Consider the following 55,715-nt stretch of genomic DNA (forward strand, 5'->3'; position numbering starts at 1 on the left):
CACCTTCACCAGGAACCTCTTGCCGATGATCATCGGCTCGATCTCCGGGTGGTTCACGTTCGCGGGGATCACCGCGCGGCCCGCGGCGACTTCCTCCCGGACGATCTCGGGATCGATGTTCTCCCGGATCCCGATGAACTCCATCTCGGGCGTGATCTCGCCGCGACGGGCGTACGCCAGCTGCGTCACCGCCTGGCCCTGGCGGCCGCGGCGAGGCTGGCGCGGGCGGCCGGGGAAGACCGCGTCGAGGTTCTTGAGCCCGCCGCGCGGCGAGGTGTGCTTGATGCCGTCGTCCTCGGGACGGGGCGGGCGGCCCACGTACTCCTCGGTGTCGCCGCGGGCGATGATCCAGTTCTCCCGCAGCGGCGGCAGACCGCGGCGGACGTCGGTCTCCGCGGCCGGGTCGGTGTACGGCCCTGAAGTGTCGTACAGGGTCACGGCCTTGCCGTTGGTGAGGTGCACCTGGCGGACCGGCACGCGCAGATCGGGGCGTGAGCCCTCGACGTACGCCTTGTGCCAGCCGATGGACTTCCCGGCCTCCGCGCCCTCGGGCGTGCTGGAGGCAGGCGTGCGTGCGTCCGATGTGGTCATGAGACCTACTCCCTACGCCGGCATTACCCGGTAACAGGTTCGGCGGTCGACGCAGCGGATTCCGTACTGCTCGTGCACTCTTGTGCCGATTCGTACGGAGGTCAGCGCCCTCTCAGCCCGGTGCTCCGAGCTCCCGCGATTGCAAAGGTGCCTCCACGCTAGCGTCATATCGGGCGCGCTGAACAGAGGGCCCCCTCCGTTCTTGCGATGATCGGGCAGTGACCACCACAGAGCCGCCGCCGCGTCCGCCGTCCCAGCCGCCGTCCGGGCCGCCCTTCCCGAACCCTCACGGGGACGGGCACGGGCACTCGCACAGCCATGGTCCGGCGGCGCCCGTCTCCCGGCATCTGCGCAAGGTCATCGCGGCGGTGCTGATTCCTTTCGCCACCGCGGTCGTCGTGGGTCTCGTCGTGCTCTGGCCCGGCGGCGCACCCGGCCACGAGCGCACCGGAGTCGGCTTCGACCGGCAGACCGAGTCCGCGACGGTGACGAAGGTGCAGGAGCTGCCCTGCGAGGACGTGAACGCCTCGCAGCCCCCGCCGACCGGTGACACGTCCACCGCCGAGGGGCAGACCGCGGAGTCCCGCGCGAAGGGCACCTGCAAGAAGGCGACGGTCGAGGTGACCAGCGGCAAGGACAAGGGCCGCACCTTCACGGAGATCGTCCAGCCTGACTCACCACGGCAGTTGCGCGAGGGCCAGCAGGTGGTGGTCGCCTATGAGCCCAAGGCACCGGAGGCGCTGCAGTACTCCGTCACCGACGTGAACCGCAAGATCCCGATGGCGCTGCTCGCCGGGATCTTCGCCCTCGCCGTCGTCCTGGTGGGGCGGATGCGCGGCGTCATGGCCCTGGTGGCGCTCGCCCTGAGCTTCCTCGTGCTGACCTTCTTCATCCTGCCAGCGATCCTCCAGGGGTCGAATCCGCTGGTGGTGGCGGTGGTCGGGGCCAGCGCCATCATGCTGATCGCGCTCTATCTGTGCCATGGACTCACGGCGCGTACGTCGGTCGCGGTGCTCGGCACCCTGATCTCGCTGCTCCTGATCGGGCTGCTCGGCTCGGTCTTCATCGGCTGGGCCTCGCTGAGCGGCAACACGGACGACAACACCGGCCTGATCCACGGCCTGTATCCGGACATCGACATGAGCGGTCTGCTGCTCGCGGGCGTCATCATCGGCTCCCTCGGTGTCCTCGACGACGTGACGGTCACCCAGACGTCGGCGGTCTGGGAGCTGCACCAGGCCAACCCGACGATGGGCTGGCGCGGCCTGTACCGCGCGGGCATCCGCATCGGCCGCGACCACATCGCCTCCGTGGTCAACACCCTGGTCCTGGCCTACGCGGGCGCCGCGCTGCCGCTGCTCCTGCTCTTCTCGATCGCGCAGAGCAGCGTGGGCACGGTGGCCAACAGCGAGCTGGTCGCCGAGGAGATCGTGCGCACGCTGGTCGGCTCGATCGGCCTGGTCGCCTCGGTCCCGGTGACGACGGCCCTCGCGGCGCTGGTGGTGTCCGCGGATCGGGCGGGTGGTGTTGCGGGGACTGCTGGGGCCTCTGGTGCTCCTGCGGCGTCCGTGGCGCCCGCGGCGGCAAAGCAGCGAAGGGGCGGCGGAGGCGGACGACGACGCAAGGCGTGAGCGGACCGGGGTCCAGGGCCCGGGCCCGGGTCCGGGTCCGGGCCAGGACCGGAGTCCGCGGCCGCGGCAATGCCGTGAAATGCACCAATCTGCCATCCCGCGGCGTCCGTTGGCCCCGAGGTCAGCCCGCGCTCTGCTCCTCCGCGAGGATCCGGTCCAGCGCCTCGTCCAGGTGGGTCTCGAAGTCGGCGAGCGCCCGCTCCTGCCCGAGCGGCACCAACTTGTCCGTGCGGTCCAGGAACGCGAGCAGTGGCGGAACCCCCACCCGGAACAGCGCCTGATCGCCGCCGACCTGCAGCCTGATGAGGACCTCGTCGAGCAGGTCGGGGTCGGTGGGCGCGATGTGCACATCACCGTCGCCGCATGCCCTGCCCACCCCGTCGATCAGCAACTCGCGCCCGAAGGCCCAGGTCACCGGAGCGTCGCCGGGGAGATGGAAGGTCAGCCGGACGGCGTAGGGATCCGCGGTCTCATAGCGCAGCTCCACCGGGATGCGAAACGACAACTCCTCGGAAACAAGGAAGCTCATCATGACCTCTGCCTGCACCGACTCGCGCATCGCCCGCCTACCCCGTCGCTAAACCTCGACCGGCCAGGAACCAACTCCCTGACACCCATGGCATCTTGCTTAACGTACACATCAGATCACAAGGAGTGAGTTTTCAGATGCTGATAGAGAAGGCGAGTGTCCCAAGCAGCTTTCCGATCTCATTCTGCAACCGCATCGCCGCGGGGAGTAGTCGCTCTGACTGATAGGCGGGAACGGAAATCGCCATCGTGGCCGCCGTGTCGCCCGCGGTGATCGGAATCGCCGCGCAGACCGTTCCCAGCGCGTACTCCTGCCGCTCCACCACAGGTCGCATCCGCCCCATCGCTTCCAGCCGGCGCATGAAGCTCCGGTCGTCACGGACCGAGTACCTCGTGATCGACTGCACGGGATAGCGGTCGAGATGGTCCTTGCGCCGCTCTTCGTCGAGTTGGCCGAGCAGACACTGTCCGATCGCATGGGCGTGACCGGTCTCGCGGAAGTCGGCCCACTCCTCCACGGCGGGATTCCCGGGCGTGTCCGCGACGGCCACGACCTCGATCTCGCCCTCGCGGTAGACCGCGAAGTAGACGGGTACGCCGATGGCATCGCGCCAGTGGGCCAGGGCCTCGCCGATCATGCCGCGACGATTCTGCTCCGCCCCGCTGGAACTGAGCCGCTCGGCTCCCTCGCCGAGCACGAACAGGCCCTTCTCCCTGCGCAGATAGCCTTCGTGGGTCAGCGTGCGCAACAGGTGGTAGGCGGTGGGAAGCGCGAGCCCGGCCTCTCGGGCCAGCTGCTTGGCGGGCGCGCCGTCCTGATGTGCGGCGGCTGCCTCCAGCAGTCTTATCGCGCGCTGTACGGATCCGATCAGGGTCGGCACGGCGGTAGTTGAGGCCGTTCCGACCGACGGTACGTCGCATGCGGGACCGCTGGACAGGGTGCCGGCGGGTGTGGCGTCGACCGTGGTCAAGGTTCACTCCCGAAGCGCTTGGGGGTTCCACCCGTGCCGGGGATACACGGGAGGGAGCGCGATGCGCCCGCGCGCGGGGCTCACCCCCGCGTCGGTTTTCGGACTCTAGCCGTCCGCCGCCGTCCCAAGGCTCCGCACGGGGAAACTTCCCCCGCCCGAGCGAACTGTTTGGTAGAAGTCACCAATCGCTGCGCGACGACGTCGAGCCCGATATGAACTTCCGTACGACGTAGATGAGTCCACCGACCAGTGCCACGAAAAGCAGCAGCTTGAACAACAGGCCGACGACGAATCCGACAACGGTCGCTATCAGCCCGCCGAACACGACGAGGGCGATGACCGGCACCGCGATCCACTTCACCCACCACGGCAATCCCGAGAAGATCTCCTGCGCTGCCATCGTCCTTGCCCTCTCTTCGAAACTCCTGACTTCTTGCATTCGATGCTAGGTCGGCGAAGGGCCGGGCGGGGGCTTCCGATCCCCGGTCCTCCCCTGATCCGTCCCTGAGGGAACCCCGAGGTCCGCACCCCGAGAAGTCAGTCTCCGGGCGTAGCCGATCGGCTCTCGGGCAGCGCGGATCAGCCCTCCGGCGGCGAGAAGACGACCAGGACGCGCAGGTCCTCGCTGATGTGGTGGAACTTGTGGGCCACGCCCGCGGGCACGTAGACCACGCTGCCGCGCGCGACTTGGGTGGTCTCCATGCCGACGGTGATCGACGCCCGGCCGCTGACGATCATGTAGACCTCGTCCTGCTGGTGCGGCTGCTGCGGGTCGGTCTCCCCGGCATCGAGCGCGTACAGCCCGACCGACATGTTCCGCTCACGCAGAAACTGCAGATACGCGCCGTCGTTGGCGGCGCGCTCCGCCTCCAGCTCGTCCAGTCGGAATGCCTTCATCGTCCGTGTACGCCCCTTGCCACTGATCGCGGGCCGACCGCTCCGGCCTGACGTCTGCCACGATCAGACACATGAAGAATTTCGTAGTCAAGACGATCGCCAACGCGGCGGCCCTGGCCGTCGCCGTATGGCTGCTCGACAAGATCACCCTGACCGGAGACGGCACCGGCAAGAAGATCGGCACGCTGATCATCGTGGCGCTGCTCTTCGGCCTGGTGAACTTCCTGGTCAAGCCGATCGTGAAGGTCCTCACCTTCCCGCTCTTCATCCTGACCCTGGGTCTGATCACCCTCGTGGTCAACGCCCTGATGCTGCTGCTCACCTCGTGGCTCGCCGACAAGTTCGACCTCAGCTTCCACGTGGACGGCTTCTGGACCGCCGTACTGGGCGGCCTGATCATCTCGATCGTGTCCTGGGCGATGAACGTCGTCCTGCCCGACGACAAGGACTGATCGCGGCCGATGTCCCTGCCCTTCTCCGTGTGCTTCGTCTGCACCGGCAACATCTGCCGCTCCCCGATGGCCGAATCCGTCTTCCGCGCGCGGGTCGACGAGGCCGGGCTCGGCGGTCTGGTCCGGGTGGACAGCGCGGGCACCGACGGCTGGCACGAGGGGGACGGTGCCGACCCGCGCACCGTCTCCGTCCTGGAGGCGGCCGGCTACGAGAGCGATCATCTGGCGCGGCGCTTCGAGGTCTCCTGGTTCGCCCGCCTCGATCTGGTGATCGCCCTGGACTCCGGCCATCTGCGGACGCTGCGCCGCCTCGCCCCGACCCCGGCGGACGCGGACAAGGTGCGGCTGCTGCGCTCGTACGACCCCGCCGCCGCCGACCTGGACGTTCCTGACCCGTACTACGGGGACGACGACGGCTTCGACACGTGCCTGAGAATGGTCGAGGCGGCGAGCGACGGTCTGCTCGACGCCGTACGCGAAGCGATGGAAGGGCGGGCGGCATGACGGATTCCGCACGAACCGCGGGAACAGCCGCAGGAACGGTCTCGGCGATCGGCGACGGCACGAGAGCGGTGCGGGCCGGTCTTCCCGAGCCGGTGAAACATGAACCGACGCTGCCGGGCCCGGTCTTCGCGGCGCACTTCCATCTGCCGGGCGACCCCACCGGGCCGTACACCTACGGGCGCGACGAGAACCCGACCTGGACGCTCCTGGAGCGCGCCATCGGCGAGCTGGAGGCGCCTGAGGCCGACGATCACGTCGAGACCCTGGTCTTCGCCTCCGGGATGGCCGCGATCTCGGCGGTGCTCTTCTCTCAGCTGCGCACCGGTGATGTCGTGGTCATGCCGGACGACGGCTATCAGGCGCTGCCTCCGGTCCATGAGCAGCTCGCCGCGTACGGCATCGAGGTGCGCACCGCCCCGACCGGCGGCGACGCCCAGCTCGACGTCCTGGACGGCGCCAAGCTGCTGTGGATCGAGACCCCGTCAAACCCAGGGCTCGACGTGTGCGACGTGCGGCGCCTCGCCGACGCGGCACATGCGCGTGGCGCCCTGGTGGCGGTCGACAACACCCTGGCCACCCCGCTCGGCCAGCGTCCCCTGGACCTCGGCGCCGACTTCTCCGTGGCCAGCGGCACCAAGCAGCTCACCGGGCACGGCGACATCCTTCTCGGGTACGTCGCCTGCCGCGATGCCGGGCTGACCGCGTCCGTGAAGCGCTGGCGCAAGATCGTCGGGGCGATTCCGGGCCCGATGGAGGCCTGGCTCGCGCACCGCTCGCTCGCCACGCTCCAGTTGCGCGCCGAGCGGCAGAACGCCAACGCGCTGGCCCTCGCCGAGGCGCTGCGCGGCCGTGCCGAGGTGACCGGCCTGCGCTATCCGGGACTGCCCGACGACCCCTCGCACAAGATCGCCGCGCAGCAGATGCGGCGCTTTGGATGCGTCGTCTCGTTCACGCTGCCCTCCCGCGCGCGTGCCGACCGTTTCCTCGACGCGCTGCGTCTGGTGGACGACGCGACGAGCTTCGGAGGCGTACGTTCCACGGCCGAGCGGCGTGGCCGCTGGGGCGGGGACGCGGTCGCCGAGGGCTTTGTGCGCTTCTCCGCCGGGGCCGAGGATCCCCAGGACCTGGTGGCGGATGTGCTGCGGGCGCTGGGCGAGTCGGCGGAGTCCGGCGACTGACGGGAGTCGGTGGAGTCCGGCGACCGACGGGAGTCGGTGGAGTCCGGCGACCGACGGGAGTCGGTGCTGGGGCCGCTTCCGGTGCAGTACCGGAGGCTACGCACAACGGACGGTCCGAGCCTCCCCCCTCGTGGCTCGGACCGTCCCGGTTCCGCGCGCGAAGAACCGCGCGAACAAGGCTAGTTGACTCTGTGTCAGTGTCCAATCACAGTAGCGACAGAGACCTATCGACATATTTATAGTTGGGCGCGGCCCAGGGGCCTGGAGGGGAGGGCGCTGCCATGGATCTGGCCCTGCTGCGCACGTTCGTCACCGTGCACCGGGCCGGTTCCTTCACGCGCGCGGCGGCCCTGCTCGGCCTCTCCCAGCCCGCGGTGACGTCCCAGATACGGACGCTCGAGCGGCAACTGGGCCGTCCGCTGTTCCTGCGTCAGGCCCGTGGCGTGACCCCCACGACCATCGGGGACGAACTCGCCCACAAAGCCGCTCCTCATCTCGACGCCCTCGTGGAGATCGCCGAGACCGGGCTCGACGAGGACTCCTCCGTGCGCACCCTTCACCTCGCGGGGCCGCCCGAGTTCACGGCGGCCCGTGCGCTGCCCGCCCTCACCGCGCTGACCGGACAGGACGGCCAGGGCTTCGCGCTGCGTGCCTCGTTCGGCAACGCGGAGGAGGTCCTTGAGGGGCTCTCCGCGGGGCACAACGATCTGGCCATCACCACGGCCCAGCCGCGCGGTGCGCTGCTCGCCGCGACTCCGCTCTGCGACGAGGAGCACGTCCTGGTCGCCGGCCCCCGCTGGGCCTCCCGTATCGGTCCCGGCAAGCTGCGGCGGAAGGGGGCGTCCGCCCTGGAGAACCTTCCGGTGGTGGAGGTGCACGAGTCGCTGCCGCTGGTCTCCCGCTACTGGGCGGCCGTCTTCGACACCCGTCCGGCCGCATCCGGCGCCGTCATCGTGCCGGACCTGCGGGCCGTGCTCGCCTGCGCCGCCTCCGGCGGGGGTCTCGCCGTGCTGCCCCGCTATCTGTGCGCACCCGCCCTGGAGCGCGGCGAGATCGTGGCACTGCACGACCCCGCGGTGCCTCCGCTGCGGACGTATTTCCTCGTCGTACGCACCGGCACGCTCGCCATGCCGCATATCGCGCGGGCGCACGAGTGGCTGCTGCGTGCTGCCGCCGACTGGGCTTGAACAGGGGTCCGTCTGGTTCGCGATGTTTCACGTGGAACAGTCCGGGCCACATTTCTCCCATGACCGTCCGACCCGTGGTCAAGCGCACCGCACGTGCAGTTCTGCTCGATGGCGACGACCTGATCCTGATCAAGCGGACCAAGCCCGGCGTCGATCCGTACTGGGTCACTCCGGGCGGCGGTGTGGAGGCGGAGGACGCCACCGTCGTCGACGCGCTCCATCGCGAGGTCCACGAAGAGCTCGGCGCCAAGATCTCGGACGTGGTGCCCTGCTTCGTGGACACCGTCGAGCACATCGGCGAGGACGGTGGCGCGACGGGTGTGAAGGTGCAGCACTTCTTCGTCTGCCGGCTGGAGTCCATGGACACCGCGCTGCGGCACGGCCCCGAGATCGAGGAGCCGTGCGGCGAGTACGAGATCGTCCACGTGCCCTTCACCCGCGTCGGCATCGCCTCGGTCCATCTCGTACCGCTGTCGCTGCGGCACTATCTGGACGGCAACATCGAGGGCGTACGCGCCATGCACGCCCCTGATCTGGGCTAATCGCCCGTGGCCACCAGCTCCTCCACGGAGTCGTGGCGGATCCGGCCCGCCGGGATGCCCACGTCCCGCAGGGCGTCCACACCGCTGCGGATCATGCCGGGCGGGCCCGAGAGATAGGCGTCGTACTCGTTCCAGGGGCCGTACTCGCGTACGGCGTCCGGGAATTGGGCCTGGCCGTCGACGACCGGGCGGACCGCGAGCCAGGGATGGTTCTGCTGGAGCCGCAGCATCGTGTCGATGTCGTACAGGTCATGGTCGGTGCGTGCGCCGTAGAAGACCTCCACGGGCCGTCGTTCGCCGTGTTCGGCGACATCCTCGACGAGCGCCTTGATGGGCGCGATGCCGGTACCGCCGCCCAGACAGAGCAGTCCGCTGTCGGTGGTGTGGTCGACGGTCATCGAGCCGGCGGGCGGGCCGAGCCGCACGACGTCACCGGGGCGGGCGTGGTGCACCAGGGCGTTGGACACCCAGCCCGCCGGGACGGCCTTCACATGGAACGAGAGCAGCCCGTCGGAGCGCGGCGCGGACGCGAACGAGTAGTGCCGCCAGATCCGCGGCCACCAGGGCGTCTCCAGGCTCGTGTACTGCCCGGCCAGGAACGGGTACGGCTGGTCGGGCCGCACGGTGACGACAGCGATGTCAGGCGTCCTGAGGTCGTGCGAGACGACCTCGGCGAGCCACCAGGCCGGGGCGCTCAGTTCGTCCGCGGCCGCCGCGTCGATCATGACCTGGGAGATCGTCGTGTACGTCCGGACCCAGGCGGCCTCGGTCTCGTCGTCCCAGACCGATCCCGCGTACCGGCTGAGCGCGCCGATCAGGCACTCTCCGACGGCCGGGTAGTGCTCGGGCCGGGTGCCGTACTTGCGGTGGCCGCGGCCGAGGTTCTTCAGGTACGCGACGAGCACGTCGGTGTGGTCGATGTGCTCGGCGGCGGTCAGCAGCGCCTTGAGCAGCCGGTCGCGCTGGGTGTCCATCGCCGCCGGGAAGAGGGAGCGCAGGTCGGGGTGGCGGGTGAACAGCAGCGCGTAGAAGTACGACGTCACCTGGTCGGCGACGGGGCCGACCGCGGCCATGGTGCGCTGCACGAGCACCGCGTCGGGGGACCCCTGGGGGGAAGGCTTGGGCCGCGGCCCAAGGTCTGCCGCCGGCTGCGGCTGCCGCTCGGGCAGGGAGTGGGCGTCCGGCTTCTGCCGGGGCTCCGGGACACGCTCGGTCCTGGGCTCGGCCCGCGGGGCCCCCGTGGCGGTCGACACCGCCTCACGGACGGGCTCACGCGGCTCGAGGACGGCCTCACGCGGCTCGGGGGCGGCCGGTATTCGTTCGGCGGGGGACGTGGCGGCAGATCCAGCGACAGACCTGTTCAAGGGGCGTATCGACGCCACACGGCGTCCTTCGGGAGCCTCGGACTCATCAGCCGCGGGACGCGTCGCCTCGCCGTCCTCCTGGCGCTGCGGCGCCTTGCGCGGGGTGAACCAGCCGCCTCCACCGCCGCTCTCGCCGGAACTGCCGTTGCCCGCCGACGTGGTGGTCGGAGAGTCCATGCTGTGCCTCGCCTCGAACATCTCTCAGTCGGTCCGCGCGCTTCCCTTCAGGAAGCCGCTCTGTTCCCCCGTAGAAGCCGCTCTGTTCCCCGTTCCCCGTTCCCCGTGGGCAGCCGATGTGACCCGCATTGAACCTTGGATTCCGGGCCCTACGGACAAGTAGGGATGGAATGTGACATTGGACGCAGTCATCTCACGCAGCGTCCCATCCATCGCCATCGCGCCGGCCGCATACCGGAAAGTTCAGGTCTTCGATCTCTGCGCCCCGTTAGGCTGCGTTGACCTCCGTCCGTGCCCCCCAGGGGTGCGCAGAGTCACACCCGGCACGAACCGGAGTCGACCATACCGGCAGCCGTCCGGCGCACAAGTCCGCGTTCCTTCACAGGGAATTCAGCGGATCACGCCGCCAATTGCCCCAATTACCGGGCGGGCCGCACCAATTCATACGCCTTACGCAGATCCCGCCCGACATAAGAGTGGGTAGCGAGCCCAACCAGACGCTGATCCGCATTGACGGCGACCGAAACCGGTACCGCGCCGAAGAGCTCCAGGTCCGAGAGCGAGTCGCCATATGCGATGCAATCGGACCTGCCCACCCCGAACTCTTCACAGAGCCGGTCCGCGATCTTCACCTTGGCCGCCGCATTGAGAATGCCCGCGGGATTCACCGGCTCGGTGAACGGCACGGAAGGAAAGCGCGATCCATGCGCGGCATGCGCGCCCCATCCCAGAAGTCGCTCGACGAAGAACGACGGCGACAGCGAGATCACGGCGCAGTAGTCACCGCCCTCCCGGATCTCGGCCCAGGTGTCCTGAATCCCGGAGAGCCAGGGCGCACCCTCGAAGGCCGCCGTCACCTGTGCGTCCGTGAGGTCCGCCCACAACGCCCGGACCCGGACCGCGTACTGGGGCGAATCGATGCGCTGGGCGACGAAGTCGCGTTCCAGCTCGGCTATCTCCGCGTCGAGGCCGAGCTGACGGGATATCTCCACGGGGGCCGCTGTGCCGTGCAACAGCGTGCCGTCAAGGTCGAAGAGGTGCAGGCGTGCCATGTACGCCGAGGCTAGTACCCGCGGTTACTCCCGCTGTCAGACGACTTCGCCCGCAGCTCCCGGCACCGTGTTTCACGTGAAACTAAGCCGCCCCGCTCGCCGGGCCACCCTCGTCGTCCATGTAGCCGCCGCCGCTGGCTGGCTCGGGCTCACGCTCGGCCTGCTCGCCCTCGCCACCGCGGCCATCACCACAGACTCCGCTCCGGTCATCGAAGCCTCCGTCCGCAGCATGAAGATCTTCGCCGACTGGCTGGTGATCCCCCTCGCCCTGCTCACCCTGCTGAGCGGACTGCTGCTCTCGCTCGGCACCCCCTGGGGGCTCGCCAAGCACCGCTGGGTCTACACAAAGTTCTGGCTGACCCTGGCCACCACGATCGCGTCGGCCTTCGCCCTCCGGCCGGGCATCAACGATTCGGTCGAGACCGTGTCCGCGGGTGCACCGCTGGCGGACCCGACCGACCTGATCGCCGGGCCGATCGTCTCCCTGAGCGCCTATGTCTTCATGATGGTCATCTCCGTCCTCAAGCCCTGGGGACTGACCCGCCGTGGCCGGAAGCAACGTGGCCGGAACCAGCGGGGTTCTGCCCACAAACCGGTGGACGCAAGGGGCGTAAGTCAGACAGCCTGACCCGAGTGTCGACACCTTCCCTCTCCGCACTGCCCATCCGCCGACTGACCCTCCGCGACCTCACCTCCTGCGCCGACCTCTCCCAGGACCGGGGATGGCCGCGCGAGGACCACAAATGGGGGCTGCTGCTCTCGGCCGGCACGGGTTACGGCATCGACGACCCCGACGGCAACGGCCTCATCGCCGCCTGCGTGATGACCGATTACGGACCTCAGGACCGGCCCGACCTCGGGGCGATCGGCATGGTTCTGGTCGCCGAACGGCACGCCCGCAAGGGCATCGGCCGCCACCTCATGCGCCATGTCATCGAGGAGGCGGCCACCACGCCGATCACCCTCCACGCGACGCCGAACGGCCGCCCCCTCTACGAGCAGCTCGGCTTCAAGACGACCGGCCGCGCCGAGATGGTCCGCGGCCGGTTCACCGCGGACGGCCCGCTGCCCGATGTCGCCACCCGGCCCGCGACAGCGGAGGACCTGCCCGCGATCCTCCGGCTGGACCACGAGGTCTTCGGCCTCGACCGCACCCACATGATCACCCGCCTGCCGGCCTTCGTGGACCAGCTTCGGGTCGCGGAGGCCGACGGCGAGATCATCGGCTACGCGGGCGCCTGGCCGAACATGGAGACCCACGTCATCGGCCCGCTGATCGCTCGCGACACCGAGACGGCGAAGGCCCTCGTCGGCACCCTCGCCGCCGGCTCCGACCGGCCGCTGCGCACCGACATCGACGTACGCCACGAGGAGCTGCTCGCCTGGGTGAAGGCATGCGGCCTGGAGTCCGTCGCCTTCAACGCCGTGATGACGTACGGGATCCCGGAACTGCCCGGTGACTGGACCCGCCGTTTCGCGCCGCTGACGGTGGCCGCGGGCTGAGCGAACACGGCGGCATCACTGCGGCACACGCACAAGGGCCCGCCCTCAAGCACCGTGAAGCGTCCGGTACTAGAGGGCGGGCCTTTGTCGTGCCGCTGTGCGGTGGAGCGCTACGCGAGAGCCTCCACTGCCGCCGTCGCGAATCCGTGGTCCTGCTCGGGTGCGCCGCCGCCGACGCCGATGGCACCGATCAGCCGGCCGTCGCGGTGGACGGGGATGCCGCCGGCGATGAAGAGCAGCGGCCGGTCGAGTGCGGTGGGCAGGGTGTGGAAGGGGCCTTCGGGCTTGACCAGGTCGACGAGGTCGGCGGTCGGCGCGTTGAGCTGAAGTGCGGTGTACGCCTTGCGGGTGCTGGTCTCGCCGGAGATCAATACCGCCCGGTCATCGCGCCGGAAGGCCAGCAGATGGCCGCCCGCGTCGAGCACGGTGACGCTGACGGTGACATCGGCGGCCTCGGCGGCGCGGCGGGCCGCGGTGACGAGGACCTCGGCGTCCTGGATGGTCAGCGGGGCGACGGCGGTGGCGGTGGTGCTCATGAGGTTCTCCTTGTGCGGTGGTGCTGGTGGGGGGCTTGTGATGTGGCGGGGTGGTCAGTGGTGGACGGGCGCCGGCTGCTCCAGCGGGGCCGCCGAGGCGACCACCCGGCTGGGGGCGGCCGAGCGGCGCTCGAGGGCGGCGGAGAGAACGGCCAGGAAGAGCGCGGATCCGGCAAGTACGGCGCCCACCCAGTTCGGGGCGGTGTAGCCGAGGCCCGCGGAGATCACGATTCCGCCGAGCCAGGCCGAGAGGGCGTTGCCCAGGTTGAAGGCGCCGATGTTCATGGCCGAGGCGAGCGTGGGAGCACCGGAGGCCTGGTCGAGCACCCGCTTCTGCAGCGGCGGTACGGTCGCGAAGCCCAGGGCACCGATCAGCGCGATGGTCACGGCCGCGGCGATCTTGTTGTGCGCGGTGAAGGTGAAGAGGGCGAGCACGACGGCCAGGGCGCTCAGCGAGATGTAGAGCAGCGGCATCAGCGCGCGGTCGGCGAACTTGCCGCCGATCAGGTTGCCCGCGACCATGCCGAGGCCGAAGAGGACGAGAAGCCAGGTCACGGAGGAGTCCGCGTAGCCCGCGACGTCCGTCATCATCGGCGCGAGGTAGGTGACGGCCGCGAAGACACCGCCGAAGCCGAGGATCGTCATCGCCATGGCGAGCAGCACCTGTACGTTGCGGAATGCGGCCAGCTCGTGGCGCAGCCGTACGCCCTGGGGCTTGGGCAGGTCCGGAACCAGCTTGGCGATGCCCGCGAGGCCGATGACCCCGAGCCCGGCGACGATCGCGAACGTGATGCGCCAGCCGAGGGTCTGCCCGACGAGCGTGCCCAGCGGCACACCGACCACATTGGCCACGGTGAGGCCCGTGAACATCATGGCGATCGCGCCGGCCTTCTTCTCCGGTGCGACGAGTTCGGCCGCGACGACCGAACCGATGCCGAAGAAGGCTCCGTGGGCGAGCGAGGCGACGACGCGGCCCGCCAGCATCACGCCGAAGACCGGCGCCACGGCGGAGAGCAGATTGCCCGCGATGAACAGGCCCATCAGGATCATCAGCATCCGCTTGCGTGAGACGCGGGTGCCGAGAACCGTCATCAAAGGAGCGCCGAGGACGACGCCGAGTGCGTAGCCGGTCACGAGGAGGCCGGCCGTGGGGATGGAGACGCCGAAGTCACCCGCGACCTCAGGGAGCAGTCCCATGATCACGAACTCTGTGGTCCCGATTCCGAAGGCCCCGATCGCGAGGGCCAGTAGCGCGAGAGGCATGGTTCTACCTTCCAAGACGGTTGCAGGTGCGCTTAGCTTGCGTCCACAATAGTTGCACACGCGGGTTACTTGCAACCGCTGGATATTGCATCGGTGCACTATCCTGGTTTCAGCAGCTCCGGGACGGAGGAACAAGAGCCATGACAGCGACGGACCCCGCACTGACCGCCCTTGCGCAGGGCTGGTGCGCGCTCTCCCTGCTCCACGGGAAGATCGAGACGCACATCGAGCGCGCATTGCAGGCCAAGCACGGCCTGAGCGTGCGTGAGTACTCCCTGCTCGATGTCCTCAGCCGCCAGCACGACGGAGAGGGCGGCCATCTGCAGATGAAGCAGGTCGCCGACGCCGTCGTCCTGAGCCAGAGCGCCACCACACGCCTGGTCACCCGCCTCGAGGACCGCGGGCTGCTCTCCCGCTATCTGTGCCCGACCGACCGCCGCGGCATCTACACGGACGTCAGCGAGTCGGGCACCGCGCTCCTCGCCGAGGCGCGGCCCACCAATGACACGGCACTGCGCGAGGCGCTCGACGCGGCAGCCCTGGAACCGGAGCTCGCACCGCTGGTCAAGGCCGTGGAAGGAGTGCGCGTCCCGGCGTAGTACGCGGCACTCGTCTCCGGGGAGTACGTCTGCGGGAGCGTTGCCTGCGTAGGCTGCGGTCATGGGAGATCTTGAGATACGCCGGGCCGTGGCCGACGACATCCCCGCCATCGTGGAGATGCTGGCCGACGACGCGCTGGGCAACCATCGCGAGTCGCCGGACGACCTCACGCCGTACCTCGCAGCGTTCGAGCGACTCGCCGACGACCCGAACCAGCACCAGGTCGTCGCCGTACGCGAAGGACGCGTCGTCGGCACCCTTCAGCTCACGATCATTCACGGGCTGTCCCGGAAGGGTGCCACCCGGTCGATCATCGAGGCCGTCCGCGTCCACGCCGACGAGCGCGGCAGCGGACTCGGCACGCGCTTCATCCAGTGGGCCATCGAGGAATCCCGGCGCCAGAACTGCCAGTTGGTGCAGCTGACCTCCGACGCCGCCCGCACCGACGCCCACCGCTTCTATGAGCGGCTCGGGTTCAAGGCGTCGCATGTGGGCTTCAAGTTGCAGCTCTGAGGCGGCCCTTGACGCAGTGATGGGGCGTCGCGGCACGTGAGAAGGGGGCGCCGTGTTTCACGTGAAACACGGCGCCCCCTCGCGCTGATGGCTTGGTGATCCGCTACCTGGGCAGTCCGCGCCACCCCTCGGGGTCCACTCCGCCCGGCACGGGAGTCGCCGCGTCGTACGCCTCGCGCGTGAAGAAGAATGACCCGAGGTCGAGATGGCTCACCGAGCCGTCAGGCCGCCGCACCGCCTTCAAGGTCTCCCCCATGAAGTAGCCGTCGAGCCCGGTCCAGGTGCCGTCGCCGTTCGGCCGGAACCGCGAGCCGCGGCCCCCGCCCATGAGCGGCGACAGCTCGACCGCCCCGTCGGCCGCCGGCCGCAGCGCGAACGAGTTCGTCCCCCAGTACCAGGGCCCCGCCAGCTCCAGCACGGCCTTGTCCAGCTCGGGCAGCGGCCGCCAGGGCTCGGGGATCCGCGGCTCGGCCTCGGCGACGATCATCAGCAGCTCGGCGGCCAGCGTCGTCACGGCGGGGCCGGAGGTGCAGTTGGTCAGCGTGATCGCCACCAGGCCCTCCTCCTCGATCGCCCACAGCCCGGCCATGAAGCCCGGCAGCGATCCCCCGTGCCCGACCAGGGTGCGCCCGTCCGCCCCGATCAGCTGGGTGCCGAGGCCATAGGTCGAGCTCCAGTCCCCGGGCGGCAGAGGTGCTGCCGGGGTCCGCATCTCTCGTACCGAATCGGCGGACAGAACGCGGTCGTCGCCCGTCAGGAGGAAGGCGCCGAAGCGCGCCAGGTCCGCCGTCGTGGACCACAGCTGTCCGGCCGGAGCCATGAGGCCCAGGTCCTCGGCGGGTTCGGGCATCATCACGTCCGCCCAGGGATGGACGGCCCAGCCGCCCGCATGCGGTGCCTGTGGCTGCGCGCTCGTGCGGTCCAGGCCCAGCGGCTCCAGGACCTCGCGACGCAGTACCGCTTCCCAGGAGTCGCCCCGCAGCGCCTCGACGAGCGAACCGAGCAGGGTGTAGCCGGGGTTGGAGTAGTGGAACCGGCGGCCGTTGGGGTGCTTGAAAGGCTGCTCGCCGAGCACGTCCCCCAGCTCGGGGCGCTGCGAACCGGGCGTACGCTCCCACCACTCCCCAGGAGTTTCGGCCGCCAGGCCGGCGGTGTGGGCGAGGAGTTCCGCGATGGTGACGTCACCCGCGGCCGTGCCCGGCAGATGCTTCTCCAACGGGTCCGAGAGGTCGAGGGCGCCCTCGTCGCGCAGCCGCATCACCAGAACGGCGGTGAAGGTCTTGGTGATCGAGCCGATGCGGTACTGCACGTTCTCGTCCGGCGCGTGCCCGTCGACGCAGGTGCGGCCCTCGGTCCACAGCAGCTCGCCGTCCCGGAGCACCGAGGCGACGAGCGAGGGCGCGCGTCCCTCGGCCTGAGCGGTGGCGACGCGGTGCAGCAGGGCTCGACGGGTGGCGGGCAGCAACTCTTCACGGGGTGATGTCATGGTCCCAGTCCACCCGTGAAGCGGCCGGGCGTCGAATGAATTCCGCTGCCCGCGCTACCCGGAACGTGTGCCCGTGGCCTTGAAGAACGTGTAGTGGAAAGTCCCGTCGTCGCCCGCTGTCCTGCGCAGATCGGCGATCCCGCGGTCCCAGTCGGCCTCGGTGACGAGACCCGCCGCCAGCGCGTCGTCCCGGACGGATTCGACCATGGCGATGAACGTGCTGCGGGTGAAGCCCTCGACCAGCTCGGGCCGGGCCCGGTCCGCGTAGACCGTGCACGGCCGCACCCGGACGTCGTCGTATCCGGCCCCCGCGACCAGCGGCTGCAGCTCCCGCCCGACCAGAGCGTTCCCACCGCCGTCCGCCTGCAGCGTGACCAGACAGCCGATCGCCGCCCGGGCGTACGCGCTGTCCGGGTGGAAGAACGCCGACCCGTGGTCCCCCTCGATCACGGTGATGCTCCCACCGGGGCGCAGCAGCCTGCGCAGTGCCGCGAGCGCCTGCCGGGGAGCGGCCAGATGTTCCAGGACGAAGCACACGAAGATGTGGTCGAATTCGGCGTCCGCGAAAGGGAGATCGAAGAGATCGGCGTGGCACCAGCGCACCCGCGCGTCGGGCGCGTGGGCCGCTACGCGGGCACGGGCCTGCGCCAGCGACGACGCGGACCGGTCGACGGCGACGAAGTGCGCACCGGGGCTGGAGTCGACCAGGTGGACGGTCTGGGCGCCGACCCCGCAACCGACCTCCAGGACCCGGCTGCCCGCCGGATACGCGGTGCCGTCGTGCAGCAGGGCGGCCAGGGTGTCCGCCTGATCCCCGAGTCTGCGGGCCTCTCGGTCCGAGTAGCCGTGGACGTAGTCAACTGCCTGGATGCCCAGGGGAGATGAGGTCGCCTGGTTCGTGGTGGCCGTGTTCATGGCTTCACCCTGCTGCCACTATGGCCCGGTGAACAGGTCCAATGACCATGCCGCCGACCGGTCCATAGAACGGCCCTCCGGGGCCGACTTCCTCCAGCTGAGCATCACCGACGCCCCGGCGGGCGGGCGCGCGGACTGGCTGGCCGGGCGCCTCCGCCTCGCGATAGCCGACGGCCGCCTGCCCGTGGGCAGCAGACTGCCGGCCACCCGAGTTCTCGCGGGCGAACTGCGGGTGTCCCGCGGCGTGGTCACCGAGGCGTATCAGCGCCTGGGCGAGGACGGGCACGTCGAGGGGCGCGGGCGCAACGGCACCGTGGTGGTCGCCGCCCCCGTGACGGCGCGGCCCGACGCGGACACGGCCCCGCCCCGGCCGCCAGGCGCTCTCTTCGCCGCCGTACCCGGCACCGACATCTTCGACGCGCTGCGGGCCGCCCCCGCCCGGATCGATCTCTCGCCCGGCGTGCCCGATCTCGCCGCCTTCCCCCGCGCCTCGTGGCTGCGTGCCGAACGCGCCGTGCTCAAGGAGCTCCCGGCCTCCGCCTTCGGGTACGGAGATCCGCGCGGCGCCCGGGAGCTGCGGGTCGCCGTCGCCCGCTGGCTGGCGCGCGGCCGGGGCGTCCGTGCCGACCCGGACGAGATCGTCGTCACCGCGGGCACAGCCCAGACCCTCACGCTGCTCGGCAAGGTGCTGCACAGCGACGGGACGCGCGCGGTGGCCGTGGAGGACCCCGGCGCGCTCGGCGCCAGGCAGCATCTGCGCAACGCGGGCCTGGACACGCCCCCTGTCCCGGTCGACGCCGACGGCATCCGCGTCGACGCGCTGGAGGCGACAGCCGCCCCCGCGGTTCTGCTGACTCCGGCCCACCAGTTCCCGACCGGCGTGGTGCTCGGCGGCGAACGACGGCGCGCGCTGATGCGCTGGGCCACGGAGCGGGGCGGGCTGATCATCGAGGACGACTACGACGCCGAGCACCGCTACGACCGCGCACCGGTCCCCGCGCTGCGCTCCCTGCTCAGCGAGCACGTCTGCTACGCCGGGAGCGTCTCCAAGCTGCTCGCCCCGGCACTCCGCATCGGCTGGGCCATCGCCCCGCCCCGGCATCGGGACGCGCTCGTCGCGGGCAAGCGCTTCGCCGATCTCGGCAGCGCCGTGCTGCCGCAGCTCGTGCTGGCCCAGCTGATGGAATCCGGCGCGCTGGAACGCCAGTTGCGCCTGCTGCGCGGCCGTCATCGCCGCCGCAGGGACGCGATGATCGCGGCGATCAGGAGCCGACTACCGGGCGCCGTCGTGCATGGCGCCGCTGCCGGTCTGCATCTGACGATCACCTTCGACGCCGACTTCAGTGACACCGACCTCGCCGCGGCGGCCCTACGGCGCGGCGTGAAGGTGCAGCCCCTGTCGTGGCACGGCCAGCGCCCGCACCGCCCCGGTCTCGTCCTCGGCTACGCGGCGCCCACCGCCACCGACATCGCCGAGGCCGTCTCCGTACTGGGCGACGCCGTACGCCACTTGCCCTGACGTACGACTCAATCCTGGTCCGTGCCGTCCTCCGGGTGCGGCAGCAGCGGGAACAGCCGGGCGATGAGGGCGACCGGCAGCGCGCCGTCGGGCCGGGCCAGGGGGCGCTGCTCACGGTCCTGATAGGGCGCGAGGGCTCGTCGGATCACGTCCGCGACGCGGCTCATCTCCTCGGGCGTCAGATAGCTGACGGCGCTGAAGGCTTCGTCGTGGCGCCACTTTGCCGGGGCGTCCTCGCGCTGCGAAAGCCACCGCTGCCAGCTCTCGTCCTCTAGGCCTCGGGCCAGGTCGCCGAACTGTGCCTCCGCGCCCCCGTCCGCAGCGGGGGTGTCCTGCCTCAGCCGCCAGGGACGCGCACGGCCGCCGCTGTGCGGTGCCTCCTCGATGTGCCCGTGACGGGCGAGCTGCCGCAGATGGAACGAGCAGAGACCAGAGCTGTAGCCGAGCCGGGACGCGGCTTCGGTCGCCGTGACGGTGCCGACTTCGGCGAGAAGCCCCATCAGGGCCTTACGGACTTCGTGCTCACGCAGCTCTTCACCGGCACCGGCACCGGCCGCCCGGCCGACCGGGGCGTCGAGGCCGTCTTCAGTCCGGCCATCCGCAGTCTGGTCATCTTCAGTCACTTTGCAAAGTCTGCTACTTTGCAAAGGACTTCGCAAGCAGCAGGGGGAGACAGCCATGCCTGTTCGTCACGAGCGGTCCCGTCCCGTCGACCGGCGGGTCCGGGTGCTGGGCCGCCCCGTCGACACCTATCCGGCCCTGGCGCCGGAGGCGGGACGGGGCTCGGTCCGCAGGGTCACGGTGGTGGGCGAAGACGTGCTGAGCCGTCCGTGCCAAGAGGTCACCGAGTTCGGGACCCCGGAGCTCTCGGCGCTGATCGACGACATGTTCCTGACCATGCACGTGGCCGACGGTGCGGGCCTCGCCGCCAACCAGGTCGGCGTCGACCTGCGACTCTTCGTGTACGACTGCCCGGACGAAGAGGGCATCCGGCATGTCGGCCACATCATCAACCCGGTCCTGGAGCTGCCCGATCCGAGTACACGGCGGCTCATCGACGACTTCGAGGGCTGCCTGTCCGTGCCCGGAGCCACCATGACGGTCCCCCGCACCGACCATGCCGTCGTCCGGGGTTTCGACAAGGACGGCGCACCCCTCCTCATCGAGGGCGCCGGCTACTTCGCCCGATGCCTGCAGCACGAGACCGACCACCTCGTCGGCCACACCTACCTCGACCGCCTCTCCAAGCGGGACCGCAAGGAAGCCGTACGACAGATGGAGGACCGGCGGGACGGCGTCTTCGCGCAGCGCGCGGTCAAAGCCGCCGCCCTGGGGCACTAGAAGAGCGGCACCCTACGGCAGATCACGTCTGTGCCATGTCCACGAAGCGCGAGTAGTGACCCTGGAAGGCGACGGTGATCGTCGCCGTCGGGCCGTTACGGTGCTTGCCCACGATGATGTCCGCCTCGCCCGCGCGCGGGGACTCCTTCTCGTACGCGTCCTCGCGGTGCAGCAGGATGACCATGTCCGCGTCCTGCTCGATCGACCCGGATTCACGCAGGTCGGAGACCTGGGGCTTCTTGTCCGTGCGCTGCTCGGGACCACGGTTCAGCTGGGAGAGCGCGATGACCGGGACCTCGAGCTCCTTGGCCAGCAGCTTCAGGTTTCGGGACATGTCCGAGACCTCCTGCTGGCGGCTCTCGGCGCGCTTCGAGCCACCGGACTGCATCAGCTGCAGATAGTCGATGATCACGAGCTTGATGTCGCTGCGCTGCTTGAGGCGACGGCACTTCGCGCGGATCTCCATCATCGACAGGTTCGGCGAGTCGTCGATGTAGAGGGGGGCCGCCGAGACCTCCGGCATCCGGCGTGCGAGGCGCGTCCAGTCCTCGTCCGTCATCGTGCCGGACCGCATGTGGTGCAGCGCCACGCGCGCCTCCGCGGAGAGCAGGCGCATCGCGATCTCGTTGCGCCCCATTTCCAGGGAGAAGATCACGCTGGGCAGGTTGTGCTTGATCGAGCAGGCCCGCGCGAAGTCCAGGGCGAGCGTGGACTTACCCATGGCGGGACGGGCCGCGATGACGATCATCTGGCCCGGATGCAGGCCGTTGGTCAGCGAGTCGAAGTCGGTGAAGCCCGTCGGCACGCCGGTCATCTCGCCGCTGCGCGAACCGATCGCCTCGATCTCGTCGAGCGCGCCCTCCATGATGTCGCCGAGCGGCAGATAGTCCTCGCTGGTGCGCTGCTCGGTGACCGCGTAGATCTCGGCCTGGGCGGTGTTGACGATCTCGTCGACGTCGCCGTCGGCCGCGTATCCCATCTGGGTGATGCGGGTGCCGGCCTCGACGAGGCGGCGCAGCACCGCGCGCTCGTGGACGATCTCCGCGTAGTACTCGGCGTTGGCCGCCGTCGGCACCGTCTGCACCAGGGTGTGCAGATACGGGGCGCCGCCCACCTTGGTGATCTCGCCCCGCTTGGTGAGCTCAGCCGCAGTGGTGATCGGGTCGGCCGGCTCGCCCTTCGCGTACAGATCGAGGATCGCGGTGTAGATCGTCTCGTGCGCGGGCCGGTAGAAGTCGTGGCCCTTGAGCACCTCGACGACATCGGCGATGGCGTCCTTGGAGAGGAGCATGCCGCCGAGCACCGACTGCTCCGCGTCGAGATCCTGCGGTGGTACGCGCTCGAACGCGGTGCCGCCGCCGTCCCAGCCGCCGCCTTCGCGGCCGCGCTCGTGCTGCTCGTCGCGGCCCCGGCCGCCGTCACGGCGCTGTCGGGAGGCGGGCAGACGATCACTGGGGCCGCTCTCGGCCCAGGGGTCGTCCAAAGGCTCGGAAATACTCACCGGGCCACCTCCTCCCGTCCGCCGCGCGGACCTCGCCGTGCCCCTCTTTCTTACGGCACGACACTGACAAATCAGTCGCTCAACTCCGGTTCTGACGCGTCGGATTTACGGGGTTTCCGAGGTCCGAAGAACAGGGGAGGCGCCGGACCACGGTAGGCCCGTGGCCACCGTCAGCCAATCTGGTTATCCACAGGCGGTGTGGATGACGGGCGTGATGCTGTGGAGAACCCCGCAAAACCTGTGCACGGCCCGGTGGACAGCCCTGTGAACAAGCCCTCAGCTCTCTCCAAAAATAGCCTCTGACCTGGGGCTTTCCCGTCCACTGGCTGTGCAGAAGAAAAACTTCCCCAGTCGGGCCAAGATCGCGACAAACGACGCGCCGCAGAGCGCGCGAGCGAAGACCAAGTAAGGGTCCAAATGCCATTGCATCTCTTACCTGTGGAAGATTACATTGGTGCCCATGACACAGGCTCCCGCGGCACCCAAGGCCGCCCGGCGACGGCATGACCGAGAGATCATCGCCCTCGCCGTCCCCGCCTTCGGTGCACTCGTCGCCGAGCCTCTCTTCGTGATGGCCGACAGCGCCATCGTCGGCCATCTCGGCACCGCGCAACTGGCCGGCCTCGGCGTCGCCTCCGCGCTTCTCACCACCGCCGTGAGCGTCTTCGTCTTCCTCGCCTACGCCACCACAGCCGCCGTCGCCCGCCGGGTCGGCGCCGGAGATCTCCAGGCCGCCATCCGGCAGGGCATGGACGGCATCTGGCTCGCCCTCCTCCTCGGCGCCGCCGTCATCGCCGTCGTCATCCCGACCGCTCCCGCGCTCGTGGACCTCTTCGGCGCATCGGACACCGCGGCTCCGTACGCGATCACCTATCTCCGCATCTCCTCGCTCGGCATCCCCGCGATGCTCGTCGTGCTCGCCGCCACCGGCGTCCTGCGCGGACTCCAGGACACAAAGACCCCGCTGTACGTCGCCATCGGCGGCTTCGTCGCCAACGGCGTCCTCAACGTCGGCCTCGTCTACGGCGCCGGGCTCGGCATCGCCGGCTCCGCCTGGGGCACTGTCATCGCCCAGTTGGCCATGGCCGCCGTGTACCTCTTCGTCGTCGTACGAGGAGCCAGACGGCACGGCGCCTCCCTGCGTCCCGACGCCGCCGGCATCAGGGCCTGCGCCCAGGCGGGCGCCCCACTCCTCGTCCGTACGCTCTCACTGCGGGCGATCCTCATGATCGCGACGGCGGTGGCCGCGCGCCTCGGTGACGCCGATGTGGCCGCCCACCAGATCGTCCTGTCCCTGTGGAACCTGCTGTCCTTCGCCCTGGACGCCATCGCCATCGCCGGCCAGGCCATCATCGCCCGCTATCTGGGAGCCAACGACGCCCAGGGCGCTCGTGACGTCTGCCGCCGGATGGTGCAGTGGGGCATCGCGTCCGGAGTCGTGCTCGGCCTGCTCGTCTTCCTTGCCCGCCCGCTGTTCATCCCGCTGTTCACCGGCGATTCCGTCGTCGAGGACGCCGCTCTGCCCGCGCTCGTAGTGGTGGCCCTCGCCCAGCCGATCTGCGGCATCGTCTTCGTCCTCGACGGCGTCTTGATGGGCGCCGGCGACGGGCCGTATCTGGCCTGGGCGATGCTGGCCACGCTCGCGGTCTTCGCCCCGGTGGCGCTCCTGGTGCCGACGCTCGGCGGCGGACTGACCGCCGTATGGGCAGCCATGACGCTGATGATGACCGTCCGCATGGTGACGCTGTGGCTCCGCACCCGCTCGGGTCGCTGGATCGTCACGGGCGCCACGCGCTGACCCGCTTCGGCTGATCTGCTTCAGCGGACCCGTTTCACGTGAAACATCTGGGGCCGCACCCCGAAGGGTGCGGCCCCAGATGTTCGTTCAACTCTGCCCGGCGCAGTGCTTAGGCGGAGACGACCTCGATGTTGACCTTGGCGGCAACCTCGGGGTGCAGACGCACGGACGTCGCGTGGGCGCCCAGCGTCTTGATCGGCGCGCTCAGCTCGACGCGGCGCTTGTCGACCTTCGGACCACCGGCAGCCTCGATCGCCGAAGCGATGTCGGCCGGGGTGACGGAACCGAAGAGACGACCGGCGTCACCGGAGCGAACGGCCAGACGGACCTTGACGCCCTCGAGCTGGGCCTTGATCTCGTTGGCCTGCTCGATGGTCGCGATCTCGTGGATCTTGCGAGCACGACGGATCTGCTCGACGTCCTTCTCGCCACCCTTGGTCCAGCGGATCGCGAAGTTCCGCGGGATCAGGTAGTTACGGGCGTAGCCGTCCTTGACGTCTACGACCTCGCCGGCGGCGCCGAGGCCGGTGACCTCGTGGGTGAGGATGATCTTCATTAGTCGGTCACCCTTCCCTTATCGCGCGGTGGACGTGTAGGGCAGCAGCGCCATCTCACGGCTGTTCTTCACGGCCGTGGCGACGTCACGCTGGTGCTGCGTGCAGTTGCCGGTCACGCGGCGGGCACGGATCTTGCCGCGGTCGGAAATGAACTTCCGCAGCATGTTCGTGTCCTTGTAGTCCACGTACGTGACCTTGTCCTTGCAGAATGCGCAGACCTTCTTCTTAGGCTTGCGCACAGGCGGCTTCGCCATGGTGTTTCTCCTGTGTGATCAAGAAGTGTGGGTACGGCCCACCCTCGGCCCGGAGGCCAAAAGCCCTGAGGCTTAGAAGGGGGGCTCGTCCGAGTAGCCGCCACCGGAGCCGCCGGAGCTGCCGCCCCAGCCGCCACCGCCGCCGCCCTGCTGCTGGCCGCCGCCGGCCGGAGCACCGGTCGCCCAGGGATCGTCGGCGGGAGCACCGCCGCCACCCTGCTGCTGACCGCCACCGGAGCCGCCGCCCCAGTTGCCGCCGCCCTGCTGGCCGCCACCGCCGCCGTATCCACCCTGGCCACCGCGACCGGTGGTCTTGGTGACCTTGGCCGTGGCGTTCTTCAGGCTGGCGCCGACTTCCTCGACGTCCAGCTCGTAGACCGTGCGCTTGACGCCCTCACGGTCCTCGTAGGACCGCTGCTTCAACCGGCCCTGCACGATGACGCGCATGCCTCGCTGAAGCGACTCCGCGACGTTCTCCGCCGCCTGACGCCAGACCGAGCAGGTGAGGAAGAGGCTCTCGCCGTCCTTCCACTCGTTGGTCTGACGGTCGAAGGTGCGGGGAGTGGACGCGACACGGAACTTCGCGACCGCCGCACCGGAGGGGGTGAAGCGCAGCTCGGGGTCGTCGACAAGATTGCCGACGACCGTGATGACGGTCTCGCCTGCCATGGGGGAACCTCTCGGCGGGTTTGCTGCTGGCTGCTTTTGCTGCTGCTACTCGGATCCCGAGCGCCGCTGAGCTAGGAAGCTCAGTGGGTCTCGGGACGGAGGACCTTGGTCCGGAGGACCGACTCGTTCAGGTTCATCTGTCGGTCGAGCTCCTTGACGACCGCAGGCTCGGCCTGCAGGTCGATGACCGAGTAGATGCCCTCGGGCTTCTTCTTGATCTCGTAGGACAGACGACGACGGCCCCAGGTGTCGACCTTCTCGACCTTTCCGTTGCCCTCACGGACGACGGAGAGGAAGTTCTCGATCAGCGGGGAGACAGCGCGCTCCTCGAGATCGGGGTCGAGGATGACCATCACTTCGTAGTGACGCATGTGGAACCCACCTCCTTTGGACTCAGCGGCCACGGTCGTTCCGTGGCAGGAGGGTCGTGATGCGTACGCAACGGTATCGGCAGCCACTGACAATCGGGCTCCCCGATCAGAAGACCGAGCGGGAACCCTGCCAGGGGCCTGGGCAGACACCGGTGCAGACGGTACAGAGTACCCGCACCACGGCTTCCGGTTGAAATCCGGCGACCGAGGGGCAGAATCTGTACACATCGGGTGTGTATGGCGCTACGATGCGCCGCCTTCCGCAGGAGGTGCCCCATGGCACAGGCATTGCGACGAAACACCGCCGGCTCTCTGTTCGCCACGGACGGCAAGGCCCATCCACTGCAGGACACGCTCCTCGGCGTGACACTCATCCTCGGTGCGATCGCCTTCGTCTCCGCGATGTTCCACAACCTCCACCTGCTCAGCTCCTGGACCGGCCTGGTGGGAATCGTCACGGGCGCCTGGGGACAGTTCGTCTCCGAGACGACCCGCGAGCGCTTCGGCCTGATCATCGGCCTCGGAGCTTCGGCGGTCGGATTCTTCCTGGGTATGGCCCACGGCGGGCTCTTCGGCGGCCTCTGGTGACCGCCCCTCGGCACCCCTGCCACGCATAGGCCGGGGGTCGAGGTTCCGTACGCCCAGACGGGGCGCTCGCGGGGCACAGTAGGCTTCGGCGCGAGAGCCGGAGCCCCTGTACCCATGGGGACACACCAGCCCGAGGAGCGCCCCGAATGAGTCTGACCCTGAGGACCATCAGTCGCGAGCAGCATCTGGCGTACATCCAGAGCCTGCCGTCGGCAAGTCATTGCCAGGTCCCGGCATGGGCGGATGTGAAGAGTGAATGGCGTTCGGAGAACCTGGGCTGGTTCGACGACTCGACCGGTCAGCTCGTCGGCGCGGGCCTGGTGCTCTACCGGCAGCTGCCCAAGCTGAAGCGCTATCTCGCGTACCTCCCCGAGGGCCCGGTCATCAACTGGTACGCCCCGAACCTGGACGACTGGCTGCAGCCGATGCTCGCGCATCTGAAGCAGCAGGGCGCCTTCTCCGTGAAGATGGGCCCGCCGGTCGTCATCCGGCGCTGGGACGCTCCCGCGATCAAGTCCGGCATCCAGAACCCGGACGTGAAGCGGCTGCGCGACGTCGAGGCCTCGCACATCGAGCCGCGTGCCTTCGAGGTCTCCGACCGGCTGCGCCGCATGGGCTGGCAGCAGGGCGAGGACGGCGGCGCCGGCTTCGGTGACGTCCAGCCCCGCTATGTCTTCCAGGTGCCGCTGGCCAACCGCTCGCTCGACGAGGTCCTCAAGGGCTTCAACCAGCTGTGGCGGCGCAACATCAAGAAGGCCGAGAAGGCCGGTGTCGAGGTCGTCCAGGGCGGCTACGAGGACCTCGCCGAATGGCAGCGCCTCTACGAGATCACCGCGATCCGCGACAAGTTCCGTCCGCGGCCGCTCGGTTACTTCCAGCAGATGTGGCGGACCCTCAACTCCGAGGACCCCAACCGCATGCGGCTCTACTTCGCGCGGCACAACGGGGTGAACCTGTCCGCGGCGACGATGCTGGTCGTCGGGGGCCACGTCTGGTACTCCTACGGCGCCTCGGACAACATCGGCCGTGAGGTCAGGCCCTCGAACGCGATGCAGTGGCGGATGCTCCGCGACGCCTACGCGCTCGGCGCCACCGTCTATGACTTGCGGGGCATCTCCGACTCTCTGGACGAGACGGACCACCTCTTCGGACTGATCCAGTTCAAGGTGGGCACAGGTGGAGAGGCTGTCGAGTACATCGGCGAGTGGGACTTCCCGCTCAACAAGCTGCTCCACAAGGCGCTGGACATCTACATGTCCCGTCGCTGACCGCACGACCCCGGCACAATCGGTACAGCCCCACCTAGTCTTCATACCTCTGATACACCGCAGCCACGAGAAAGGTTCCGGGATCCGGCCATGGCGCTCACGCTCTATGTCGACACCGCGCGCTGGCGGGCACACCACAAGCACGTGCTGGAGCAGTTCCCGGGCATCGTCCCGGTCTGCAAGGGCAACGGCTACGGCTTCGGGCATGAGCGCCTCGCTGAGGAGGCGACCCGTTTCGGCTCCGACGTCCTCGCGGTCGGCACCACCTACGAAGCCGCCCGGATCAAGGACTGGTTCAGCGGTGACCTGCTGGTCCTGACCCCGTTCCGGCGGGGCGAGGAGCCCGTCCCGCTGCCCGACCGCGTCATCCGCTCCGTGTCGTCGCTGGACGGCGTGCACGGCCTCGTGGGCGCCCGTGTGGTCATCGAGGTCATGTCCTCGATGAAGCGGCACGGCGTGAGCGAGCAGGAGCTCTCCCAGCTGCACGCGGCCATCGAGGACGTACGGCTCGAGGGCTTCGCGATCCACCTGCCGCTGGACCGCACGGACGGCTCGGACGCCGTCGAGGAGGTCATCGGCTGGATGGACCGGCTGCGCGCCGCCCGTCTTCCGCTGCACACGATGTTCGTCAGCCACCTCAAGGCCAATGAACTCCAGCGTCTGCAGCAGCAGTTCCCGCAGACGCGTTTCCGCGCGCGCATCGGCACGCACCTGTGGCTGGGGGACCACGAGGCCACGGAGTACCGCGGCGCCGTCCTGGATGTCACGCGGGTGTCCAAGGGCGACCGCTTCGGCTACCGCCAGCAGAAGGTCGCGTCCGACGGCTGGCTGGTCGTCGTCGCGGGCGGTACGTCGCACGGTGTGGGCCTGGAGGCGCCGAAGGCGCTGCACGGCATGGTGCCGCGGGCGAAGGGCGTGGCCCGCGCGGGCCTCGCGACCGTCAACCGCAACCTGTCTCCGTTCGTCTGGGCGGGCAAGCAGCGCTGGTTCGCGGAGCCGCCGCACATGCAGGTCTCCATCCTCTTCGTGCCCTCGGACGCCCCGGAGCCGAAGGTGGGCGAGGAGCTGGTGGCCCATCTGCGGCACACCACCACGCAGTTCGACCGCATCGTCGACCGCTGAGCAGTCGCCGACCGCTGATCACACGGGAGAGGGCCGGGCGCGAGAACATCGCGCCCGGCCCTTTCCCGTGTCTGCGTCCGTACCTGTTCGCTCAGGGTGAAACGTCGGTCGTCGTCGATCCCCAGCGGACGACGGGCCGCTCCGTGGCGTGCACCGTGTGGCGCGGCGGGTGGGCCGCCTGACCAAGGACGAAGACGTCCTGAGCCCCGTCGAGGACGCCGCCGGAGGGATCGTCGTCGCCGGAGCGCCGCACCGGATCCCGCTCCGGCATCAGGATGTCGCGTACGACCATGGCGCACAGGTACAGCGTCCCCAACAGGTGGACGACGATGACCAGTTGATAGCCCTCGGTCGGCAGTCCCTTGTGGGCGTCTCCGCTCGTCGTGTACGCCAGGTACAGCCAGATGCCCAGGAAGTACGCGACCTCGCATGCCTGCCAGATCAGGAAGTCCCGCCAGCGCGGCCGGGCAAGGGCGGCGAGGGGGATCAGCCACAGCACGTACTGCGGCGAGTAGACCTTGTTGGTGAGGATGAAGGCGGCGACCACCAGGAAGGCCAGTTGCGCGAAGCGCGGCCGGCGCGGTGCGGTCAGGCCGAGGGCACCGATTCCCAGGCAGGCTAGGAGCATCAGGGCCGTGGCGAGGGTGTTCACCGTGTCGGTTTCCAGCGGGTCGTCCATGCGCTGGGAGAGGATCAGCCAGAACGAGCCGAAGTCGACGCCCCGCTCCTGGCTGAAGGTGTAGAACTTCGCCCAGCCCTCGCGGATGTGGAAGCCCGAGGAGTCGTGGTCGATCATCACCGGCAGGTTCACCACGAGCCAGGCGCCCACGGCCGCCCCCGCGGTCGTCAGGAAGGCCCGCCAGCGCCCCGCACGCCAGCACAGGATGAGCAGCGGCCCGAGAAGCAGCGCCGGATAGAGCTTCGCTGCGGTCGCCAGGCCGAGGAGGAGTCCGGCGGAGGCCGCCCCGCGGCGCGACCACATCAGCATCGCGGCGGCGGTGAGCGCCACGGCGAACAGGTCCCAGTTGATGGTCGCCGTCAGCGCGAAGGCCGGCGCCAGGGCGACGAGCAGCCCGTCCCAGGGGCGGCGCCGGTGGGTGCGGGCGACGCAGACGGCGATGGCCGCCGTACAGGCCATCAGCATCCCGGCGTTGACCATCCAGTAGAACTTCTCCTGGTGCTGGATGCTCCCGCTGCCCGGCGTCAGCCAGGCGGCCACCTCCATGAAGACACCGGTGAGCACCGGGTATTCGAGGTACTCCATGTCGCCGGGCAGCTTGTCGAAGTAGGGCACGAGCCCGTCCGCGAAACCGCGCCCCTGGTAGAGGTGCGGGATGTCGGAGTAGCAGGCGTGCGTGTACTGCGAGCTGGCGCCCTGGAACCAGGCACCGTCGTAGCACGGCATCTTCTGCACCATGCCGAGGGCGAACATCCCGATGGCCACCAGCGCGATGACGCGTACAGGGGTCCACCAGGTAGCCGCGTACAGCACTCTGCGACCGATGGGGCCGCCGATCAGCTCGCTGCCGGCCGCGGCGACCTCATCCTCCTTGGTCGGCCGTACGGGCTCAGCCTGCTGCCCGCTCGTGGGCTGGTGCACGCTCGTGCGCGTCGTTTCTGCACTGGGCATGCCGCACATCCTGCCGTACGAGCCTGGGAACACGGAGAGGGCCGCCACACCGGTGCGGTGTGGCGGCCCTCTGCTTGATCTACGGTGCGTGTTTCACGTGAAACAGACGGTTTCACGTGAAACACGCATCTGGGGTTCCTCGGTCAGCCCGTTGGGCCGCCGAAGATGCCTCCATTGCCGTTGCCGTTGTTTCCTCCGCCACCGGTCGGATCCTCGGTGGTCGGTGGCGACGGTTCGCCGGTACTGCCGTCGGTGGTTCCACCGTCCGCGGCACCGCCGTTGTTGTTGCACTGCCAGTCCCAGTCGGCACAGGACTCACCGGGGTCCGGGCTGCCCGACGGGCTCTCGGACGGTCCGGTCTCCGTGGGGCTCGGCGACGTGGACTCCTCCGGCTCCTCGGTCTCCGTCGGCGTCGGGGACGGCGGCGGCGTCTCGCCGACGACCTCACCGATCGGAGTGGGCACGGGGAAGGTCTTCACGGGCTCGCCCTTGAGGGCCTGCTCCATGTAGTCCTGCCAGATCTGCGCGGGGAACGAGGCTCCGTGGATCTTCTCCTCGCCACCCGTGCCGAACATCTCGAGGAACTCGCGCTTCTTGTTGCCCTCGTTGTCGTCCATGCGGTACATGCTGATCGCGGTCGAGAGCTGCGGGGTGTAGCCGACGAACCAGGCCGACTTGTTGCCGTCGGTCGTACCGGTCTTGCCCGCCACCTGGCGGCCGCTCAGCTGGGCCGAGGTACCGGTGCCCTTCTCGACGACGGTCCTGAGCACGTCGGTGACGTTGTCGGCGACCTGCGGGTCGAAGGCCCGCTTGGGCTGCGTCTCGTGCTCGTAGACGGTGCTGCCCTTGTGCTCGACTTCCTTCACCGAGTACGGCTCGTTCTGCTTGCCGCTGGACGCGAACGTGGAGTACGCACCGGCCATACGGATCGCACTCGGCGAGGACGTACCGAGGGAGAAGGACGGATAGTTGGCGCTGGCCAGGCTGTTCGGCTTGATGCCCGCGTCGACGGCCGCGGCCTTCACCTTGTCCAGGCCGACATCCATGCCGAGCTGCACATAGGCCGAGTTGACGGACTCCCGCATCGCCTCACGGAGGTCGATCTGGTAGCTCGGCGCGTTGTAGGACGCGTCACCGTCGTTGGTCTGCAGCCATTCCTTGCCCTCACGGTCCGTCCAGACCGTGCCGTCGTACTTCTCGATCTTGAGCTTGTTCTTGCCACTGTAGAGGCTCTTCGGGTTGACGATCGTGCGCTGCTCTTCGCCCTGGATCTCCGGACCGTCCTTGGCCCGCGTGCCGTCCTTGAAGGCGGCTGCCAGCACGAACGGCTTGAACGTCGAGCCGACCTGCGCACCGGTCTGGTCCGCGTTGTTGGTGAAGTGCTTGGTCGCGTCCTCACCGCCGTAGATGGCCTCGATCGCGCCGTCCTTGGGATTCACGGACGCACCACCGAACTGGACGTGGGTGTCCTTGTCCGGGCGCAGCTTCGGCTTGATCTTCGCCTTGCGGACCTTCTCCACAGACTTCTCGAGTTCCTTGACCTTGTTCCTGTCAAAGGTCGTGTGGATCTCGTATCCGCCCTGCTGAAGATCACTGGCCGTGATCCTGCCGTCGCTGTTGTTGATCACGTACGCCTTGGCCAGGTCGACGAGGTAGCCGACCTGACCGCCCAGCTGGGCGTTGGAGCGAGGGTTCTGCAGCTTCGGGAAATCCTCGTACTTGCCCCGCTCCGCAGCGGTCAGATGACCGTCCTTGACCTCCTCGTCGAGGATCCACTTCCACCGCTTCATGGCGCGCGCCTTGTTCGCGTCGGCCGTGGCGGCGGGGTCGACCTCGGGAGAGCCGGCGGGGTCGTAGTACGTGGCGCCCTTGAGCACCGTCGCGAGCAGCGCGCACTGGCTGGGGTTGAGCTCGCTGGCGTCCTTGTTGAAGTAGGCGTGGGCCGCGGCCTGGATGCCGTACGCCCCACGTCCGTAATAAGCGGTGTTGAGGTAGCCGGCCATGATGTCTTCCTTGGAGACCGTCCGGCCGACCTTTATGGAGATGAAGAGCTCTTTGAACTTACGCGTGAACGTCTGCGACTGGTCGCCCAGGCGCGCGTTCTTCACGTACTGCTGAGTGATCGTGGAGCCACCCTGCGTCTCCCCGCCCTTGGCCATATTGACCAGGGCACGGGTGATGCCCATGGGGTCGATGCCCTTGTCGCTCTCGAACGTCTTGTTCTCCGCCGAGATGACGGCGGTCCGCATCGCCTTGGGGATCTTCTCGTAGTCGATGATCTGGCGGTTCGTCTCACCACCGGTCGCGACCATCTGCTTGCCGTCGGCCCAGTAGTAGACGTTGTTCTGCGCCTTGGCGGCCTCGTCGACCTTCGGGACCTCCACCAAGGCGTACGCGATGCCCGCGACCGCCATCAGGCTGCCGAGGAAACCGACGATCAGGCCGGTGACCAGACGCCAGGACGGAACCCAGCGGCGCACACCGTCCTTGCCCGCACGCGGGTAGTCGATGAACCGCTTCTTGCCGGGCTCCTGACCACCACGACCCCTGCCGCGCCCCGGCCCGCTCGGGCCGCCGGGCCCACCACGTCGGCCGCCGCCACCGCCACCAGAGCGGCCCGCGCCGGAACCGTCGGCCGCTCTGCGGCGGCCGCCTCCCGCGGCGGCGGAGCCGCTGCGCTGTGCCGCGCGACGGGCCTCGGCCCGGCCACCGTAGGAACGGTCCCCGTCGCCGGGGGCCCCTGATCCGTACGAGCCGGTTGAGGAAGTGGGCGCTCCAGTGGCGCCGCGCGGTGCCGCGCGGCGGCCCGACGACGCGCCGGAGACGCCGCGTCTGGTCGCGGCGCGTCCGCCGCCCTGCGGCTGCGGCGGTTTGCGACGGTGCTCGCTCATCGAACGATTACTCCTCGGGCAGGCGCAGATGTCCGCGCCTGGAAACGGCGGCTGGTTTCCGGTCCCCCCGAAGTACGGATGCGCCCATCCCCGCGCTCATCCGCACTACACCGGGGACGACGACGCTCTCACGCGTCACTTGGTTCCCGGCGGTCTGCATGGCGCACAGACTACGCACCGTCAAAACCCTCGTAGAGCCGAAGTTCACCCCAAATCAGGCAAGTTACTTCCTACGAATCGGTGATGTGACGCCGTTCACCGTTTCCCCTCTTGTCTCCACCGGGAGGCCGTTCTATCGTCTCGATGTATCGAGTCGATACATCAGCTCGACATAAAGACCGTGCGGGCAGACACTGGCAGACGGGAGGCGACGATGAGCAGACGCTCCGGCATCCTCGAGTTCGCCGTGCTCGGCCTGCTGCGCGAGTCCCCGATGCACGGCTACGAGCTGCGGAAACGACTCAATACGTCACTGGGAGTGTTCCGCGCCTTCAGTTACGGGACGCTCTACCCCTGCCTCAAGACGCTGGTCGCCAACGGCTGGTTGATCGAGGAATCGGGGAACACCCCCGAAGACGCGCTCACGGCTCCCCTCTCCGGGCGCCGCGCCAAGATCGTCTATCGGTTGACGGCGGAAGGTAAGGAGCACTTCGAGGAGCTGCTCTCCCAGACCGGCCCCGACGCGTACGAGGACGAGCACTTCGCCGCCCGCTTCGCCTTCTTCGGGCAGACCTCGCGGGACGTACGCATGCGGGTGCTCGAGGGGCGTCGCAGCCGTCTCGAGGAGCGCCTGGAGAAGATGCGCGCCTCCCTGGCCCGTACCCGGGAGCGCCTGGACGACTACACGCTTGAGCTGCAGCGGCACGGAATGGAGTCCGTGGAGCGCGAAGTGCGCTGGCTGAACGAGCTCATCGAGAGCGAGCGTGCGGGGCGGGACCAGCAACGGTCCGCTCCGGACGGCTCCGCTCAGCAGAACAGCACATCTGGGGAGTCGGCGGACCTGCCCCGGCGGCGGGAGAACGACCCGCCGCCGGATCCGTCCGATGACCCCACCAAGTGAGACCCAGCGTTCCGCGGGGTTTCATCCGGATTACCGAGATCACACAGGGAGCAACCGGAATGGGTTCGGTTCGCGTAGCCATCGTCGGCGTGGGCAACTGCGCCGCCTCGCTGGTCCAGGGCGTCGAGTACTACAAGGACGCAGACCCGGACACCAAGGTCCCGGGCCTGATGCACGTCCAGTTCGGCGACTACCACGTCGGTGACGTCGAGTTCGTCGCCGCCTTCGACGTCGACGCCAAGAAGGTCGGCCTCGACCTGTCGGACGCCATCGGCGCCAGCGAGAACAACACCATCAAGATCTGCGACGTGCCGAACAAGGGCGTGACCGTCCAGCGCGGCCACACCCACGACGGCCTGGGCAAGTACTACCGCCAGACGATCGAGGAGTCCGCCGAGGCCCCCGTCGACATCGTCCAGATCCTCAAGGACAAGCAGGTCGACGTCCTCGTCTGCTACCTGCCCGTGGGCTCCGAGGACGCCGCGAAGTTCTACGCGCAGTGCGCCATCGACGCCAAGGTCGCCTTCGTCAACGCTCTCCCGGTCTTCATCGCCGGCACCAAGGAGTGGGCGGACAAGTTCACCGAGGCGGGCGTCCCCATCGTCGGCGACGACATCAAGTCGCAGGTCGGTGCCACCATCACGCACCGCGTCATGGCGAAGCTGTTCGAGGACCGTGGTGTCCGTCTTGAGCGCACCATGCAGCTCAACGTCGGCGGCAACATGGACTTCAAGAACATGCTTGAGCGCGACCGCCTCGAGTCCAAGAAGATCTCGAAGACGCAGGCCGTCACCTCGCAGATCCCGGACCGCGAGCTGGGCGAGAAGAACGTCCACATCGGCCCGTCGGACTACGTGGCCTGGCTCGACGACCGCAAGTGGGCGTACGTCCGCCTCGAGGGCCGTGCCTTCGGCGACGTCCCGCTGAACCTGGAGTACAAGCTCGAGGTCTGGGACTCCCCGAACTCGGCCGGTGTCATCATCGACGCCCTGCGCGCCGCGAAGATCGCCAAGGACCGGGGCATCGGCGGCCCGATCCTCTCCGCGTCCTCGTACTTCATGAAGTCCCCGCCGGTCCAGTACTTCGACGACGAGGCGTACGCCAACGTCGAGAAGTTCATCAAGGGCGAGGTCGAGCGCTAAAGCAGTTCGCTCGAACAGCTGTTGAGGGTCCCCGGGCAATCCGCCCGGGGACCCTTCTCATATGTGAGGCTGTGCCCCATGGGTGTCGTCGGTGACCTGCGCATACTGCTGCGCCTGCGGGACTTCCGACGCCTGCTCGCCGTACGGCTGATCTCCCAGGGCGCGGACGGCGTCTATCAGGTCGCCCTCGCGACGTACGTCGTCTTCTCGCCGGAGAAGCAGACCTCGCCGGCCGCGATCGCCTCCGCGATGGCCGTGCTGCTCCTGCCGTACTCCCTGATCGGCCCCTTCGCGGGCGTGCTGCTCGACCGCTGGCCGCGTCGCCAGGTCTTCCTGTACGGCAATCTGCTGCGGGCGGCACTGGCCTCGGTGACCGCGGTGCTGATGCTGAGCGGCGTCCCCGACTGGCTCTTCTACGCCTCCGCGCTTTGCGTCACGGCCGTCAACCGCTTCGTCCTCGCCGGGCTCTCGGCGGCGCTGCCGCGTGTCGTGGACGCCGACCGCCTGGTGATGGCCAACTCCCTCTCGCCGACCGCGGGGACGCTCGCCGCCACCGCGGGCGGCGGCCTCGCGTTCGTCCTGCGCCTCGTCGTCTCCGACTCGGACGCGGCCGTCGTCCTCCTCGGCGCCGCCCTGTACCTCTGTGCGGCTCTCGCCTCGCTGCGCATGGCGCGTGAGCTCCTGGGCCCGGACCCCGAGTTGGTCCAGCCGCGCCTCGGGGCCGCCCTCTCCGGTACGGCGCGCGACCTGCTGGCCGGCGTGCGGCACCTGTCGCAGCGGCGCCCCGCCGCCCACGCGCTCTTCGCCATGACGCTCATGCGGTTCTGCTACGGCGCGCTGTCGGTCATGGTCCTGATGCTCTGCCGGTACGCCTGGTCCTCATCGGAGTCCGATGGGCTCGCCCTGCTGGGGCTCGCCGTGGGCATCTCCGGAGCGGGCTTCTTCATGGCGGCCGTGGTGACGCCGTCCGCGGTGAACCGGCTGGGGGCCTCCGGCTGGATCATCGCCTGCGCGGGGGCAGCGGCGGTCCTGGAACCGGCACTGGGCCTCCCCTTCGAGCCCGCCCCGCTCCTGCTCGCCGCGTTCCTGCTCGGTCTGACGACCCAGGGAGCGAAGATCGCCACGGACACGGTGGTGCAGTCGGAGGTGGACGACAGCTTCCGTGGCCGGATCTTCTCCGTCTACGACGTCCTGTTCAACGTCGCTTTCGTCGCCGCCGCGGGAGTAGCCGCACTGATGCTGCCGCCTGACGGACGGTCGATTCCACTGGTGGTCACGGTCGCCGTTATCTACGCAGCGATTGCTGCCGCTATGGCCAGGTTTGACGCGCAGTAAGTGTCACATCAGTGCCACAGAGCCCCTCTGGACTTCAGAGATGTCACTGCGCACCTATAACTTACGGACGTCGTATCCGCGCCATCGCGCTCTCGTTCGAGGGGGACCCCCAAAGTGACTACTCCGCCCCAGGGCCAGAATCCGTACGGCCAGGGCGTGCAGCCGCACCCCGGTCAGCCGACGCATCCCGTCGCTCCGCAGCCGTACCCGCCGTACAACCAGGGTGCGCCGGTGCCCCCTCCGGCCGCTCCGAGCGGCGGTGGGCGCGGCAAGAAGCTCCTCCTGCGCATCGGCGCCGTGATCGTCGTCGGCATCATCATCGCCGTCGTCAAGTTCCAGCTCGGCAAGAGCGACGCCGAGAGCACCGCTGTCGGTGACTGCCTGAAGAACACGGGCACGCAGTCGCAGCCCGACCTGAAGAACGTCGACTGCTCCTCGAGCGACTCCGAGTTCGAGGTCATCGAGAAGTTCGACGACACCAGCAGCGTCAGCAAGTGCGACACGGTCAAGGGGACCGAGGTCTCTTACTACCAGACCGGTGGCGGCCACGACGTGGTGCTCTGCCTGAAGCAGTCGAAGTAAGCCGCAGCACACGGCAGATACGAAAAGGGGCACTGTTTCACGTGAAACAGTGCCCCTTTCGCATGTCCGGATCCGGGCGATGTTTCACGTGAAACGTCGCACCGAACTCCATATCAGCTCTGCGCGGCCCACCACTCCTTGAGCGCCGCCACCGCAGCATCCCGCTCCATCGGCCCGTTCTCCAGCCGCAGCTCCAGCAGGAACTTGTAGGCCCGGCCGATGGCAGGGCCCGGGCGGACGTCCAGGACCTGCATGATCTCGTTGCCGTCCAGGTCCGGACGGATCGAGTCCAGCTCCTCCTGCTCCTGAAGCCGCGCGATGCGCTCCTCCAGGCCGTCGTACGCGCGCGAGAGCGCATTCGCCTTGCGCTTGTTGCGCGTCGTGCAGTCGGACCGGGTCAGCTTGTGCAGCCGGGACAGCAGCGGGCCGGCGTCGCGTACGTAGCGGCGGACCGCCGAGTCCGTCCACTCGCCCGTGCCGTAGCCGTGGAAGCGCAGGTGCAGCTCTACCAGGCGGGAGACGTCCTTCACGAGCTCATTCGAGTACTTGAGCTCCGTCATCCGCTTCTTGGTCATCTTGGCGCCCACCACCTCGTGGTGGTGGAAGGAGACCCGGCCGTCGTCCTCGAAGCGCCGCGTCCGCGGCTTCCCGATGTCGTGCAGGAGGGCCGCGAGCCGCAGCGTGAGGTCCGGGCCGTCCTCCTCCAGCTCCATCGCCTGCTCAAGGACGATCAGCGTGTGGTCGTAGACGTCCTTGTGCCGGTGGTGCTCGTCACGCTCCAGCCGCAGCGCCGGAAGCTCGGGAAGCACCCGCTCGGCGATGCCCGTGTCGACAAGTAGAGCCAGTCCCTTCGCCGGGTGCGGCGAGAGGATCAGCTTGTTCAGTTCGTCACGGACACGCTCCGCCGAGACGATGTCGATGCGCTCGGCCATCGCCTTCATCGCGGAGATGACCTCCGGGGCCACCTCAAAGTCCAGCTGCGCGGCGAATCGCGCCGCCCGCATCATCCGCAGCGGGTCGTCGGAGAAGGAGTCCTCAGGAGTGCCAGGAGTACGCAGAACGCGCTCCGACAGGTCCTCAAGGCCGCCGTGCGGGTCGATGAACTCCTTCTCCGGGAGCGCCACCGCCATCGCGTTCACGGTGAAATCACGGCGTACGAGGTCGTCCTCGATGGAGTCGCCGTAGGACACCTCAGGCTTGCGCGAGGTCCTGTCGTACGCCTCCGAGCGGTACGTCGTGACCTCAATTTGGTAGCCGTCCTTCTGGCTGCCCACCGTGCCGAAGGCGATCCCCACCTCCCACACCGAGTCCGCCCACGGCCTGACGATCTTCAGTACGTCCTCGGGGCGGGCATCGGTCGTGAAGTCCAGGTCATTGCCGAGCCGGCCAAGGAGCGCGTCTCTGACCGAGCCACCGACCAGGGCAAGGGAGAACCCGGCCTCCTGGAAACGGCGGGCAAGGTCGTCCGCGACAGGGGACACGCGCAGTAGTTCACTGACCGCACGGCGCTGCACCTGGCTCAGTGCGCTGGGATTCTCTTCATTGGCGTTCGGCACAACAGAAAAGGGTACGTGCCCCGAGCACCCCCGGCCGCCCCGTTTTCCGGGCGGCGCCCCGGCCCGCGCGCCCCTCCCGGCCAGGTCTTCCGATCATGTGGAGCAGTCCGCGGCACTTCGCCACAGCGCACCTCGTTACCATGCGTGGACGCACAACCGACGACCACTGACGACGACGAGGACGGGCAACGCGTGGCCGAGGCGGCAGACTTCCCGGGGACCAGTCCCTCACCTGCCCGCCGGTGGCTGCGGCGTACGGCAGCGCTGCTGGCTGGAGTCCCTTTGCTGACCGGGATGCTGCAGCTCCCGGCGGAGCCGACCGCGCATGCCGCCGTGCCGGACGCGGCGGCCAAGGCCAACGGTTCGAGCACCGTCGACGTCTCCCTGAACTCGCTCACACCCACCGCCCCGACCCCGGGCGACACCGTCACGGTCTCGGGCACGGTGACCAACAACGGCAAGCAGGCGGTGACCGGAGCCCAGGTCGGACTGCGCCTCGGGCAGCCCCTGAACGGTCGCAGCCAGATCGACGCCGCCGCCAAGCGCAAGGGCTACCAGGCCGGAGCCGACGGCACGGAGGTCGGCGGCAAGTACGTCGAGAAGATCTCCCGGCTGGCCCCCGGCGTCCGCCAGGACTTCAGCATCTCCGTCCCGGTGAAGCAACTGAACCTCGGCGCCGACGGCGTCTATCAGCTCGGCGTCTCCCTCACCGGCCGGACCGCGGCCCAGCCGTGGCCCCAGGTGCTGGGCTTCGAGCGGACCTTCCTGCCGTGGCAGGAAGAGGCCACCGACACGAAGACCAAGACGACCTATCTGTGGCCGCTCATCTCCACCTCGCACCTCACAGCGGAGACCGGTTCGGACGAGCAGCAGACGCCCGTCTTCACCGACGACGACCTGGCCAAGGAGCTCGCTCCTGGCGGTCGCCTCGAGCAGATGCTGTCGCTGGGCCGCAAGCTCGACGTCACCTGGGTCGTCGACCCCGACCTGCTGGCCACGGTGGACGCGATGACGCGGAACTACCGGGTGCGCTCCGCCGACGGCGAGTCGACCACGGCGGGCCGCCACCAGGCGGTCGCCAAGGAGTGGCTCAACGACCTCGAGCAGACCGTGCAGGGCAAGAAGGTCGTCGCGCTGCCCTTCGCCGACCCTGACCTCGCCTCGCTCGCCCACAACGGCAAGACGGTGACCGGCTCCCTCGGCCAGCTCAAGGACGCCACCGATGTGGGCGCCGAGGCCGTGGAGATCATCCTCCACGTCAAGCCGCGGTCCGACTTCTCGTGGCCTGTCGACGGCGCGCTCGACCCGTCCATCGTCGATGTCTCCACCTCCGCGGGCGCCCACAACGTGATCGCGCGCAGCGACAGCCTGCGGGAGACCGGCGGGCTGCTGTACACGCCCAACGCCGCCCGGCCCATCGGCGGCGGCACGACGGCCGTGGTGGCCGACGCCGGTCTCTCCACCGCCTTCCAGGGCGACATGACGCAGGCCGAGGACTCCACGCTCGCCGTGCAGAAGTTCCTCGCACAGAGCCTGATGATCACGCTTCAGGACCCCGAGAAGCAGCGCAACATCGTCGTCGCCCCGCAGCGCATGCCGACCACCAGCCAGGCCCAGTCGATGGCGAAGGCGCTGACCGCCCTCTCGGACGAGCGCTGGTCGGAGCCGCAGGACCTGACGGCGGCGGCGAAGGCCAAGCCGGACCCCGGGGCCACCACCCGCGTGCCGTCGGCCGGCGCCTACCCGGCGTCGCTGCGCAAGCAGGAGCTGCCGAAGTCGGCGTTCCAGGACATCCAGAACACGCAGAGCAAGCTCAACCGCTTCAAGACGATCCTCAGCGAGCCCGACCGGGTGATCACGCCCTTCGGGCGGGCCATAGACCGTGAGATGTCCACGTCGTGGCGGGGCAGGGCCAGCGAGGCGGACGGGTTCCGCCGCGGCGTGCAGAGCTATCTGACCACGCTCGTCGAGCAGGTCTCGCTGATCAAGAAGTCCGACGCGAAGCTCTCCGGGCGCAGCGCGACGATCCCCGTGACAGTGCAGAACAACCTGGTCCAGGGCGTCGACCATCTGGTGCTGCGGCTGACGTCGGAGAACCCCACGCGTCTGAAGATCGACGACGGTCCCTACGCGGAGCAGCCGGTCAAGATCTCCGGTGGCCACGCCCAGTCGGTGAAGTTCACGACCACCGCCAACGCCAACGGTCCCGTGCCGGTCTATGCCCAGCTCTACACCGAGGACGGGCAGCCGTACGGCGACGCCGTGCGCTTCGACGTCAACGTCACCGAGATCACCCTCACTGTGATGCTGGTCATCGCGGGCGGCGTCCTGCTCCTCGTCCTCGCCGGGTTCCGGATGTACACGCAGCGCAAGCGTGCCGCCCGGAAACAGGCCGAGGAGGCCTCGTCGGACGGTCCCGACCAGGGTCCGGACGGCGACGCCGGCACCGCGTCCGGGCCGGACGACCCCGAGCAGCCGAGTGACCCGACCCCGGACACCGCTCCGGAAAGCACCGACCCGTCGGACACGGGTGAGAGAGTGGATCGTTGAGCGATGTCGTGGCCGGTGGGCCCGGGGACGATGAGGTGGGGTATCCATGAACGCGCCGTACGACGGTGACCGTGGCCAGGGCGCGGGTGGCTCGGGGCCCCCGGGGGGCGAGCAGCTGCCACCGCAGCCGGCCCCGGACGGATACCTCCAGGACGCCTACGACCAGGACCCCTACCGCGCGCAGGATCTCAGCGCCCAGGACCCGGTGACCGAGGCGCTGTACGACCGTGCCGCGCACCCCCCGCCGCCGCCCGGCTACTACCAGGACCCCCAGCCGCTCTACGCTCAGCCGCCCTCCCCGCAGCACGCGCCGGACCCCCGTGTGTGGGCCCAGACCCCGGCTCCCGAGCCGGACGGCCCGACCCGGCATCTCCCGTACGGCGACGACGCCCGTACGACCCAGTTCGTGGGCGTCGACGACCTGGTCACCCAGGCCGGCGAGGAGCACCACGAGCCGGACGCCTTCGCCCACCTCTTCCGCGACCAGCAGCCCGGCGGCTACCGCGAGCACCAGGGCACCGCCTACCAGCAGCAGGGTGGCGGCTACCCCCAGGACGGCTACGCCCCGGGCAACGGCTACCAACAGCAGGGCCCCCACCAGCCTCCCCAGCCCCCGGCGGTCCCGGCCCCGGCGGCACCACCACCGGCTCCCGCACCGGCGCCGAAGTCGAGCGGCGGAGGCAGGGCTTCGAGCCTGCTGAAGTCGAGTGCCCTGATGGCCGCGGGCACGATCGTCTCCCGGCTCACCGGATTCCTGCGCACGCTGGTCATGGCCGCCGCGATCGGCGTCGGTCTGCTCAACGACTCCTACCAGGTCGCGAACACGCTGCCGACGATGATCTACGTCCTCGTCGGCGGCGGCGCCCTGAACGCCGTGTTCATCCCGCAGCTCGTACGCGCCATGAAGAAGGACGACGACGGGGGCGAGGGATACGCCAACCGGCTGCTCACCCTGGTCATGGTGCTGCTCGCCGGTGTCACCGTCATCTGTGTGGTGGCGGCGCCGATGTTCGTGCGCATGATGTCGCCGACGATCGCGGACGACCCCGTCCGCATGGAAGTCACCGTCACCTTCGCGCGCTTCTGCATCCCGACGATGTTCTTCATGGGCGTGCATGTCGTACTCGGGCAGATCCTCAACGCCCGCGGTCGCTTCGGCGCGATGATGTGGACCCCGGTCCTCAACAACATCGTCGTGATCGCCACCTTCGGCGCCTTCATCTGGGCCTTCGGCGGCTTCACCGAGTCGGGGGTCGCCCCCTCCAACATCACGCCGGAAGGCGTGCGCCTGCTGGGCCTCGGCACCCTGCTCGGCCTCGTCGTGCAGGCGCTGGCCATGCTCCCGTACCTGCGCGAGGCCGGGTTCAAGCTCCGGCTCCGGTTCGACTGGCGCGGGCACGGCCTGGGCAAGGCCGCCCGGCTCGCGAAGTGGACGTTCTTCTTCGTCCTCGCCAACCAGATCGGCATGGTCGTCGTCACCCAGCTCGCGACGAGCGCCGGCACGACGGCCACGGAACAGGGCCACTCCGGCACCGGCATCACCGCGTACAACTACGCGCTGCTCCTGTGGCAGATGCCGCAGGCCATCATCACGGTTTCCGTGATGACCGCCGTCCTGCCCCGCATCTCCCGCTCGGCCAACGACGGTGACCCGGCCGCGGTCCGCGACGACATCTCCTACGGCCTGCGCACGTCGGCCGTGGCGATCGTGCCCTGCGCCTTCGCCTTCCTCGCCCTCGGCGTGCCGATGGCCACCCTGCTGTACGCGGGCTCCGGCTCGGGCGCGCAGAACATCGGCTACACCCTGATGGCTTTCGGGCTCGGCCTCATCCCGTACTCGGTCCAGTACGTGGTCCTGCGCGGCTTCTACGCCTACGAGGACACGCGCACGCCCTTCTACAACACGGTCATCGTGGCCGCCGTCAACGCGGCGGCCTCCGCACTGTGCTTCTTCGTGCTGCCCGCCCGGTGGGCTGTGGTCGGCATGGCGGCCTCCTACGGTCTCGCCTATGCGGTGGGCGTCGGCGTGGCCTGGCGCCGGCTGCGGACGCGGCTGGGCGGCGATCTGGACGGCGCCCAGGTGGCGCGGACGTACACCCGGCTCTTCGGCGCCTCGATCCCGGCCGCCCTCGTCGGCGGCGCCGTCGGTTTCGCCATCCTGAAGGCCATGGGCACCGGGGCGTTCAGCTCCCTGGTCGCACTGGTCGTCGGTGGAATCGTCCTTGGGGTCGTCTTCTTCGTCGCCGCCCGAAAGATGCGTATCGCGGAGCTCAACTCCATGGTCGGCATGGTCCGCGGCCGGCTCGGGCGGTGACTTCGCGGGGTTCGCACAACCATCACCGGCCACCGCGTGTCGTGCATAGCGCCGGACTGTGGGCACAATTGGCTTTGGCGTCTGACGAAGCGCAATGGATGGGGAGGCAGGAACGACGGTGGCGGAACGGAGCACGGCTGCCGTCGACGTGGCAGACAACAGCGGCGATGAGCCGCTGACCGCGAAGGCGGAGCAGGCCACGGCCGACGGGGTGGCCCAGACCCGGGAGCGGGAAACGGCAGAAGAAGGCGCAGCAGAGACCGGCGAGCCAACGAGCTCCGGGGCGGCATCACCCCCCGAGCTGCACAGCGGCCACAAGCTCGCCAGACGCTATCGACTCGAAGAGTGCGTCACCCGTCTGGACGGTTTCAGCAGCTGGCGCGCGGTGGACGAAAAGCTCCGCCGGGCCGTCGGCGTACATCTGCTGCCCGCCGACCATCCGCGGGCACGCTCGGTGCTCGCCGCGGCCCGCTCGTCGGCGCTGCTCGGTGACCCCCGCTTCGTCCATGTCCTGGACGCGGTCGAGGAGAACGACCTCGTCTACGTCGTCCACGAGTGGCTGCCCGACGCCACGGAGCTGACCGCGCTCCTCGCTGCGGGCCCGCTGGAGGCGCACGACGCGTACCAGCTCGTCAGCCAGGTCTCCCAGGCCATGGCCGCCGCCCACCGTGAGGGCCTCGCGCATCTGCGGCTGACGCCGAGCGCGGTCCTGCGGACGTCGACCGGCCAGTACCGCATCCGCGGCCTCGCCGTGAACGCGGCGCTGCGGGGCATCAGCTCCGACACCCCCCAGCGCACGGACACCGAGGCGGTCGGCGCGCTGCTGTACGCCTCGCTGACGCAGCGCTGGCCCTATGAGGACGACGCGTACGGCCTCTCCGGGCTGCCCAAGGGCGTGGGCCTCATCGCCCCCGACCAGGTCCGTGCCGGCGTGCACAGGGGCCTCTCGGAGCTCGCGATGCGCGCGCTCGTCAACGAGGGTGCGACCGCATCCCGCCAGGAGCCTCCGTGCACGACGCCGGAGGAGCTGGTGAAGGCCATCGGCGAGATGCCCCGCATCCGCCCTCCGGAGCCCGCATTCACCGCGCCACCCGAGTACCAGCGCACGACCTACCAGCAGGGCACGTACGGCCGCCCCGCGGCCCGTCCCGGCGTCACCCAGCCGGTGCCGACGCCGCCGCCCCCGCTGCAGAGCCGTACGGGCAAGGCCCTCAAGTGGGCCGTGTCCGCTCTACTCATCGCGGCCCTGGGGCTCGGCAGCTGGCAGCTGGCGGACGCGCTCATGGACCGGGGGAAGAACGACGACCCCGGCAGCTCGGACACCTCCGACGGCGGCGGCGACAAGAACAAGCCGAAGTCCGGGAATCCGCTCAAGATCCAGGACGCGGACGAGTACGTCGCGGAGGGCCAGGCGCAGAACCCGGAGGGCGTCGCCAAGACCTACGACGGCGACGGCTCCACGTACTGGCGGACCAACAGCTTCATAGACGGTCCCCGGCTCGCGCCCTACAAGCCCGGCGTCGGCATCGTCTACGACCTCGGCAAGGAGCAGGACGTGTCGACCGCGTCCATCGGCCTCCGCTATGCCGGTGACCACACGACGGTCAAGCTGTACGCCACGGACTCGATGTCCTCGTCGACGCCGCTGAGCTCGATGAAGGAGATCGGGGCCGACAAGACGACCGGCCAGACGGCGAAGGTCAGGGCGGAGAAGCCGGTCAGCACTCGGTACGTGCTGGTCTGGCTGACCGATGTTCCGAACTCGCCCGGTGATGAGTACAGCCGCGCGGGGTACAAGCAGGCCATCACGGACGTGAAGTTCACGGACTGAGGGACGGGGCTCACCGGGGGAAGGGGGTTCGACGGTGGATGACACCACGCACGGCGAGATGAGCGACCAGGACCTCCTGGCCCGCCATGTGGCCGGCGACAAGGACGCCTTCGGTGAGCTCGTACGGCGCCATCGCGACCGTCTGTGGGCGGTCGCCCTGCGCACGCTGGGGGACCGCGAGGAAGCCGCTGACGCGGTCCAGGACGCGCTGGTCTCCGCCTATCGCGCCGCACACACCTTCCGCGGTCAGTCCGCCGTCACGACGTGGCTGCACCGAATCACCGTGAACGCCTGTCTCGACCGGGCCCGCAAGGCGGCCTCCCGGAAGACCTCCCCCATCGACGACACGGAACGGCTCGAGCAGCTTCTCGAGCCGCACGAGTCGGCGTCGGCTCCCGTCGAGCGGGGCGATCTGCACCGTCAGCTCATCGAGGCGCTCGGCACACTGCCGCACGACCAGCGCGCCGCCCTCGTCCTGGTGGACATGCAGGGCTACCCGGTGGCCGAGGCGGCCCGCGTCCTCGATGTGCCCACCGGCACCGTGAAGAGCCGCTGTGCGCGCGGCAGAGCCAGACTGCTGCCGCTGCTCACCCACCTGCGTACGGAGACCCGGACGCCTCGCGGAGACAGCGGCGACGATCAGGACGGCAAGAAGCCGGACCCCGGAAGGAACCGGACGCAGGGGACATCCGTCCCACCTGCAGCGGGGCCACGGGATACGGGACCAAGCGATTCAGCTGCTGTGAAGGGCGGAGGTGGGCGAGCGTGACGACCACGACCGACTCGGCCGGGCACCCAGAAGTCGCTGAGATCTCCGACCTCACGGAGGGACTGCTCACTCCCTCCCGCACTCTCGATGTGCGGCGACACCTGGACGACTGCGAGCTCTGTGCCGACGTCTACGCCTCCCTTGAGGAGATCCGCGGCATGCTCGGCACGCTGCCGGGACCGCCACGCATGCCCGCCGACGTCGCCGGACGCATCGACGCGGCACTGGCGGCGGAGGCGCTCCTTGACACCATCACGCCCTCCGACACCATCACGCCCTCCGACACCATCACCCCCGACGGACTCCCCGAGACGGCGCCCGCCGCGCGTGTTTCACGTGAAACATCGCCCGCCTCGACCGACCCGTCGCCCGCTTCGGGATCCACCTCCGGATCCGGTTCCTCATCGGACCGGCCTGCGGGACGTCCCCGTGCGGCAACGGGTCCGGGGCGCCGGAGCCGGTTGCGGGGCGGCCGTCGGCGTACCGCGGTGCTCGGTGCCGTCGTCACGGCCGCAGCCATCGGTCTCGGCTCCTTGCTGATGCAGAACCTGGGCGGCGGCTCGGGCAGCACGGCCGGCAACGCGTCGGACCACACCGGGTCCGCCCATGCCTTCTCCGAGGAGAAGCTTCAGGGCCAGGTGACCGACCTCCTCGCCGACACCCCGACTGCGGAGTCGGAGTCCGGCGGGCAGAAGCCGTCCTTCGACGTCCGGTCGAGCCCTGAGTCCCCGAAGGAGAACACGCCGATGCGCGGGGCCACGGTCTCCGTGCCGGACTGTGTCCAGCGAGGGCTCGGCGAGAAGATGCCGATCGCCGCGGAAGAGGGCACGTACAAGGGGAAGGACGCGTACCTCGTCGTAGTGCCTCACGCGTCCGACAGCACGAAGGTCTCCGCGTACGTCGTCGACGCGACGTGCACCGACAAGCCCTCGTCGTCCCCCGCTGCGGGCAAGATCCTGCTGACCAACTCCTACGCGCGGCCCTGACCCCCTCCGCGTGCCGGTGGCTTCTGTCGTCCCTGACATGCTTACGCGTGCGCTCGGACACGTCGGGAATGCATGCCCCGTAGGATCCGTTGGGTGGGGTGAGAGACCTGAGACAGGCACCCACCAGCAGTACGCAGCAGTCTCCAGAGACGAGGAATCAAGCCGTGACCGACGTCCGTAACGTGATCATCATCGGCTCCGGGCCCGCCGGCTACACGGCGGCGCTCTACACCGCACGCGCGTCGCTGAAGCCGCTGGTGTTCGAGGGCGCCGTCACCGCGGGCGGCGCGCTGATGAACACCACCGAGGTGGAGAACTTCCCCGGCTTCCAGGACGGCGTCATGGGCCCCGAGCTCATGGACAACATGCGGGCCCAGGCCGAGCGCTTCGGCGCCGAGCTCGTGCCGGACGACGTCATCGCCGTCGACCTGAGCGGCGAGATCAAGACCGTGACGGACACGGCGGGCACCGTGCACCACGCGAAGTCCGTGATCGTGACCACCGGCTCCCAGCACCGCAAGCTCGGCCTGCCGAACGAGGACGCGCTCTCCGGCCGCGGCGTCTCCTGGTGCGCGACCTGCGACGGCTTCTTCTTCAAGGACCAGGACATCGCCGTGATCGGTGGTGGCGACACCGCGATGGAGGAGGCGACCTTCCTCTCGCGCTTCGCCAAGTCCGTGACGATCGTGCACCGCCGCGACAGCCTGCGTGCCTCCAAGGCGATGCAGGACCGCGCGTTCGCCGACCCGAAGATCAAGTTCGTCTGGGACAGCGAGGTCGCCGAGATCAAGGGCGAGCAGAAGCTCTCCGGTCTGACGCTGCGCAACCTCAAGACGGGCGAGACCTCTGAGCTGCCGGTGACGGGCCTGTTCATCGCGATCGGCCACGACCCGCGTACGGAGCTCTTCAAGGGCCAGCTCGAGCTGGACGACGAGGGTTACCTGAAGGTCGAGGCCCCCTCGACGCGGACGAACCTGACCGGTGTCTTCGGTGCCGGTGACGTCGTCGACCACACGTACCGCCAGGCGATCACGGCGGCCGGCACCGGCTGCTCCGCCGCCCTGGACGCCGAGCGCTTCCTCGCTGCCCTCACGGACAGCGAGACCGCGGCAGTCACCGTCTGACATCTCATCTTCCCCACCGCCCCACCAAGTTAAGGAGCCCGCCGTGGCCGGCACCCTGAAGAACGTGACCGACGCTTCCTTCGAGGAAGACGTCCTCAAGAACGACAAGCCTGTCCTGGTGGACTTCTGGGCCGCCTGGTGCGGTCCGTGCCGCCAGATCGCCCCGTCGCTTGAGGCGATCGCGGCCGAGCACGGCGACAAGATCGAGATCGTCAAGCTCAACATCGACGAGAACCCGGGCATCGCCGCCAAGTACGGCGTCATGTCCATCCCGACCCTGAACGTGTACCAGGGCGGCGAGGTCGCCAAGACCATCGTCGGTGCCAAGCCGAAGGCCGCTCTCGAGCGCGACCTCGCGGACTTCATCGCCGAGTAGTCAGCGATGAGCGGCAGGCGCTGAGCAACACGCGCCGACCGCCATCGCGACGATGTTTCACGTGAAACACGAATGGGCCAACCCTCCGGGGTTGGCCCATTCGCATGACGGGGGGGGCTCAGAGCGGCCGGAGCACGGGCTCCTTCTGTACCGCCCCGAGCAGCCGGTCGAGCGCCATCTCCACGTCTTCCTTCCAGGAGAGCGTCGTACGCAGCTCCAGCCTCAGCCGCGGGTACGAGGGGTGCGGGCGGACCGTCTTGAAGCCCACCGCCAGCAGATGGTCCGCGGGGAGCACACAGGCGGGCTTCTCCCATCGGGCGTCCCCGAAGGCTTCGATCGCCTTGAAGCCGCGCCGCAGCAGATCCTTGGCGACCGTCTGCACGATCACGCGCCCGAGCCCCTGGCCCTGATAGTCCGGCATGATCCAAGCGGTCATCAGCTGCACGGCGTCCGGCGAGACGGGGCTCGTGGGAAAGGCCGTGGATCGCGGCACATACGCCGGGGGCGCGTACAGCACATAGCCCACCGGCACCTCGTCGACGTAGACGACGCGGCCGCAGGATCCCCACTCCAACAGGACGGCGGAGATCCAGGCTTCCTTCTCCAGCTCCGGCGTACCTGCCTTTACCGCGGCCTGGCCACTGACCGGGTCCAGCTCCCAGAAGACACACGACCGGCAACGCTTGGGAAGGTCCGGAAGGTTGTCCAGCGTGAGCGGTACGAGCCGACGCCCCATGAAGGCGGTTCCTCACTTCCTTCGCCAGCGGCATCGCGGGCAGCGGTCAGAGCGCTCCGTTCCTTCAGCAGGCTGCCGACGAATCCGCCGACCGCACCTAGCCCAAGGCCCGCGGTCATCAGTCCGGTGCGGCTCACCGATCGCATGGCCCCCGCCTCCCCAATGAGGTGCCGTCAGCTGGATGCGCCATACCCAATCGCATCGTATCCACGATGCGATTGCATCGATACCGTAAGAAAGCAAAGAGCGGGCCGTGTTCCGGTACACACCGGACACGGCCCGCTCTTCGAGGCACGGACCACGAGGCTCAGGCCTCTCCGCCCTCCTGGGCGTCGCCCTCAGAGGCGTCCTCGGCCAGTCCGTTCTTCAGGACCGGACCCTCGCCCGGGGCGAGGGTCGCGAGGATGCGCTCCAGGTCCTCGAGCGAAGCGAAGTCGACGACGATCTTGCCCTTCTTCTGACCGAGGTCGACCCGCACACGGGTCTCGAAGCGGTCCGAGAGGCGTGTGGCGAGACTAGTCAGCGACGGCGAGACCCGGGCACCCGCACGCGGGCCCTTGGACCTCGGGGCGCTCTGCGGCCGCGAGCCCATGAGGGTCACGATCTCTTCGACGGCCCGCACCGAAAGGCCCTCGGCGACGATCCGGTGGGCGAGGCGGTCCTGCTCCTCCGAGTCCTCGACGGACAGCAGCGCGCGAGCGTGGCCCGCGGACAGCACCCCGGCGGCGACCCTGCGCTGCACCGCCGGCGACAGCTTCAGCAGCCGCAGCGTGTTGGAGACCTGCGGGCGGGAACGGCCGATCCGGTCCGCCAACTGGTCGTGCGTGCAGTTGAAGTCCTTGAGCAGCTGGTCGTAGGCGGCTGCCTCTTCCAGCGGGTTCAGCTGCGCGCGGTGAAGGTTCTCGAGGAGGGCATCCAGGAGGAGCTTCTCGTCGTCCGTCGCCCGGACGATCGCGGGGATGCGCTCCAGTCCCGCCTCACGGCAGGCGCGCCAGCGCCGCTCACCCATGATGAGCTCATAGCGCGAGCTCCCCACCTGCCGTACGACGACCGGCTGGAGAAGCCCGACCTCCTTGATGGAGGTGACAAGCTCGGCGAGGGCGTCCTCGTCGAAGACCTCACGCGGTTGCCTCGGGTTGGGCGTGATGAAGTCGAGGGGAAGCTCGGCGAAGTGCGCGCCGACCGGGCTCTCCGGAGTCGCCTCCGCCGGTGCCTGCGGCGGCACCTCCGTTTCATGTGAAACGGGGCTCTGCGGGAGCGCCGCCACCTTCGCGGCCGCCACCCCCCGCTCGGCCGTGAGCACGGGTACGGCGGTGGGGGAGGCCGAGGCTCCACCCACGGACTGGGCGGCCGACTTCTCCGTCGGGGCCGCAGGGATCAAGGCGCCGAGGCCACGCCCCAGGCCTCTCCGTCGCTCGCTCACTGCATCCCCTCCGTCATGCTGTGCTGGTCATTCTGGGCGCCCATGTGGGCGTGCTGTGCGTCGTAGCGAACGCCGACGCCGCGTAGTGCGATCTCCCGGGCTGCCTCGAAGTACGAGAGGGCACCGCTCGACCCTGGATCGTAGGTCAGCACGGTCTGCCCGTAGCTCGGCGCCTCGGAGATACGGACGGAGCGGGGGATGCTCGTCCGCAGGACCTCGTCGCCGAAGTGGTTGCGCACCTCGTCCGCCACCTGTGAGGCGAGCCGGGTCCGGCCGTCGTACATGGTGAGCAGGATCGTGGAGACATGCAGATGGGGGTTGAGGTGCCCCCGCACCAGGTCGACGTTGCGCAGGAGCTGGCCGAGGCCCTCCAGTGCGTAGTACTCGCACTGGATGGGGATCAGCACCTCCGCGCCGGCCACCAAGGCGTTGACCGTCAGAAGGCCGAGCGACGGCGGGCAGTCGATGAGGATGTAGTCCAGCGGCTGCTCGTACGCCTGGATCGCCCGCTGCAGCCGGCTCTCCCGCGCCACCAGAGACACCAGCTCGATCTCCGCACCGGCGAGATCGATCGTGGCGGGGGCGCAGAAGAGACCCTCGACGTCGGGTACCGGCTGTACGACCTCGGAGAGCGGCTTGCTCTCCACCAACACGTCGTAGATGGACGGCACTTCGGCGTGGTGGTCGATTCCCAGAGCCGTGGAGGCATTGCCCTGCGGGTCGAGGTCGATGACCAGGACACGCGCGCCGTGCAGAGCGAGCGAAGCGGCGAGATTGACGGTTGTCGTCGTTTTGCCTACTCCGCCCTTCTGGTTGGCGACCACCATGACTCGTGTCTGCTCAGGTCGTGGCAGGCCCTCGCCTGCGCGACCAAGAGCTTCCACTGCCAGTTGGGCAGCGCGACCGATGGGGGTGTCGTCCATCGGGGTCGGTGTTTCACGTGAAACATCCTCCCCCGCCGACTCGGTACGGGGACCGGGGACCGGATCGGTCATCGGTCCCGCGATGTTGGCGTCGGACCGCAAGGATTCACTCTCCTCGACTTCAGGCTCGCAATGAACAGAGCCTCCCATGCTTTGAGGGTCGTGAACCAGCGAGGCCCGGTCTTCTGTGGACGAATCCACCTCTGTGGACAACTCGGTGCCCTTATCGAGGGATCCGAGCGGACGACGGTCGCGAGGTTCAGCAGCGCGGCCGCGACTGATGATGCCATGCAGCAGTGAGCGACGTTTCACGTGAAACACGATGCACGGCAGCCGGGGTGCCGCGCCTGCGACACCCCGGTATGCGTACGTTTGACAGGTTTTGTGGAGTACGGCTCGTCGTCAGGACGGATCAACTGCGACGTAGCCACAGAGCGAAGGAAACACTCAGCGGCGGCGCCGGGCCCGTCCCGTGCGGGCGGCCTTGGCGCGCTTGGCGGCGAAGCGCACACCGCCGGGGCTCTCGCCGACCTCGACGCGGACGACGGTGGACAGCGGATCCACCACGCCCTCACCGACATGCAGCACCGAGGTGTTCACCGCGCCGAGCTTGCTCAGGGCGGCGGCCGCGCCCTTGACCTCTTCCTCGGCCGTGTCGCCCTTGAGGAGCAGCATCTCGCCGTACGGGCGCAGCAGGGGGACGCCCCAGCCGGCGAGGCGGTCCAGCGGGGCCACGGCCCGTGCGGTCACCACATGGACGGGCGGCAGCTTGCCGAGTACTTCCTCGGCACGGCCACGCACGACGGTCACATGGTCGAGGCCGAGCAGCTCCACGACTTCGGTGAGGAAGTTCGTGCGCCGCAGCAGTGGCTCAAGGAGCGTGATCTTCAGGTCCGGCCGGACGAGGGCCAGCGGGATTCCGGGCAGACCGGCGCCCGAGCCGACATCGCACACCGTCACGTTCTCGGGCACGACCTCGGAGAGCACCGCGCAGTTCAGCAGGTGCCGCTCCCACAGCCGGGGCACTTCGCGAGGGCCGATCAGACCGCGCTGCACTCCCGCGTCGGCCAGCAACTCCGCGTACCGGACCGCGTCCGAGAAGCGCTCACCGAATACCGCCCGGGCCTGCTCAGGCGCCGGCGGGAGCTCCGCTGCCTCCGTCACGGGGACCGTCCTTCCGTACCGCACTGGGGTGGCTGACTATCAGGCTGACAAAGACCGGCCCCGCCTGCGAACAGACGGGGCCGGGAAAACAACGTGCGATCAGGCGGGAAGCACGACGACGAAGCGCTGCGGCTCCTCGCCCTCGGACTCACTGCGCAGACCGGCGGCCTTGACCGCATCATGCACGACCTTGCGCTCGAACGGCGTCATCGGCTTGAGGTTCACCGGCTCGCCGGAGCTCTTCACCTCGGCCGCCGCCTTGGCGCCCAGCTCGGAGAGCTCCTCGCGCTTCTTGGCGCGGTAGCCCGCGATGTCCAGCATCAGGCGGCTGCGGTCGCCGGTCTCACGGTGCACCGCGAGACGGGTCAGCTCCTGGAGCGCCTCCAGGACCTCACCGTCACGGCCGACCAGCTTCTGCAGATCGCGGCTGTTCGAGTCACTGATGATCGAGACAGCGGCGCGGTCGGCCTCGACGTCCATGTCGATGTCGCCGTCGAGATCGGCGATGTCCAGCAGACCCTCAAGGTAGTCCGCCGCGATCTCGCCCTCCTGCTCAAGGCGGGTGAGAGTGTCGCCGGCCTCGGCTTCGGCGGGGGCGGTGGTGCCTTCCGTCACGGGATGGACTCCTTCTACTTCTTGGACGGGTGCTTGGGCCGCTGCTGGCCCTTGCGCTGCCCCGACTTGGCTTGGCGTGCGTTACCTGACCCGGACTTGCCGCCCGCGGGCTTTGCCTTGGGCTTGGCGTCCTCGGGCTCGTCCTGGGTCTTCTCCAGCGACGTCTTGCCCTCCGAAGCCTCAGCCTCGCCCGTGCCGCTGCTGTCCGCCCTGCTGTGGGCGGCGGCGGACTGGCGCTGCGACTTGCTCTGGCGCTTGGGCTGCTGCCGCTTGGGAGCGGCGCCACCGGCCGGAGTGCCGTCCTCGGCCTCCGTGTCCACCGCGGACTCGCTCACCAGCACCGTGCCGTCGGTCTGGGCCGCGAGGCCCGCCTTGGTCAGACCGTTGATGAACTTGCGCTCGAACTCGTTGCGGTCCCGGCCCTTGGCGACGATCGCCTTGATCACGTTCGTGTTGCCGCGTCCCCGCACCTTCTTGTGGTGCGTGACCTGCTTCTGCAGACGCTCCAGGAAGGCAGCCTGGGCCTTGGAGCCCGGAGTGGGGTTCCGGCGGATCACGAACATCTGCTGGCCCATGGTCCACACGTTGGTGGTCAGCCAGTAGACGAGAACACCGACGGGGAAGTTGATGCCGAACACGGCGAACATGATCGGGAAGACGTACATCAGCATCTTCTGCTGCTGCATGAACGGCGTCTTGACCGTCGTGTCCACGTTCTTCGTCATCAGCTGGCGCTGGGTGAAGAACTGCGACGCCGACATCAGGATGATCATGATCGCGGTGACGACGCGGACGTCCGTCAGCGAGGCGTTGAGCGAGGCGACCTTGTCGGCGCTGTCCGTGAACTTAGCAGCCAGCGGGGCACCGAAGATGTGCGCCTTACGCGCGCTCTCGAGGAGTCCCTCGTCGATGACACCGATCGTCTTGCCGGTCGCGATGCCATTGAGCACGTGGTACAGGGCAAAGAAGAACGGCGACTGCGCCAGGATGGGAAGGCACGAGGAGAGCGGGTTGGTACCCGACTCCTTGTACAGCTTCATCATCTCTTCGGACTGGCGCTGCTTGTCGCTCTTGTAGCGCTCCTGGATCTTCTTCATCTCGGGCTGCAGCGTCTGCATGGCCCGGGTCGCCTTGATCTGCTTCACGAAGAGCGGGATCAGGCAGATGCGGATCAGGATCACCAGGGACACGATGGCCAGGCCCCAGGCCCAGCCCGTGTCGGGACCGAAGATCTTCCCGTACACCGAGTGGAACTGGACGATGACCCAAGAAACGGGTGTCGTGATGAAGCTGAACAGACTGGCAATCGTGTCCACTAATCAGGCTCCTTGAGCATGGGACGGGGTCTCGGCGGCCGGGCTCGGGGGCTGAGGGGAGATCTCCCCTGACGGCACACCATCGGCGGAGGGCCCGCCCTTGCGGTCGCGCCACTTGGCGCGCAGCATCTCGTGCCACCGCGGACGCTTGCGCGGGGGGACATGGTCGACGCCACCGAGCGACCACGGATTGCACCGCAGGATGCGCCAGGCGGTGAGCACCGTTCCCTTGAGCGCACCGTGCCGGTCGATGGCGAGGTAGCCGTAACGGGAGCACGACGGGTAGTACTTGCACACCGGACCGAGCAGCGGACTGATCGTCCACTGATACAGCTTGATCAGAGCCAGCAGTGGGTACTTCATCGAGCGCCCCCTCCCAGCAGCCGCTGAAGAGCGGCATCCAGGTCTCGGGCCAGCTGTGCATGGTCGGCGTCGCCCGCACCGGGCAACGCTCGTACGACTACCAGGCTACCGGGGGGCAGCTGAGCCACCCGGTCACGCATCAAATGACGCA

At 69.0% G+C, this 55,715-nt stretch carries 55 protein-coding genes and 1 riboswitch (2 of these 56 running past the window's edge); of the genes, 27 read left to right on the plus strand and 28 right to left on the minus strand.

Annotated elements, in window-relative coordinates:
• On the minus strand, positions 1-591 hold the start of the coding sequence (gene thiC / locus ACIBKX_RS22040; RefSeq protein WP_363270364.1) for a phosphomethylpyrimidine synthase ThiC. It extends 1,197 nt beyond the left edge of the window; only the first 591 of its 1,788 coding nucleotides appear in the window; it begins with the start codon at positions 589-591; its stop codon lies off the left edge, out of view.
• Positions 584-738: riboswitch (TPP riboswitch) on the minus strand. It overlaps the preceding gene by 8 nt.
• A 71-nt stretch (positions 739-809) precedes the next feature.
• Between thiC and ACIBKX_RS22045 the strand changes: the two genes are divergently transcribed.
• Positions 810-2,222 (plus strand): YibE/F family protein, encoded by a 1,413-nt coding sequence (locus tag ACIBKX_RS22045; protein ID WP_363270363.1) that lies wholly within the window; start codon positions 810-812, stop codon positions 2,220-2,222.
• 121 nt (positions 2,223-2,343) lie between these two features.
• Here the strand turns inward: ACIBKX_RS22045 and ACIBKX_RS22050 are convergent, their stop codons facing one another.
• The 4 genes from ACIBKX_RS22050 to ACIBKX_RS22065 form a co-directional block, all read right to left on the minus strand.
• The gene (locus ACIBKX_RS22050; RefSeq protein ID WP_363270362.1) at positions 2,344-2,781 is read right to left on the minus strand and encodes an SsgA family sporulation/cell division regulator; all 438 of its coding nucleotides are present in this window, start codon (positions 2,779-2,781) and stop codon (positions 2,344-2,346) included.
• A 103-nt stretch (positions 2,782-2,884) separates the two neighbouring features.
• The gene (locus ACIBKX_RS22055) at positions 2,885-3,622 is read right to left on the minus strand and encodes a helix-turn-helix domain-containing protein (protein WP_363270516.1); all 738 of its coding nucleotides are present in this window, start codon (positions 3,620-3,622) and stop codon (positions 2,885-2,887) included.
• Between the two features lie 277 nt (positions 3,623-3,899).
• Positions 3,900-4,121 (minus strand): DUF5326 family protein, encoded by a 222-nt coding sequence (locus ACIBKX_RS22060; RefSeq protein WP_363270361.1) that lies wholly within the window; start codon positions 4,119-4,121, stop codon positions 3,900-3,902.
• A gap of 179 nt (positions 4,122-4,300) precedes the next feature.
• Positions 4,301-4,618 (minus strand): cupin domain-containing protein, encoded by a 318-nt coding sequence (locus ACIBKX_RS22065; RefSeq protein WP_363270360.1) that lies wholly within the window; start codon positions 4,616-4,618, stop codon positions 4,301-4,303.
• 71 nt (positions 4,619-4,689) lie between these two features.
• Here ACIBKX_RS22065 and ACIBKX_RS22070 point away from each other — a divergent pair, with 71 nt between their 5' ends.
• From ACIBKX_RS22070 to ACIBKX_RS22090, 5 genes are all read left to right on the plus strand, one after another.
• A complete protein-coding gene (locus ACIBKX_RS22070) occupies positions 4,690-5,070 on the plus strand; it encodes a phage holin family protein (RefSeq protein WP_363270359.1) in 381 nt (126 codons plus the stop codon).
• A gap of 15 nt (positions 5,071-5,085) precedes the next feature.
• The gene (locus tag ACIBKX_RS22075) at positions 5,086-5,574 is read left to right on the plus strand and encodes a low molecular weight protein-tyrosine-phosphatase (protein WP_363270515.1); all 489 of its coding nucleotides are present in this window, start codon (positions 5,086-5,088) and stop codon (positions 5,572-5,574) included.
• A complete protein-coding gene (locus tag ACIBKX_RS22080; protein WP_363270358.1) occupies positions 5,571-6,752 on the plus strand; it encodes a cystathionine gamma-lyase in 1,182 nt (393 codons plus the stop codon). Before ACIBKX_RS22075 ends, ACIBKX_RS22080 begins: the two co-directional genes overlap by 4 nt.
• A 281-nt stretch (positions 6,753-7,033) precedes the next feature.
• On the plus strand, positions 7,034-7,939 hold the full coding sequence (locus tag ACIBKX_RS22085) for a LysR family transcriptional regulator (protein ID WP_363270357.1): 906 nt from the start codon (positions 7,034-7,036) through the stop codon (positions 7,937-7,939).
• A gap of 59 nt (positions 7,940-7,998) precedes the next feature.
• Positions 7,999-8,481: an NUDIX hydrolase gene (locus ACIBKX_RS22090; RefSeq protein WP_363270356.1), complete on the plus strand. Its 483-nt coding sequence runs from the start codon at positions 7,999-8,001 to the stop codon at positions 8,479-8,481.
• Here the strand turns inward: ACIBKX_RS22090 and ACIBKX_RS22095 are convergent.
• Both ACIBKX_RS22095 and ACIBKX_RS22100 read right to left on the minus strand, forming a co-directional pair.
• Entirely contained in the window at positions 8,478-10,022 is a 1,545-nt protein-coding gene (locus ACIBKX_RS22095) for a globin domain-containing protein (protein ID WP_363270355.1), read from the minus strand. The genes ACIBKX_RS22090 and ACIBKX_RS22095 overlap by 4 nt on opposite strands.
• A 419-nt stretch (positions 10,023-10,441) precedes the next feature.
• Positions 10,442-11,074: an HAD-IB family phosphatase gene (locus tag ACIBKX_RS22100; RefSeq protein WP_363270354.1), complete on the minus strand. Its 633-nt coding sequence runs from the start codon at positions 11,072-11,074 to the stop codon at positions 10,442-10,444.
• 76 nt (positions 11,075-11,150) lie between these two features.
• On the opposite strand from ACIBKX_RS22100, the gene ACIBKX_RS22105 reads away from it, so the two are divergent.
• Together ACIBKX_RS22105 and ACIBKX_RS22110 are read left to right on the plus strand one after the other, a co-directional pair.
• Positions 11,151-11,702, plus strand: coding sequence for a DUF2269 domain-containing protein (locus ACIBKX_RS22105; protein WP_363270353.1), 552 nt, complete (start codon positions 11,151-11,153; stop codon positions 11,700-11,702).
• A gap of 5 nt (positions 11,703-11,707) precedes the next feature.
• Positions 11,708-12,577 carry a GNAT family N-acetyltransferase gene (locus ACIBKX_RS22110; RefSeq protein ID WP_363270352.1) on the plus strand — a complete coding sequence of 290 codons (870 nt, stop codon included), beginning with the start codon at positions 11,708-11,710 and terminating at the stop codon, positions 12,575-12,577.
• Between the two features lie 110 nt (positions 12,578-12,687).
• On the opposite strand, the gene ACIBKX_RS22115 is transcribed toward ACIBKX_RS22110, so the two are convergent.
• Complete coding sequence (locus ACIBKX_RS22115; RefSeq protein ID WP_363270351.1) at positions 12,688-13,113, minus strand: heme-binding protein; 426 nt, start codon at positions 13,111-13,113, stop codon at positions 12,688-12,690.
• 54 nt (positions 13,114-13,167) lie between these two features.
• Positions 13,168-14,376, minus strand: coding sequence for an MFS transporter (locus ACIBKX_RS22120; RefSeq protein ID WP_363270350.1), 1,209 nt, complete (start codon positions 14,374-14,376; stop codon positions 13,168-13,170).
• Between the two features lie 140 nt (positions 14,377-14,516).
• Here ACIBKX_RS22120 and ACIBKX_RS22125 point away from each other — a divergent pair, with 140 nt between their 5' ends.
• Positions 14,517-14,975: a MarR family transcriptional regulator gene (locus ACIBKX_RS22125; RefSeq protein WP_363270349.1), complete on the plus strand. Its 459-nt coding sequence runs from the start codon at positions 14,517-14,519 to the stop codon at positions 14,973-14,975.
• A gap of 61 nt (positions 14,976-15,036) precedes the next feature.
• A complete protein-coding gene (locus ACIBKX_RS22130) occupies positions 15,037-15,489 on the plus strand; it encodes a GNAT family N-acetyltransferase (RefSeq protein WP_363270348.1) in 453 nt (150 codons plus the stop codon).
• Between the two features lie 103 nt (positions 15,490-15,592).
• Here ACIBKX_RS22130 and ACIBKX_RS22135 read toward each other — a convergent pair whose 3' ends face one another.
• Complete coding sequence (locus tag ACIBKX_RS22135; RefSeq protein ID WP_363270347.1) at positions 15,593-16,975, minus strand: serine hydrolase domain-containing protein; 1,383 nt, start codon at positions 16,973-16,975, stop codon at positions 15,593-15,595.
• Positions 16,976-17,029: 54 nt separating this feature from the next.
• Positions 17,030-17,890, minus strand: a complete 861-nt coding sequence (locus tag ACIBKX_RS22140) for a methyltransferase domain-containing protein (protein ID WP_363270346.1) — start codon at positions 17,888-17,890, stop codon at positions 17,030-17,032.
• A 28-nt stretch (positions 17,891-17,918) separates the two neighbouring features.
• On the opposite strand from ACIBKX_RS22140, the gene ACIBKX_RS22145 reads away from it, so the two are divergent.
• Positions 17,919-19,409, plus strand: a complete 1,491-nt coding sequence (locus ACIBKX_RS22145; RefSeq protein WP_363270344.1) for a PLP-dependent aminotransferase family protein — start codon at positions 17,919-17,921, stop codon at positions 19,407-19,409.
• Positions 19,410-19,417: 8 nt separating this feature from the next.
• Here ACIBKX_RS22145 and ACIBKX_RS22150 read toward each other — a convergent pair whose 3' ends face one another.
• The gene (locus ACIBKX_RS22150) at positions 19,418-19,909 is read right to left on the minus strand and encodes an ArsR family transcriptional regulator (RefSeq protein WP_363270513.1); all 492 of its coding nucleotides are present in this window, start codon (positions 19,907-19,909) and stop codon (positions 19,418-19,420) included.
• Positions 19,910-20,087: 178 nt separating this feature from the next.
• Between ACIBKX_RS22150 and def the strand changes: the two genes are divergently transcribed.
• Positions 20,088-20,750: a peptide deformylase gene (gene def / locus ACIBKX_RS22155; protein ID WP_363270343.1), complete on the plus strand. Its 663-nt coding sequence runs from the start codon at positions 20,088-20,090 to the stop codon at positions 20,748-20,750.
• A 22-nt stretch (positions 20,751-20,772) separates the two neighbouring features.
• On the opposite strand, the gene dnaB is transcribed toward def, so the two are convergent.
• Complete coding sequence (gene dnaB, locus ACIBKX_RS22160; protein WP_363270341.1) at positions 20,773-22,251, minus strand: replicative DNA helicase; 1,479 nt, start codon at positions 22,249-22,251, stop codon at positions 20,773-20,775.
• A gap of 460 nt (positions 22,252-22,711) precedes the next feature.
• On the opposite strand from dnaB, the gene ACIBKX_RS22165 reads away from it, so the two are divergent.
• Positions 22,712-24,049, plus strand: coding sequence for an MATE family efflux transporter (locus ACIBKX_RS22165; protein ID WP_363270340.1), 1,338 nt, complete (start codon positions 22,712-22,714; stop codon positions 24,047-24,049).
• A gap of 109 nt (positions 24,050-24,158) precedes the next feature.
• Here the strand turns inward: ACIBKX_RS22165 and rplI are convergent, their stop codons facing one another.
• From rplI to rpsF, 4 genes are all read right to left on the minus strand, one after another.
• Entirely contained in the window at positions 24,159-24,605 is a 447-nt protein-coding gene (gene rplI / locus ACIBKX_RS22170) for a 50S ribosomal protein L9 (RefSeq protein WP_363270339.1), read from the minus strand.
• An 18-nt stretch (positions 24,606-24,623) separates the two neighbouring features.
• Positions 24,624-24,860, minus strand: a complete 237-nt coding sequence (gene rpsR / locus ACIBKX_RS22175) for a 30S ribosomal protein S18 (protein WP_003949403.1) — start codon at positions 24,858-24,860, stop codon at positions 24,624-24,626.
• Between the two features lie 72 nt (positions 24,861-24,932).
• Positions 24,933-25,529: a single-stranded DNA-binding protein gene (locus ACIBKX_RS22180; RefSeq protein WP_363270338.1), complete on the minus strand. Its 597-nt coding sequence runs from the start codon at positions 25,527-25,529 to the stop codon at positions 24,933-24,935.
• An 80-nt stretch (positions 25,530-25,609) separates the two neighbouring features.
• On the minus strand, positions 25,610-25,900 hold the full coding sequence (gene rpsF / locus ACIBKX_RS22185) for a 30S ribosomal protein S6 (protein ID WP_006604399.1): 291 nt from the start codon (positions 25,898-25,900) through the stop codon (positions 25,610-25,612).
• 276 nt (positions 25,901-26,176) lie between these two features.
• On the opposite strand from rpsF, the gene ACIBKX_RS22190 reads away from it, so the two are divergent.
• The 3 genes from ACIBKX_RS22190 to ACIBKX_RS22200 all read left to right on the plus strand — a co-directional run bounded on the left by ACIBKX_RS22190 (position 26,177) and on the right by ACIBKX_RS22200 (position 28,878).
• On the plus strand, positions 26,177-26,488 hold the full coding sequence (locus ACIBKX_RS22190) for a hypothetical protein (RefSeq protein ID WP_363270336.1): 312 nt from the start codon (positions 26,177-26,179) through the stop codon (positions 26,486-26,488).
• A gap of 146 nt (positions 26,489-26,634) precedes the next feature.
• Positions 26,635-27,756: a peptidoglycan bridge formation glycyltransferase FemA/FemB family protein gene (locus ACIBKX_RS22195; protein WP_266864493.1), complete on the plus strand. Its 1,122-nt coding sequence runs from the start codon at positions 26,635-26,637 to the stop codon at positions 27,754-27,756.
• Between the two features lie 90 nt (positions 27,757-27,846).
• Positions 27,847-28,878, plus strand: a complete 1,032-nt coding sequence (locus tag ACIBKX_RS22200) for an alanine racemase (protein ID WP_363270335.1) — start codon at positions 27,847-27,849, stop codon at positions 28,876-28,878.
• A 91-nt stretch (positions 28,879-28,969) separates the two neighbouring features.
• Here the strand turns inward: ACIBKX_RS22200 and ACIBKX_RS22205 are convergent, their stop codons facing one another.
• A complete protein-coding gene (locus ACIBKX_RS22205; protein WP_363270512.1) occupies positions 28,970-30,517 on the minus strand; it encodes a glycosyltransferase 87 family protein in 1,548 nt (515 codons plus the stop codon).
• Between the two features lie 134 nt (positions 30,518-30,651).
• Positions 30,652-33,399, minus strand: a complete 2,748-nt coding sequence (locus ACIBKX_RS22210; RefSeq protein WP_363270334.1) for a transglycosylase domain-containing protein — start codon at positions 33,397-33,399, stop codon at positions 30,652-30,654.
• 373 nt (positions 33,400-33,772) lie between these two features.
• Between ACIBKX_RS22210 and ACIBKX_RS22215 the strand changes: the two genes are divergently transcribed.
• From ACIBKX_RS22215 to ACIBKX_RS22230, 4 genes are all read left to right on the plus strand, one after another.
• A complete protein-coding gene (locus ACIBKX_RS22215) occupies positions 33,773-34,459 on the plus strand; it encodes a helix-turn-helix transcriptional regulator (RefSeq protein ID WP_363270333.1) in 687 nt (228 codons plus the stop codon).
• 59 nt (positions 34,460-34,518) lie between these two features.
• Positions 34,519-35,601 (plus strand): inositol-3-phosphate synthase, encoded by a 1,083-nt coding sequence (locus ACIBKX_RS22220; RefSeq protein WP_363270332.1) that lies wholly within the window; start codon positions 34,519-34,521, stop codon positions 35,599-35,601.
• A gap of 78 nt (positions 35,602-35,679) precedes the next feature.
• The gene (locus ACIBKX_RS22225; RefSeq protein ID WP_363270331.1) at positions 35,680-36,936 is read left to right on the plus strand and encodes an MFS transporter; all 1,257 of its coding nucleotides are present in this window, start codon (positions 35,680-35,682) and stop codon (positions 36,934-36,936) included.
• A 114-nt stretch (positions 36,937-37,050) separates the two neighbouring features.
• Positions 37,051-37,518: a hypothetical protein gene (locus ACIBKX_RS22230; RefSeq protein ID WP_363270330.1), complete on the plus strand. Its 468-nt coding sequence runs from the start codon at positions 37,051-37,053 to the stop codon at positions 37,516-37,518.
• Positions 37,519-37,631: 113 nt separating this feature from the next.
• On the opposite strand, the gene ACIBKX_RS22235 is transcribed toward ACIBKX_RS22230, so the two are convergent.
• On the minus strand, positions 37,632-39,074 hold the full coding sequence (locus tag ACIBKX_RS22235) for a CCA tRNA nucleotidyltransferase (RefSeq protein WP_363270329.1): 1,443 nt from the start codon (positions 39,072-39,074) through the stop codon (positions 37,632-37,634).
• A gap of 192 nt (positions 39,075-39,266) precedes the next feature.
• On the opposite strand from ACIBKX_RS22235, the gene ACIBKX_RS22240 reads away from it, so the two are divergent.
• The 7 genes from ACIBKX_RS22240 (at position 39,267) to trxA (ending at position 49,024) form a co-directional block, all read left to right on the plus strand.
• Positions 39,267-41,624 carry a DUF6049 family protein gene (locus tag ACIBKX_RS22240; protein ID WP_363270511.1) on the plus strand — a complete coding sequence of 786 codons (2,358 nt, stop codon included), beginning with the start codon at positions 39,267-39,269 and terminating at the stop codon, positions 41,622-41,624.
• 46 nt (positions 41,625-41,670) lie between these two features.
• Positions 41,671-43,938 carry a murein biosynthesis integral membrane protein MurJ gene (gene murJ / locus ACIBKX_RS22245; RefSeq protein WP_363270328.1) on the plus strand — a complete coding sequence of 756 codons (2,268 nt, stop codon included), beginning with the start codon at positions 41,671-41,673 and terminating at the stop codon, positions 43,936-43,938.
• A 118-nt stretch (positions 43,939-44,056) separates the two neighbouring features.
• Positions 44,057-45,769 (plus strand): protein kinase family protein, encoded by a 1,713-nt coding sequence (locus ACIBKX_RS22250; RefSeq protein WP_363270327.1) that lies wholly within the window; start codon positions 44,057-44,059, stop codon positions 45,767-45,769.
• A gap of 58 nt (positions 45,770-45,827) precedes the next feature.
• The gene (gene sigM / locus ACIBKX_RS22255) at positions 45,828-46,538 is read left to right on the plus strand and encodes an RNA polymerase sigma factor SigM (protein WP_399376002.1); all 711 of its coding nucleotides are present in this window, start codon (positions 45,828-45,830) and stop codon (positions 46,536-46,538) included.
• Entirely contained in the window at positions 46,535-47,524 is a 990-nt protein-coding gene (locus tag ACIBKX_RS22260; RefSeq protein WP_363270325.1) for a hypothetical protein, read from the plus strand. Before sigM ends, ACIBKX_RS22260 begins: the two co-directional genes overlap by 4 nt.
• Positions 47,525-47,688: 164 nt before the next feature.
• Positions 47,689-48,648 carry a thioredoxin-disulfide reductase gene (trxB, locus tag ACIBKX_RS22265; RefSeq protein ID WP_363270324.1) on the plus strand — a complete coding sequence of 320 codons (960 nt, stop codon included), beginning with the start codon at positions 47,689-47,691 and terminating at the stop codon, positions 48,646-48,648.
• Between the two features lie 43 nt (positions 48,649-48,691).
• Positions 48,692-49,024, plus strand: a complete 333-nt coding sequence (trxA, locus tag ACIBKX_RS22270; RefSeq protein ID WP_135332065.1) for a thioredoxin — start codon at positions 48,692-48,694, stop codon at positions 49,022-49,024.
• A gap of 118 nt (positions 49,025-49,142) precedes the next feature.
• Here trxA and ACIBKX_RS22275 read toward each other — a convergent pair whose 3' ends face one another.
• The 8 genes from ACIBKX_RS22275 to rnpA form a co-directional block, all read right to left on the minus strand.
• Positions 49,143-49,760: a GNAT family N-acetyltransferase gene (locus ACIBKX_RS22275; protein WP_266864471.1), complete on the minus strand. Its 618-nt coding sequence runs from the start codon at positions 49,758-49,760 to the stop codon at positions 49,143-49,145.
• Positions 49,761-50,067: 307 nt separating this feature from the next.
• Entirely contained in the window at positions 50,068-51,183 is a 1,116-nt protein-coding gene (locus ACIBKX_RS22280) for a ParB/RepB/Spo0J family partition protein (protein ID WP_363270322.1), read from the minus strand.
• Positions 51,180-52,256: a ParA family protein gene (locus tag ACIBKX_RS22285; protein WP_363270510.1), complete on the minus strand. Its 1,077-nt coding sequence runs from the start codon at positions 52,254-52,256 to the stop codon at positions 51,180-51,182. The genes ACIBKX_RS22280 and ACIBKX_RS22285 overlap by 4 nt, the downstream gene beginning before the upstream one ends.
• A 297-nt stretch (positions 52,257-52,553) precedes the next feature.
• Entirely contained in the window at positions 52,554-53,270 is a 717-nt protein-coding gene (gene rsmG / locus ACIBKX_RS22290; protein WP_363270320.1) for a 16S rRNA (guanine(527)-N(7))-methyltransferase RsmG, read from the minus strand.
• 99 nt (positions 53,271-53,369) lie between these two features.
• A complete protein-coding gene (locus ACIBKX_RS22295; protein ID WP_363270319.1) occupies positions 53,370-53,885 on the minus strand; it encodes a R3H domain-containing nucleic acid-binding protein in 516 nt (171 codons plus the stop codon).
• Between the two features lie 14 nt (positions 53,886-53,899).
• Positions 53,900-55,201, minus strand: coding sequence for a membrane protein insertase YidC (gene yidC / locus ACIBKX_RS22300; RefSeq protein WP_363270318.1), 1,302 nt, complete (start codon positions 55,199-55,201; stop codon positions 53,900-53,902).
• A gap of 3 nt (positions 55,202-55,204) precedes the next feature.
• Positions 55,205-55,564: a membrane protein insertion efficiency factor YidD gene (gene yidD, locus ACIBKX_RS22305; RefSeq protein WP_363270317.1), complete on the minus strand. Its 360-nt coding sequence runs from the start codon at positions 55,562-55,564 to the stop codon at positions 55,205-55,207.
• Positions 55,561-55,715, minus strand: partial view of a ribonuclease P protein component gene (gene rnpA / locus ACIBKX_RS22310; protein WP_363270316.1) — the 3' portion only. It continues 217 nt past the right edge of the window; 155 of the gene's 372 nt are visible here — the last part of the coding sequence; the start codon falls outside the window, past its right edge — the gene reads right to left on this strand; the stop codon is at positions 55,561-55,563. Before rnpA ends, yidD begins: the two co-directional genes overlap by 4 nt.

This window comes from Streptomyces sp. NPDC050658 (assembly GCF_044457025.1).
GTDB lineage: Bacteria > Actinomycetota > Actinomycetes > Streptomycetales > Streptomycetaceae > Streptomyces.

What these genes read in the sequence shown, in the direction of transcription:
- ACIBKX_RS22150 (WP_363270513.1), bottom strand. Translation starts at nt 19,909, where the DNA reads ATGGGGCTTCTCGCCGAAGTCGGCACCGTCACGGCGACCGAAGCCGCG.
- ACIBKX_RS22215 (WP_363270333.1), top strand. Translation starts at nt 33,773, where the DNA reads ATGAGCAGACGCTCCGGCATCCTCGAGTTCGCCGTGCTCGGCCTGCTG.
- ACIBKX_RS22125 (WP_363270349.1), top strand. Translation starts at nt 14,517, where the DNA reads ATGACAGCGACGGACCCCGCACTGACCGCCCTTGCGCAGGGCTGGTGC.
- ACIBKX_RS22195 (WP_266864493.1), top strand. Translation starts at nt 26,635, where the DNA reads ATGAGTCTGACCCTGAGGACCATCAGTCGCGAGCAGCATCTGGCGTAC.
- ACIBKX_RS22115 (WP_363270351.1), bottom strand. Translation starts at nt 13,113, where the DNA reads ATGAGCACCACCGCCACCGCCGTCGCCCCGCTGACCATCCAGGACGCC.
- ACIBKX_RS22205 (WP_363270512.1), bottom strand. Translation starts at nt 30,517, where the DNA reads ATGTGCGGCATGCCCAGTGCAGAAACGACGCGCACGAGCGTGCACCAG.
- ACIBKX_RS22190 (WP_363270336.1), top strand. Translation starts at nt 26,177, where the DNA reads ATGGCACAGGCATTGCGACGAAACACCGCCGGCTCTCTGTTCGCCACG.
- ACIBKX_RS22080 (WP_363270358.1), top strand. Translation starts at nt 5,571, where the DNA reads ATGACGGATTCCGCACGAACCGCGGGAACAGCCGCAGGAACGGTCTCG.
- sigM (WP_399376002.1), top strand. Translation starts at nt 45,828, where the DNA reads ATGAGCGACCAGGACCTCCTGGCCCGCCATGTGGCCGGCGACAAGGAC.
- ACIBKX_RS22130 (WP_363270348.1), top strand. Translation starts at nt 15,037, where the DNA reads ATGGGAGATCTTGAGATACGCCGGGCCGTGGCCGACGACATCCCCGCC.
- rpsR (WP_003949403.1), bottom strand. Translation starts at nt 24,860, where the DNA reads ATGGCGAAGCCGCCTGTGCGCAAGCCTAAGAAGAAGGTCTGCGCATTC.
- ACIBKX_RS22285 (WP_363270510.1), bottom strand. Translation starts at nt 52,256, where the DNA reads ATGGGAGGCTCTGTTCATTGCGAGCCTGAAGTCGAGGAGAGTGAATCC.
- ACIBKX_RS22200 (WP_363270335.1), top strand. Translation starts at nt 27,847, where the DNA reads ATGGCGCTCACGCTCTATGTCGACACCGCGCGCTGGCGGGCACACCAC.
- ACIBKX_RS22225 (WP_363270331.1), top strand. Translation starts at nt 35,680, where the DNA reads ATGGGTGTCGTCGGTGACCTGCGCATACTGCTGCGCCTGCGGGACTTC.
- ACIBKX_RS22120 (WP_363270350.1), bottom strand. Translation starts at nt 14,376, where the DNA reads ATGCCTCTCGCGCTACTGGCCCTCGCGATCGGGGCCTTCGGAATCGGG.
- yidD (WP_363270317.1), bottom strand. Translation starts at nt 55,564, where the DNA reads ATGAAGTACCCACTGCTGGCTCTGATCAAGCTGTATCAGTGGACGATC.
- ACIBKX_RS22275 (WP_266864471.1), bottom strand. Translation starts at nt 49,760, where the DNA reads ATGGGGCGTCGGCTCGTACCGCTCACGCTGGACAACCTTCCGGACCTT.
- def (WP_363270343.1), top strand. Translation starts at nt 20,088, where the DNA reads ATGCCTGTTCGTCACGAGCGGTCCCGTCCCGTCGACCGGCGGGTCCGG.
- ACIBKX_RS22100 (WP_363270354.1), bottom strand. Translation starts at nt 11,074, where the DNA reads ATGGCACGCCTGCACCTCTTCGACCTTGACGGCACGCTGTTGCACGGC.
- ACIBKX_RS22095 (WP_363270355.1), bottom strand. Translation starts at nt 10,022, where the DNA reads ATGGACTCTCCGACCACCACGTCGGCGGGCAACGGCAGTTCCGGCGAG.
- rplI (WP_363270339.1), bottom strand. Translation starts at nt 24,605, where the DNA reads ATGAAGATCATCCTCACCCACGAGGTCACCGGCCTCGGCGCCGCCGGC.
- rpsF (WP_006604399.1), bottom strand. Translation starts at nt 25,900, where the DNA reads ATGCGTCACTACGAAGTGATGGTCATCCTCGACCCCGATCTCGAGGAG.
- ACIBKX_RS22220 (WP_363270332.1), top strand. Translation starts at nt 34,519, where the DNA reads ATGGGTTCGGTTCGCGTAGCCATCGTCGGCGTGGGCAACTGCGCCGCC.
- ACIBKX_RS22090 (WP_363270356.1), top strand. Translation starts at nt 7,999, where the DNA reads ATGACCGTCCGACCCGTGGTCAAGCGCACCGCACGTGCAGTTCTGCTC.
- ACIBKX_RS22070 (WP_363270359.1), top strand. Translation starts at nt 4,690, where the DNA reads ATGAAGAATTTCGTAGTCAAGACGATCGCCAACGCGGCGGCCCTGGCC.
- ACIBKX_RS22140 (WP_363270346.1), bottom strand. Translation starts at nt 17,890, where the DNA reads ATGAACACGGCCACCACGAACCAGGCGACCTCATCTCCCCTGGGCATC.
- ACIBKX_RS22065 (WP_363270360.1), bottom strand. Translation starts at nt 4,618, where the DNA reads ATGAAGGCATTCCGACTGGACGAGCTGGAGGCGGAGCGCGCCGCCAAC.
- ACIBKX_RS22210 (WP_363270334.1), bottom strand. Translation starts at nt 33,399, where the DNA reads ATGAGCGAGCACCGTCGCAAACCGCCGCAGCCGCAGGGCGGCGGACGC.
- ACIBKX_RS22165 (WP_363270340.1), top strand. Translation starts at nt 22,712, where the DNA reads ATGACACAGGCTCCCGCGGCACCCAAGGCCGCCCGGCGACGGCATGAC.
- ACIBKX_RS22050 (WP_363270362.1), bottom strand. Translation starts at nt 2,781, where the DNA reads ATGCGCGAGTCGGTGCAGGCAGAGGTCATGATGAGCTTCCTTGTTTCC.
- ACIBKX_RS22135 (WP_363270347.1), bottom strand. Translation starts at nt 16,975, where the DNA reads ATGACATCACCCCGTGAAGAGTTGCTGCCCGCCACCCGTCGAGCCCTG.
- ACIBKX_RS22180 (WP_363270338.1), bottom strand. Translation starts at nt 25,529, where the DNA reads ATGGCAGGCGAGACCGTCATCACGGTCGTCGGCAATCTTGTCGACGAC.
- murJ (WP_363270328.1), top strand. Translation starts at nt 41,671, where the DNA reads ATGAACGCGCCGTACGACGGTGACCGTGGCCAGGGCGCGGGTGGCTCG.
- ACIBKX_RS22085 (WP_363270357.1), top strand. Translation starts at nt 7,034, where the DNA reads ATGGATCTGGCCCTGCTGCGCACGTTCGTCACCGTGCACCGGGCCGGT.
- ACIBKX_RS22060 (WP_363270361.1), bottom strand. Translation starts at nt 4,121, where the DNA reads ATGGCAGCGCAGGAGATCTTCTCGGGATTGCCGTGGTGGGTGAAGTGG.